We start from the raw sequence: 55,210 nt of genomic DNA, 5'->3' as shown, positions 1-55,210 counted from the left end.
AGGGGGCCGCCGCGCTGCCGGGCGGCGCGATGTGTGACTCCACCTTCCGTACCCGCTCGGCGAGTTCGAAGTGTGTCCCGTCCAGCGCCTCGATCGCCTGGTCCATCAGGTTCTGCAGCCACGCCTGCACTTCGTCGACACCTTCGATGTGCGTGCCGTGCTCGTCGAGGTGCGCGAGCGCCACCCAGGGGGTCTCGGCGCCGGGCAGGACCTTCTCGGCCTCCTTCTTCATCTCGGCGAGGAGACGGTGGTACTCCGCCCAGCCGTACGCGTACGCCTCGTCGAGGTCGAGATCCGTACCGTTGAAGTAGCGCGACCAGCGGGCGTACCGCTCGCGGCCGACGGTGTTCGGCGCGCCCTCGATGGCGGGCGCGTACACATCGCGCATCCAGTCCCGGAGGGAGACCAGGGCTTCGGTCGCGGTGCGGGCGGCGGTGTCCAGCTCCGCGCGCAGCGCCTCGGGGCCCGGCGTCACGAAGTCCTCGAACCAGCCGCGGCCCTGCCCGTCGGTGTCGGACCACTCGGTGAGCTGCCCGATGAACGTCGCGGTGGGGCGGGGGCCCGCGTACAGCTTGCGCTCAAGGCCGAGGGCGAGGGACTCGCGGTAGCCGTCCAGCGCGCCCGGCACCGCGCGCAGCCGTTCCGCGACCGCCGCCCAGTCCTCGTCCGTCTCGGTGGGCGTGAGGGTGAACACCTCGCGCACCGAGTGCGCGGGCGAATGCATGTTGCCGACCGTGCGCAGGTGGTCGTCGGCGTCGTGGACGGCGAGTTCGGCGGTGAGCCGCTCGCGCAGCAGCCGGCCGCAGCGGCGCTCGATGTCGCTGTCCGCGCCCGGCTGCCGTTCCGCCTCGTCGAGCCGTTCCAGGGTCCTTCGCGCCAGGTCGGCCAGCGCGGCCTGACCTGCGGGCGAGGCATCCGGCAGCTTGCCGGCACTCGCCTTGTCGCCGAGGTAGGTACCAGTGACCGGGTCGAGGGCGATGAGGTCGTCGACATACGCGTCGGCGACCTCGCGGGGCAGCGGGATCTTCGTCTCAGACATGCGGACATCCTCGTACGGGGACGCGGTCCCCGTCAGCAGGATCTGCTGAGGGCGTGACCCTTCGGTCAGCCTTCGCGCTGCGGTGGCAGCAGTGGGCCGCAGTCCCACTGCTGGAAGATCAACCGGGTCTCGACGCGCGCCACTTCACGCCGGGACGTGAACCCGTCGAGGACCAGCCGCTGCAGATCGGCCATGTCGGCGACCGCGACATGGACGAGATAGTCGTCGGGTCCGGTGAGATGGAAGACGGTCCGCGACTCGGGCAACGCCCTGATGCGCTCCACGAACGGCCCCACCAACTCCCGCCGGTGCGGTCTGACCTGCACGGACAGCAGGGCCTCCAGGCCCCGCCCCAGTCTCGCCGGATCCAGCCGCAGCTGGTGGCCGAGAATGACTCCCGCACGGCGCAGCCTCGTCACCCGGTCCAGGCAGGTCGAGGGCGCGACACCGACCTGCGCCGCGAGATCGCGGTACGTCGTCCGGGCGTCGTTCTGCAAAAGCCGCAGCAGATGGAGATCCACCGGATCGAGTACGACAGAATCGGCCATGGCGCGAACGTAGCACGGGGTTCGGCGCTCACTCCCCGGTTCCTGTTCAGGCTTGCGGGTATGGATTCCGTCAGCTACGACATACGCGAACCGGACACGACGAGACACAGGGCCGGTCGTACCCGCGCGCTCGCCACCGAGGCCGTGCACGCGGGGCGGGAGGATCTCGCCCGGCAGGGACTGCACGCGGCGCCGATCGACCTGTCCACGACCTATCCGTCGTACGACAGCCGCGGCGAGGCCGCCCGCATCGACGCGTTCGCCGCGGACGGCGCCGAACCGCAGGGCCCGCCCGTCTACGGCCGCCTCGGCAACCCGACCGTCGCCCGCTTCGAGACCGCCCTCGCCCGCCTCGAAGGCACCGAGAGCGCGGTCGCGTTCGCGAGCGGCATGGCCGCACTGAGCGCCGTACTGCTCGTACGGAACGCGCTCGGCCTGCGCCATGTCGTCGCCGTACGGCCCCTGTACGGCTGCAGCGACCACCTCCTCACCGCCGGGCTGCTGGGCTCTGAGGTGACCTGGGTCGACCCGGCGGGCGTAGCGGACGCGCTGCGCCCCGACACGGGCCTGGTGATGGTGGAGTCCCCGGCCAATCCGACGCTCGCCGAACTGGACCTGAAGGCCCTCGCGCACGACTGCGGTTCCGTTCCCCTGCTCGCCGACAACACCTTTGCCACGCCGGTGCTGCAACGCCCCGCCGAGCAGGGGGCGTGGCTGGTCCTGCACAGTGCCACCAAGTACCTGGGCGGACACGGCGACGTGATGGCCGGGGTGGTCGCCTGCGACGAGGAGTTCGCCGGGCGGCTGCGCCAAGTGCGGTTCGCCACCGGCGGTGTGCTGCATCCGCTCGCCGGTTATCTGCTGCTGCGCGGCCTGTCGACCTTGCCCGTACGGGTCCGGGCCGCGTCCTCGAACGCGGCGGAACTGGCCCGCCGCCTCGCCGCCGACCCGCGCGTCGCCCGCGTCCGCTATCCGCGGATCGGCGGTGCCATGATCGCCTTCGAGGTGCACGGTGACCCGCACGCCGTCATCGCCGGGGTTCGTCTGATCACCCCTGCCGTGAGCCTCGGCAGCGTGGACAGCCTCATCCAGCATCCGGCCTCCATCAGCCACCGTGTCGTGGACGCGGCGGACCGCCGCGGCGCCGGGGTCGGCGACCGGCTGCTGCGGCTGTCGGTGGGGCTGGAGGACGTCGACGACCTGTGGGCCGACCTGGACGGGGCGTTGGGCCGGACCTGACGTTCCCTGGCCCTTCAGGCGGGTCGCGCCGCGAACGGTCCACCGGAGCGGAACGCCAGCTCGGCGAAGCGCTCGCCGATGCGGCGGTGGGTGGCGGCGTCCGGGTGGAGCTGGTCGGGCAGCGGCAGCTCGGCGGAGTCCGCCTCGCCGTAGAGGTGTCGTCCGTCGAGGTAGTGCAGGTTGGGGTCCTCGGCCGCACGCTGCTTCACGATGCGCGAGAGTTCGTCCCGGATCACGTTGAGGGTCAGCTTCCCCGCGGCGCGCTCAGCGGGGTCTCCCGCGGCCTGGAACAGGATCTTTCCCTCGCTGAAGTTGCTGAAGTCCGCGACGCTGGGCCCGGGGGTGTCCTCGTGGATGGGGCACAGGATGGGCGAGGCGACCAGCAGCGGCGTGGTGGGATGCCCCTCGCGGACGGTGTCGAGGAAGCCGTGCACCGCCGGGGTGAACGCCCGCAGGCGCATCACGTCGGTGTTGACCAGGTTGACGCCGATCTTGACGCTGATCAGGTCCGCGGGGGTGTCGCGCAGGGCACGCGCGGTGAACGGGTCGAGCAGGGCGCTGCCGCCCAGGCCCAGGTTGATCAGTTCCACGCCGCCGAGTGAGGCGGCCAGCGCGGGCCAGGTCGTGCTGGGGCTCTCCGCGTTGGAGCCGTGGCTGATGGAACTGCCATGGTGCAGCCACACCTTGCGGCCCCGGTCCGGTGCGGGCTCGACGGGGGCGTCGGTGCGCAGCGCGACCAGCTGGGTGATCTCGTTGTACGGCAGCCAGATCTCCACGTCCTTCATCCGGTCGGGCAGTCCGGCGAAACGAACGGTGCCGACCGGGCCGGGCCGGGTCTCCGCGGAGCCGGTGGACATGTCCACGGCCAGGACATTGCCGCCGGGCGCGCTCGCCCGCCCGGCCGGGCGCCCGTCGACGAGCAGGTCGTACTGGCCGTCGGGACGGGGCGGGGCGCCCAGGTAGAGCGTCTTGGTCGGGAGCGTGTCCAGCTCGACGGCGGTGGCCCGGGTGCGGAAAACCAGCCGTACGCCGGACGGCTGGGCCTCCGCCATGGCCAACTGCCCGTCGGCGCACTGCGCGCGGGCCCGGGCGGGCAGCCGGTGCGGCAGCACTCCGTGCTCGGTGCGCTCCAGGTCGAGCGCGCCGAGCACGAGGTCCGCGGTGATGGGTGTGGGGATCCAGTCCGCCGGCCGGGGCGGGGTGGCGGAGCCGGGGGCGTCGTCGTGCTGGTGGGTCATGGTCTCAGCATGTCAACCGGAATCCTGACCCGCACATGGGTTTCCGGACCGTTGATCGCTGACTAGGGTGCGCATGATTGCTGCCGGGGGTGCGCAGCCGCGCCCCGCAGGGGGCGCGGGGAACTGCGCGACCAGCCCCCACCGGCTGAGGCAGAACGGAACCTCACAACCAGCGCGGAGCGCTCAGTCCCGCACCACCCGCTCCCCGAGCTGCCCCTCGTCGTACGGCAGCCGTGACGTCACCGGAGTCGCGTCCAGACGGGCCGTGATGACCAGGGTGCCCTCCTCGATCTGGTAGTCGAGGGGAAGGCCGAGGCCGCGCATGGCGGCGACCATGCCGGTGTTGGAGGACTGTGTGACGGCGTACACGCTCTCGCAGCCCGCCTCGACGGCCATCGTCACCAGACGGCCGAGCAGTTCGCCGCCGATACCGCGCCGCTGCCAGTCGTCCTCGACGAGGAGCGCGATCTCCGTCTCGTCGCCGTCCCAGAGGAGGTGGCCGAGCCCGACGATGCGCCCGGACGCCGTCTGCACCGCGAGGGTCCGTCCGAAACGCGGGCTGAGCAGGTGGTTGAGGTAGCGGTCCGCGTCGCCGACCGGACCGTGGTACCGCATGCGCAGCGTGCTGGGCGAGCAGCGCTCGTGCATCGCCTTGGCGGCTTCGAGGTCGGCGGCGTCGGCGCGCCGCAGGCTGATGGCGTTGCCTTCCGGCAGCGTCAGCACGTCCTGACTGCGCGGTACCCGCGGACCGAGCCGCGCGTCCAGCTCCACCAGCGCCCGCGCCCGCGCGAACTCCGTCGGCGTGAACGGCAGATACGGCCGCTCCACCGTGATCACTCCGCCCTCGGGCGCCCGCAGCCGCATCACCGTTCCTTCGAGCGCCCCTTCGACGGGAGCGCCTTCCTCCGCGCGACCGGATCCGGGCGCCTTGGCGGGCAGCGAGCGGATGGTGCACCGGCCGAGCAACTGCCGGAGCGCGAGCGGCAGTTCCGCCGCGTCCAGCGCCGTACGAGTCGCCAGACCCAGCACCCGGGTCGGCGCGTCGACGAGGTCGTGGGCGTCGGCCCGCTCGGTCCAGGTCTCCGTGCCACCCGCCAGCGAGACGGCGCGGGTCATCTCGGAAGCCGCCAGCTCTGTGGGCGCGCGCAGCAGGAACTCGTCCACGGTGCCCTCTGCCAGCGGATGTGTCTGCAGGCTCAGGATGTCGACCCGCTGCTGCGCCAGCGCCGAGCACAGCGTGGCCAGGGATCCGGGGGCGTCCTTCACCGTCGTCCGCATCCGCCACAGCGTGGTCGCTCCGGCGAGGGAATCCGGCACCGCCGCGGTTTCCTCGGACGGCCCGGCCCGGCGCCCGTCGGCGAGCGGCCGGGCGTCGGTATCGTCCGCCGGCGGCGCATGACCGTGGCGGCGTGCCCACCATGTGTGGAAGCCGGCCGTGGCGACCAGGACGACGGCCGAGATGATCAGCAGGGCCGTGCCGTCGGGTCCGTGCCCGATCAGGTTGGCCACGGCGTCCGCGACCGCAACGGCCGTGAACAGCGCGGCGAGTTCGACGACGTCCCGCCGCCAGTGGTGAACGGGTCGTCCGTGCTTCGCACGCGTCACATCAGGCATGTCTCGAGTCATACAGCCACTGTGGAGGAACCGTGTTGCGTGATCACGAACGGTCTGTGACTGATGGGTAAAGTATCGTTCTGTACCTTTTGATGTTCTTTTTGCAGTTGTTTTGCTTCCTTCGGCCGAACGGGCCGTGCCTTCCGGCCGCCCGCGGAGAGAGGAGGCCGCGCACCGGGGGATGACTCCGGTGCGCGGCCCAGCGGTTCGAGGGTACGGGAGTTGGCCACGCACCCCGGCTACTGCCCCACGCGCCCCGGCTGAAGCACCTGCGTGAACAGCACGGTGCCGTCCTGCTCGCGCAGCCGCACCGTCAGCTCGCCGCTGTCGCCGTCGATGTCGACCTCGCCGAAGAACTGGTAGCCACCGGCGGGCGAGACGTTCGAGTCGGTCGGCGCCTTCACGAACACCCGCTCCGGACCGAAGGTGTTGTCCAGCGCGCTGGCCGGGAACGCGCCGGCGTGGAGCGGTCCTGAGACGAACTCCCAGAACGGCTCGAAGTCCGTGAACGTGGCCCTCGACGGCTGGTAGTGCTGCGCCGAGGTGTGGTGCACATCGGCCGTCAGCCACACCGTGCCGGTGATCCGCCGGTGCTTGACGAACCGCAGCAGCTCCGCGATCTGCAGCTCGCGCCCGAGCGGCGCGCCCGGGTCGCCCTGGGCCACGGCCTCGATGTTCGGCTTTCCCTCGGTGGCGTCCGGCACGACCAGGCCGAGCGGCATGTCCGCGGCGATCACCTTCCACACGGCACGCGACCGAGACAACTCCCGTTTGAGCCACTCCAGTTGCTCGGCGCCGAGAATGCCCTGGGGATCGGTGGTCTGCGTGTCGGGGGAGTTGGCGTTGCGGTAGGTCCGCATGTCGAGCACGAACACGTCCAGGAGCGGGCCCTGGCGCAGGACCCGGTACACGCGGCCGTCCTGGTTGTCCGGTCGCAGCGTCGAGATGGGGAAGTACTCGCTGAACGCGCGACGGGCCCGGGTGGCCAGGACGTCGACGCTCTTCTCGGTGTAGCGGGTGTCCGAGGCCGCGATCACCTCGCCGGGGTACCAGTTGTTGCGCACCTCGTGGTCGTCCCACTGGATGATGGACGGCACCTGGGCGTTGAAGCGCTTCAGGTTCTCGTCCAGCAGGTTGTAGCGGAAGTTGCCGCGGAACTCGGCCAGCGTCTCGGCGACCTTGGACTTCTCCACCGTGGTGATGTTGCGCCAGGTGCTGCCGTCGGGGAGTGCCGCAGTCGCCGTGATCGGGCCGTCGGCGTAGATGTTGTCGCCGCTGCATATGAAGAAGTCGGGGTCGAGCTCGGCCATGGCGTCGTAGATCCGGTAGCCGCCGAGGTCCGGGTTGATGCCCCAGCCCTGTCCCGCCAGGTCGCCCGACCACAGGAAGCGCACCCCGTCCCGCCGCCCCTTCGGCGTCGTACGGAAGGTGCCGGTGACGGGTTCGCCCGTGCGGCGCGGGTCGTCGGGGTCGGCGAGCAGCACGCGGTAGTGGATCTGCTCGCCCGCGGGCAGGCCGCGCAGCCGCGTCGTCCCCGTGAAGTCGCTGTCCGAGCCGAGCAGCGGACCCTGCCACCTGCGGGGGTTGCGGAACGACTCGGTCGCGGACGTCTCGACGATCATCCGGGCCGGGCGGTCGGACCGTACCCACACCAGTCCGGAGTCGGCCGTCACGTCTCCGGCCTGGACGCCCCACCCCGCCTTCGGCCGCCCGGACAGGGCGAACGCCGGTGCCGCGCCGAGCGCGGTGGGCAGGGCCAGTGCGGCGGAGGCGGCGAGAGAGCCGCGCAGAACGCTGCGGCGACGGGGGAACGGATGCTGCGGACGGTGTGACATGAATGCGCCTCCAGGGACGGATTCGGCCAATGGGCAATGCCACAACTACTGGTGCGCCACAGCGCGCACGGAAACCACGAGTGAACAGAGGACCGCGGGGTCGAGGGAACCGGTGTGCGACTTCTCACGGCTGTCCCGTGGGAATGGGACGCGTGTCTTAGAGGCGGACGGCGTCCGCCATCAGCCGTACGCCGTCCCGGATCCGCGCCGGGGACAGGTGCGCGTACCCCAGCACCAGCCGTACGCCGTCGTCGACCGCGTCCCCGTAGTGCGCCAGCGGACGTACGGCGACTCCGGCCGCGGTGACCCGTTCCAGGAAGTGGTCCCGTGGCCCGAACCGCTCGGGCAGCGCGGCGATGACATGCAGACCCGCCGCGATCCCGGACACCTCCGTCCCGGGAAAGTACTCCTCCAGGGCGGATACGAGGGTGTCGCGTCGTTCCCGGTAGGCGCGTTGGCAGCGGCGCAGCTGTCGGTCGTAGTCGCCCCGCTCGATGAAGCGGGCAAGGAGTGCCTGGTCGACGACAGGGTTTCCGAGATCCATGGTGCGTTTGCGCTCGACCGCCTCCTCGGCCAGCGACGCGGGCACGAGCAGCCAGCCCAGCCGCAGCCCCGGTGCGAGGGACTTGCTGACCGACCCCGTGTAGGCGACGCGCTCCGGGTCGAGGCCTTGCAGCGCGCCCACGGGGGCACGGTCGTAGCGGAAGTCCCCGTCGTAGTCGTCCTCGATCACCAAGCCGTCCACCGACCTTGCCCAGTCGAGGAGTTCGGCCCGGCGCCGTGCGGAGTACGCGATCCCCGAGGGGAACTGATGGGCGGGCGTCGTCATCACGGCTCGTACGCCCGACGCCTCCAGCGGTCCGGTGGCCAGCCCCTCCTCGTCCAGGGGCAGCGGTACGGTGCCGACGCCGGCCGAGGCGTACAGCGCGCCGTGTTCGGGGCTGCCCGGATCCTCGACGCCGACTTCGCGCACCCCGCGCGCGTGGAGCACGAATCCGAGCAGTGCCATCGCCTGCGCGACCCCGGAGACCACGACGATCCGCTCCGGGTCGGCGACCACCCCACGGCGCCGGGAGAGGAGCTCTGCGAGGGCCGTGCGCAGCCGGGGCAGCCCGCGCGGATCCGGGTAACCCAGTGCGTGGTGCGGGAGTTCGGCGAGAACCCCGCGTTGTGCGGCGGCCCACGCGGCGCGCGGGAACAGCGACAGGTCCGGTGTCCCGGGAACGAAGTCGGCCCGGGTGTCGGCGGCTCGCGGCGCGAGATCACGCACGCCTGGCCGGGCCGCCCGCACGGCGCCGCCGACCCAGGTCCCGGCACCCCGGCCGCTGCGCAGGTACCCCTCCGCGGTCAGCTGCTCGTACGCCTCCGTGACCAGTCCCCGGGACACCCCGAGATCGGCGGCGAGCTCACGGCTGGAGGGCAGCCGGGTGCCCGGTGCGAGCCGGCCCGAACGGACCGACTCGCGCAGCGCCTCCTGGAGCGTGCGGCCACGCGCGCGTGCCGGCGCCGACGCGGCCGGCAGGAGCAGCTCCCAGGCGGCGGCCCAGGGGACGGACCCCGACGACCCGGACCCTGGCGATCCCGATGATCCCGATGGCCCCGACGACCCGGATCCAGGGGACGGCGATCCGGCCGGTGTGCCCCTCGCATTGGTCCCCGATGACGTCATGGAAGTGGACCTTAAACCGGACCGCGTCCCTTCGTAGCGTCGCTGCCATGAACGTCACCCCCGCCCGAGGCGCACTGCTCGCCGCCCTCGCGTGTGTCCTCGTCGGAGCCTCCTTCACCGCCAACAGCGTCCTGGACCAATACCCGTACGCGGGCGGCCAGTTCCTGCGCTACGGCCTCGCCTGCCTGCTGCTGCTGCCGCTGGTCGGCCGGGGCGGCGCGGCACCGCTGAGGCGGCTCACACCGCGCCAGTGGGGACGCCTCGGCCTGCTCGCGGCGGTCGGCATGGTCGGCTTCAACATCGCGGTGATCGCCGCCGAGCGGACGGCGGAGCCGGCGGTTCCGGGCGTCTTCGTGGGCTGCGCCCCGATACTCGTGGCCGTGATCGTCCCCCTTCGGGAGGGGCGTCCGCCGCAACGCCTCGTGCTGTACGGGTCGTTGCTCGTGGCGGCGGGCGCCTTCACCGTCCAGGGCTGGGGCCGCACCGACGGTGCGGGGATCGCGTACTCCGTGTGCGCGCTCGTCGGAGAGGTGGGCTTCGCGGTCCTGGCCGTGCCCCTGGTGCGGCCGCTCGGTCCACGGCTGCTGTCGGCCACCGTCTGCGGGATCGCCGCGGTCGAGTCGGCGGTGGCCGGTGTGCTCACCGGCGGCGGCGCCTGGCTCCGGATGCCGGACGCGACCGAGGCCACCGCGCTGCTGTGGCAGGCGGCGGTCGTCACGGTCGTCGGCTTCGTGTGCTGGTACACGGGCATGCGGCGCATCGGCGCCGAACGCGCCACGCTCTTCTCCGGCCTCATCCCCGTCGCGGCGGCCGCCACCGCGCCGCTCGTCGGCACGGGCGCGTACGGCACCGCGCAGGCCCTCGGGAGCGCGCTGGTCGGCGCGGGAGTCGCCCTGGGTTCCGGCGCGTTGGCGCGCGCCGGGCGTCGCTCAGCGGCTGCCGTCGAGAATGACGCGGGCGACGAGCGCCGGATCGTCGTTCATCGGGACGTGCCCGCAGCCGGGCAGCCTGACCAACCGGGCGCGCGGTATGACGTGCTTCGCGCGGATCCCCTGGCGGCGCACCAGCAGCCGGTCCCGGGTGCCCCAGGCCACGGTGACCGGAAGCCCGGGGACGTCGTCGGTGAACTGGACGGAGCCGCCCGCCCGGAGGGTCGGCGTGAAACCCTCGGCGCGGGCCAGCGCGAGGGTCTCCGCGACGACCGCCTCGGGTGAACGGCGGCCGGGGCGGGCGTAGATGGTGCTCGTCAGCACCGCCCGCCCGGCCGCCGTACGCGAGAGCCGCTCGACCAGAGGGACGGGCATGCGCCGCGCGGCCTGCCGCATCGCGAACAGCACACCGAAGGCGTACCGCCGTTCGGCCTGCGACCAGAACCCGGCCGGCGAGATCGCGGTGACGGACCGCACGAGCTTCTCGCGGCCCAACTCCAGGGCCAGCAGCCCGCCCAGGGAGTTGCCCGCCACATGCGGCCGATCGATCTCCAGCGCCTCGCACAGCGCGCCGAGCGCGGGCACCACCGTCTCCAGGTCGTGCGTGAGGCCCTCAGGCAGCGCCGGTGACTCGCCGAAGCCGGGCAGATCGACGGCTATGACGTCGCGCTCGGCCGCCAGGATGTGGACGACCGGGTCCCAGGCCTGCCGGTGGTGGCCGATGCCGTGCAGCAGGAGCAGCGGCTCACCGGTGCCCACGCGCGCGTAGGACAGCGTCACGTTCCTGGGGCCGCGCGGAGAGGGGAGGCTGAAGGAGACCGTGGCGGACATGATGCTGCTCCTCGTCTGGGACACGATGGACTTGCTCGGCATGCTGACGGACCGTCTCGTAGACAGCTTGTCAGCAACTGCTACCGACGGGTAGCCCCCGGTTGCCGCGAACCACACGCGGGTGCCTGCTGTCGACTTCTGCCGACCGATTCCGCCTGGACACGGACGTGGCGAGTCGGATGGGATGGAACCGTGGCCACCGACACCGCGATTGACGACTTCGAACAGCACCGTCCCGTCCTGATGGGCGTCGCCTACCGCATGCTCGGCCGGGTGGCCGACGCCGAGGACGTGGTCCAGGAAGCGTGGCTGCGCTGGTCCGGCGCCGACCGGGCCGACGTGCGCCAACCGCGCGCCTACCTGGTGCGGGTCACCACCCGGCTCGCCATCGACCGGCTGCGCCAAGTTCAGTCGCGCAACGAGGCGTACGTGGGTCCGTGGCTTCCCGAGCCGTACGTCACCGACTTCGGGGACACCGTCCCCGACACCGTGGAGCGGGCCGTCCTCGCCGACTCCGTCTCACTCGCCGTCCTCGTCGTGCTGGAATCCCTGTCACCCCTGGAACGGGCGGTGTTCGTCCTCAGGGAGGCGTTCGGTTTCCCGTACGCGGACATCGCCGCCGTCCTCGACCGGGGCGAGCCCGCGGTACGCCAGCTCGCCGGGCGGGCCCGCAAGCACGTGGACGAACGGCGCCCGCGCTACGAGGTCGACCCGGCCGAACGCCGCGCCCTGACCGAACGTTTCCTCGCCGCGGCGGCCGAGGGCGACCTGCAAGGGCTCCTGTCCATGCTCGCCCCGGACGCGCGTCTGGTCGCCGACAGCGGCGGGCTGTCACGGGCCCCGCTGCGGGTCATCGAGTCCGCCGACAAGGTGGCGCGCTTCCTCCAGGGCGCGGCCCGCAAGGGCATCACCGCCCCGTCGTTCCGCCTGCTGGAACTCAACGGCGGCACCGCGCTGCTGGCCCTGTCCGGCGACAAGCCCGACAGCGTCTTCCAACTCGACGTCGTGGACGGCCGCATCCAGTGCGTCTACATCATTCGCAACCCGGAGAAGCTGGTGTCACTGTCCGAGGAGTAGCCGGGGAGTGGCCGGGGAACCCGCGCCGGCTCGTGCGGACCACCGACAGCCCTCGTCCTCTGGACGGGGGCTTTCGGCGTTGTGTCACGAACATCACCCAGCACGAACGCCCTGTGAACGCTCTGCGGCAGCACCCCTGTGCAATCCGTAAGGGATTGAGGATTGGTCTTGACCAAGGGTGTAGGCGGACTTATGGTCACAGGGATAGTGCAGGAACCTTTAATAAACAAGGGCGCTAAAACGCCGCCGGGCCACGGCGATTGCGGAGGACAGGGTGGGGACCCAGCAGTTGGAAACGGTGCCGGAGCCTAAGTACTGGCATCTCAAGACCGTGCTCAGTGAGGCATTGGACTCCGACTTCACCGTGGGCGAGATCCTGCCCAACGAGCGCGACCTGGCGGCCCGGTTCGGGGTCGCCCGAGCCACGCTCCGCCAGGCTCTGGAACAGCTCGAGCTGGAAGGCCGTCTGCAGCGCCGCCGCGGGGTGGGCACCACTGTCGCCCCGCCGCGCGTGGGTGTGGCCGTCGGTTCCGAGCAGCACGCGTGGCCGGGCGCGGTCGGCGACGCCTGGCAGCCCGCGGACTGCACGCTGGCGGTCCCGCCCACGGGGGTTGTCGGCATCCTGGAGTCGGGCCACGACGAGCAGGTGCACACGGTGCGCCGCTCCCGCGTGACGCACGGCCAGCCGGTCGCCGCCGAACTGCTCTACATCCCGGCGTCCTCGGTGCCCGACCTGTCCGCGATCGACGCGCCCTCGGGCACGGCACGCGCGCGTGCCGTGCTGCGCGAGCTGCAGCGCCTGGACCTGGAGGGTCAGGACAGCGCCGTGGAGCTCGGCTCGGCCCGTGCGGACGACGCCAGGGAGCTCGACCGGCTCCCGGGAGCGCCCGTCCTCGTCGTCACGACCCGCTTCTTCGCCGAGGGACGCACCGCGGCGGTCTCCATCGCCACCTACCGGGCCGACACCTGCCGGCTGACCTTCGGCGACTCCGGCGGCGTGGAGATCCACCACGACCCGGAACGCAAGGCTTCCTGAGCCGCAAGCCGGGCGGTCTGCCACCGCGCAGCAGCCCCTCACACGAGCGTCCCGCCCCGGAAGACTCCGGGGCGGGACGTTTTCGCATGCGGTGCACGCCGGTTCCGCTCAGCGGCGCGCGGTGACCGTTCCCTCCACCGCGAACAGCTGCTCCTCCACGTGGTCGAGAGCCAGCCGCAGCGCGCCCGTCGCCACGGCGGCCTCGCCCAGGAGGGAGAGCGCCACCTTCGGCGGGCGCAGACAGTAGCGCGCCAACTCGCGCCGCAGCGGCTCCAGTACGCCGTCCAGACCGGCCGCCCAGCCCCCGACGACGACCAGCTCGGGGTCGAGCGCCAGGACGAGCGCCGCGACGTCGTGGACGAGACGCTGGATGAAGCGGTCGACCGCCGCGATGGCCCGCTGGTCGCCGCTCCGGGCGTACGCGAAGACCTCGGCGACCGCCTGCTCGTCGAGCGGGTGCAGCGGCTCGCCCGTGGTGGACAGCAGCGTCTCGGGCGTCACCTCGCGGCCCAGCAGATGCAGCGCGCCGATCTCCCCGGCCGCACCCCCGTACCCCCGGTGCAGCCGTCCGCCGATCAGCGAACCGGCGCCGGGGCTGAGCCCGGCCAGCACGAACACCACGTCGTCCGACTCGGTGGCCGCACCCTTCCAGTGCTCGGCGACGGCCGCCGCGTTGGCGTCGTTCTCGACCAGCACCGGGCACTTGAAGGAGCGGCTCAGGCGCTCGCCGAGGCGCAGGCCCGTCCACTCCGGCAGCGCCGTGCCCAGGCGTACGGTGCCGTCCGCCTCGACGATCCCGGGGCTGCCGACGCCCACCGCACGCAGCGAGCTCCGTGCGACGCCCGCCCGGCGCAGCAGCTCCGCGACCGCCGTACGCAGCCGATCGAGCCGCTCGTCCGCCGACGCCGTCTCCTCCACGTCCTTGGCCATGGAGCCGAGAACCCGGCCGTCCAGGTCCGAGAGGAGCGCGGCGACCCGGTGCGGGCCGATCTCCAGGCCCAGCAGATGGCCCGCCTCGGCCCGGAAGCGGAACCTCCGCGCCGGACGGCCTTGACGCCGGGCAGCGCCCTCCTCGGCGGCCTTCTCGACGACGAGCCCGGCTTCCATCAAGCCCTCGACGACTCCCTCGACCGTCGGCCGGGACAATCCGGTCACCCGGGTGATCTCGGTGAGGGTCGCGCAGTCCGTGGTGCGCAGCGCGTGCAGCACCACCGCGGAATTGATCCTTCGCAGCAGAGAGGGGTCCCCGCCGGTCAACTGCCCCAACGTCCGTCCTCCCAGCTCGTGCGCGTGTTGGCCGGATCGTACTCGGCGCGGCGGACCCGGGCGAGTGCCGGGGACCAGTTACCTACCGACGGGTCGGACTCACCCGGGCGCCACGAACCCCGACTCGTACGCCGCGATGACCGCCTGCGTACGATCCCGGGCCCCCAGCTTCGCGAGTACGGCGCTGACATGGGACTTGACGGTCTCGGTCCCGACGATCATCCGAGTGGCGATCTCGGCGTTCGACATCCCCCGCGCCATCAGCCGCAGCACCTCCGCCTCCCGCTCGGTCAGGGCCGCCCGCTCCATGGCCGCCCGCGCCGCGGGATTCCCGGCGCTGTCCCCGTACTCGGCGGCCAACTGCCGTACGGAAGCCGGAAACAGCAGCGACTCGCCCTCGGCGACGAGCCGCACCGCGTGCACGATCTCGGCCGGCCGCGCCCGCTTCAGCAGAAACCCGTCGGCGCCCGCCCGCAGTGCCTCGTAGACGTACTCGTCGTTCTCGAACGTCGTCACCACAAGGATCTTCGGCGGATCGGCCACGGTCCGCAGCACCGCGCGCGTGGCCTCGATGCCGTCCATCAGAGGCATCCGTACGTCCATGGCGACCACGTCGGGCCGCAGTTGCCGCACCAGTGGAATCACCGCGGCACCGTCGGCCGCCTCCCCGACGACCTCGATGTCGGGCTGGGCCTCCAGGACGGCGCGCAGACCAGCGCGTACGAGGGGTTCGTCGTCGACGAGGAGAACGGTGACCGGCATCCGGCCAGCGTAGATCAGCGCAGCGGCAGTTCTACATGCACCTGCCAGTCACCCTCGTCCGGCCCCGTCCGCGCCCGGCCCCCGAGCAGTGCCGCACGCTCCCGTATCCCGCGCAGCCCGCTGCCCCGTCCGGGCCCCGGTATCTCCGCGGTGAGCGGATTGCGGACCTCCAGGACCAGCCCGCCGTCCTGGACCTCGATACGGACCCGGGCCGGGACACTCCCCGCATGCCGCAGGACATTGGTGAGCGATTCCTGCAGGATGCGGTACCCCTCGCGGGACACCGGACCCGGCACGGTCTCCACCGGACCCGTCACCTCGGCATCGACCTTGGCCCCGGAGGCACGCGCCGACTCCAGCAGCCGGTCGGCCTCGGTCAGCGTGGGGCGGCTGCTCACCGGACGCTCCGCCTCCCGCAGCACGCCGAGCACCCGCTCCAGGTCCTCCAGAGCGGCCCGGCCGGTGTCCTCGATGGCGCCCAGGGCCCGGTCGGTGAACGCGGGGTCGCCGGCCGCCCGGGCCGCGCCCGCCTGCACCACGGCGACGGTCAGCGCGTGACCTATGGAGTCGTGGAGCTCACGGGCGATGCGGTTGCGCTCCAGGAGCTGATCGGTGCGCTCCTCCAGGGCGGCGAGGCGCTCGGTGGACGAGGGGCCCAGGAGGCGGCCAGCTATCGCTGTGATCAGCTTGCCGAGGCCGATGACCGCGCCGTACAGGGCGAGCAGTGGGAAGGGGAAGAGCAGTGCGTAGGCCCAGTGCGGGTGCGAGACCGGCACGAAGGGGTTGTCGGTCGCCGGATTGCCCAACGACACGTTGATCAGCTCGCCGGCGATCAGCGGCAGCCAGACGGTGAGCCCGCTGACCACCCACCCGCCCACCAGCCGGATCTCCAGCCAGAGCACGGTCCGCCAGCGGTCCCGCCACGTGGCCGAGGGAGCGACCGAGAACGCCGCCTCCCCGCCGCCCCGCGCCAGCATGAACTGCGCCTGCACACCCTCGCCCCGCCGGACGGCCGGAATCAGCCCCAGCGGAACCAGCAGCACCGCGGGCACCCATGGCTTCGACATGTCGATGAACAGCCACACGCTGGTGAACAGCATCGGCACCCACAGATGCAACCAACGCGTGTACGTCGTCCCCCGGAGCAGCGGGCGCAGAAAACGGGCCATTGCGTCATCGTGACAGGCCGCACTGACAACACGCTTCCCCCGGGCGGGGGAGACGACGTCCCCCCGCGGGGGAGGTGACGACCCCTCACCGGCGGCCAGTCTGAAGCCATGACCAGCATCGACGTCCAAGACCTCACCAAGGAGTACGGCAGCACACGCGCCGTGGACCAGCTCACCTTCAGCGTCCTTCCCGGCCGCGTCACCGGCTTCCTCGGTCCCAACGGCGCCGGAAAGTCCACCACCATGCGGCTCGTGCTCGGCCTGGACCGGCCCACGTCCGGCACCGCCAGCATCGGCGGCCGCGCCTACGCCGCCATCCACGAACCGCTGCGGCACGTCGGCGCCCTGCTCGACGCGCAGGCCCCGCACGGATCGCGGACCGCCCGCAACCATCTGCGGGCGCTCGCCGCGAGCAACCGCATCCCGGAGCGCCGCGTGGACGCGGTCCTCGAAGAGGTGGGGCTCGCCTCCGTCGCGCGGCGCCGGGTGAAGACGTACTCCCTGGGCATGCGCCAGCGGCTGGGCGTCGCGGGCGCGCTCCTCGGGGACCCGCCCGTGGTACTGCTCGACGAACCGTCGAACGGGCTCGACCCCGAAGGGATCATCTGGATGCGGGAGTTGATGCGCGCTCTGGCACGAGAGGGCCGCACCGTGCTCGTCTCCAGCCACCTCATGAACGAGACCGCGTCCTTCGCCGACCACCTCGTCGTCCTCGGCCGGGGCCGGCTGCTCGCCGACACACCCATGCGGGGATTCATCGACGCGCGCGTACAGCCCCGCGTTCGGGTACGCACCACCGACGGCCGGGCTCTGGGCGGCCTGTTCGCGGACCACGGCATCGAGGCCGTCGAGGGCGAGGACGGACGCTGGACCGTGCTCGACGCGCGCGTGGAGGACATCGGGCGCCTCACCTCGGCCGCGGGCGTGACCGTCCTCGAACTCGCGGCAGAGGAAGGCACGTTGGAGCAGGCCTACCTGGATCTGACGGCCACCGAGACCGAGTTCGCCGCCACGCCGTCCCCGACCCAGCCTCAGGAGGCCTGACCATGACGTTCGCACCCGCACTCCGCGCCGAGTGGATCAAGATCCGGACCCTGCGGTCGCTGGTCGGAGCACTGTGCGGCGTGCTCCTCGCCACCGCGCTCTTCTCGGCCATCGCCGGGCTCGACGGCGAAGGCGAGGACTTCGACCCGCTGTTCTCGGCGTTCTTCGGCGTCAGCTTCGGACAGATCGCGGCGATCACGTTCGGCGCGCAGGCGGTCTCGGCCGAGTTCCAGGGCGGTGCGCTGAGGGTGTCGTTGGCAGCGGTGCCCGACCGGCTGCGCTGGTTCGCGGCCAAGGCCCTGGCGATCGCGATCCCCGCGCTGACCGTCGGCCTGGTCACGGGCGTGGTGAGTCTGCTGGTGGGGAAGGCGGCTCTGGGGACGAAGGCGAGCGGGCTGACCTGGAGCGAGGAACTGCGCGGTGTCGTCGGCTGCGGCATCTATCTGATGCTCATGGCCCTGTTCGCGGCCGGCCTCACCGCCGTCCTGCGCAGCGGCGTCGCCACGCTGAGCATCCTGATCCCGTTCCTCCTGATCGTCTCCTTCGTCGTCGGCACCGCGTCGGCCGGCGTGGCCGACTTCCTGCCCGACAAGGCGGGCCAGGTGGTCTTCCACGAGACATGGGACGGTGCCCTCGGCGCCTGGACGGGACTCGCCGTGACCGCGGCCTGGACGGCGGCAGCCCTGGCCGCCGGCGCCTGGAGCATTCGGCGCCGCGACGCCTGACCGACTGGCCACGATCGTTCGGCTGTGCTCCACGGAACTCTCCGAGGAGCACAGCCTGTTACGTCTCTGCGGCAGCCGTCCGCAACCGCCCGAACTCCTCGGCCATCGTCGCAGCTGTCCAATGCGCGTTGAGCCCACTGGGATTGGGCAGCACCCACACCCTGCTGACCCCGATCAGCCGCTCCTGCGGACCGATGACGGCCTTGCGGTCACCGAACGCCGCCCGGTACGCGGTCACACCCACCACGGCCAGCCAGCGCGGCCGCAGCCGCTCCACCTTGGCGGTCAGCAGCCGCCCGCCCTCGCGGTACTCCTCGGCGGACAGCTCGTCGGCACGGGCGGTGGCGCGCGCCACGACGTTCGTGATGCCGAGCCCGTACGAAGGCAACTCGCCCTGCTCCGACGGCTTCAGCAGTCGCGGCGTGAACCCGGACAGGTGCAGCACCGGCCAGAACCGGTTGCCGGGACGCGCGAAGTGGTGACCCGTGGCGGCCGTCATCAGACCCGGATTGATGCCGCAGAAAAGCACCTTGAGGCCGCCGTCGGCATGGTCCGCGACCACGTCCGGCACGAGCCGGTCGCGGGCGGCCTCCAGGTCCGCGGGAGTGAGCCGCGTCAGAGGATCGCCCCCGGCGTGTATCCCGCGGCCTCCGGGTGCTGCTTCACGATCTCGTCGATACGGCCGACCACCGCGGCGACCTGGTCGGCGGCGGCGCCCGTGAAGGACAGCTTGTCGGCCATCAGTTCGTCGAGCTGTGCGCGGTCCAGCGGGATGCGCTCGTCCGCGGCGAGCTTGTCGAGCAGCTCGTTGCGCTCGGTGCCCTGCTCGCGCATGGCGAGGGCGGACGCGACCGCGTTCTCCTTGATCGCCTCGTGCGCGACCTCCCGACCGACACCGGCGCGCACCGCGCCCATCAGGACCTTGGTCGTCGCGAGGAACGGCAGGTAGCGGTCCAGCTCACGCGCCACGACGGCCGGGAACGCGCCGAACTCGTCGAGGACGGTGAGGAAGGTCTCCAGCAGGCCGTCCAGCGCGAAGAACGCGTCGGGCAGCGCCACCCGGCGTACGACCGAGCACGACACGTCGCCCTCGTTCCACTGGTCGCCCGCCAGCTCGCCGGTCATCGAGGCGTAGCCGCGCAGGATCACCATCAGGCCGTTGACGCGCTCGCAGGATCGGGTGTTCATCTTGTGCGGCATCGCGGAGGAGCCGACCTGGCCCGGCTTGAAGCCCTCGGTCACCAGCTCGTGCCCGGCCATCAGCCGGATCGTCTTGGCGGTGGAGGACGGGGCTGCCGCCAGCTGCACCAGCGCGGTCACCACCTCGTAGTCGAGCGAGCGCGGGTAGACCTGGCCGACGGAGGTGAACGCCTGCGAGAAGCCGAGGTGCCGGGCGATCCGCTGCTCCAGGTCGGCGAGCTTCGCCGCGTCGCCGCCGAGCAGGTCGAGCATGTCCTGAGCCGTGCCGACCGGACCCTTGATACCGCGCAGCGGGTAACGGCCGAGCAGCTCCTCGACCCGGCCGTACGCCACGAGCAGCTCGTCGGCGGCGGTCGCGAAGCGCTTGCCGAGGGTGGTGGCCTGCGCCGCCACGTTGTGCGAGCGGCCGGCCATGACCAGCTCGCCGTACTCACCCGCGAGCTTGCCCAGGCGTGCCAGGACGGCGACGGTACGGTCCCGCACCAGCTCCAGCGAGAGCCGGATCTGCAGCTGCTCGACGTTCTCCGTGAGGTCCCGGGACGTCATGCCCTTGTGGACGTGCTCATGCCCGGCGAGGTCGTTGAACTCCTCGATCCGCGCCTTCACGTCGTGCCGCGTGACCTTCTCGCGCTCGGCGATCGAGGCCAGGTCGACCTGGTCGAGCACCCGCTCGTAGTCGGCGATCGCGGCGTCCGGCACCTCGATCCCGAGGTCCTTCTGGGCCCGCAGCACGGCGACCCAGAGCTGACGCTCCAGCCTCACCTTCTGCTCGGGGGACCAGAGCGTGGCGAGCTCGGCGGAGGCATAACGTCCGGCGAGGACGTTGGGGATACGGGGCTTTGCAGGCGCGGGAGTCACGTGTACGGATTCTACTGGCGATTCCTGCAGGCCAGCGCCGCGGGGTTCTTCGTCGGAACCTACGAGGCCGGGGCCGAGCCGTCCGCGATCTCGGCCAGGATGTCGGCGTGGCACAGCTCGGGGGCGCACCAGCAGGCCAGGGTCTTGCCGCGTAGTGCGGGCACCTGGGCGAGCAGGTCGGGGCGTTCGAGCAGGTACGCCCGGTACTTGTCCATGATCTCGGCGCGGGTGCCGTCGCGCTTCTTGGTGGGGGTGTCGTAGGCGAACGGGTTGTACAGGGGGTGCTGGGGGAGATCCCAGTGGCCCATCGTCCAGCGGCGGCCGACGTAGACGAGGTCCGCGGGGGCGTTCTCGAGCCGAGGGCCGAAGTCGTGGATGCGGCCCTTGAGATTGATGACGGTGGCGGTCACGCACGGCTCCGTTCGGTAGGACGTGTCCCCGATGATCCGGCGCCGTGGCGGCCTACGCCGGCGGACCCTCGTACGGCCGCAACTCGGGCCGCTTCGCCGGGAGTCCGTCGCCCGACGAGCGTCCTGTCAGCCGGCGTCCGATCCAGGGCAGCAGGTGCTGCTTGGCGAAGCGGACGTCGGTCGTGCGGCGGGTGATCCAGCGGGGCGGGGCCGTGGGCGGCATCGGGGTCTGCCAGTCAGTGTCCTCGGGTTCGTACCCGAGTGTCTGCCACACCGCCTCGGCGACGCGGCGGTGCCCCTCATCCGTCAGGTGCAGCCGGTCGAAGTCCCACATGCGGGGGTCGCCGAGCGAGGGCGCCCCGTACAGGTCGACCACGAGCGCGCCGTGCCGCTTCGCGAGGTCGTCGATGTGGGTGAAAAGCTCCTCCACGCGGGGCCGGAACCGCTCGAAAACCGGACCGTTGCGGCCCGGGCTGCGCATCAGGACGAGTTGCTCGCACGCGGGGGCGAGGCGCTCGACGGCCTCGTCGAGGAGCCCGAGGACTCGTCCCATGTCGACCTTGGGGCGCAGCGTGTCGTTGAGCCCGCCGACAAGCGTGATCACGTCGGGCGCCATCGCGGCCGCCGCGTCCACCTGCTCGTCGACGATCTGGCCGATCAGTTTCCCGCGTACCGCGAGATTGGCGTACCGGAACCCAGGCGTCCGCGCGGCCATCCGGCCCGCAAGGAGGTCGGCCCAGCCGCGGTAGGAACCGTCGGGCAACAGGTCCGACATACCCTCGGTGAAAGAGTCGCCGAGCGCGACAAGACTGGTGTAAGTGGCATTCGTCTGCATGGCGAAAAAGATGTTAACCCGCCCGCATACCCATCGGTAGCTTGGGCTGTCGGATCAGCCGAGCGCCGCGGTCCCCGTCACCGCGGACTCACCCTCACACCGGCTGCCCGAACAGTTCCCGAAGCACGTCCTCCATCGTCACCAGACCGGCGAGCCGCCCGTCGCTGCCCAGCACGGCCGCCAGGTGCGTACGACTGCGCCGCATCGCCGTGAGCACGTCGTCCAGCGGGGTGCTCTCGCGGACGCGGGCGATGGGCCGCATGTCCCGCACCTGGAACGGAAGGTCGCGCGGTGTCACGTCGAGGGCGTCCTTGACGTGCAGATAGCCGACGATGCGGCGCCCCTCGTCCACGACGGGGAAGCGCGAGAAGCCGGATTCGGCGGACAGCTGCTCCAGCTGCTCCGGAGTGACGCCCACGCGCGCGTAGACCACGCTTTCCAGCGGGAGGACGACGTCGCGGACGGGCCGGCGGCCGAGCTCCAGGGCGTCGTGCAGCCGCTCCTGGGCGCGGGCGTCGATGAGGCCCGCGGCACTGGAGTCCTTGACGAGGCGGGCCAGTTCGTCGTCCGTGAAGGTCGCGGAGACCTCGTTCTTCACATCGACCCTGAGGAGCTTGAGCAGCGTGTTCGCGAAGGCGTTGATGGTGAAGATCACCGGCCGCAGGCCCCGGGAGAGCGCCACCAGCGGCGGGCCGAGCAGCAGCGCGGTGCGCACCGGCTCCGCGAGTGCGATGTTCTTCGGCACCATCTCGCCGAGCAGCATGTGCAGATACGTCGCCAGGGCGAGCGCGATCACGAACGAGACCGCGTGGCCCGCGCTCTCCGGCACCCCCACCGCGTGGAACACCGGCTCCAGAAGGTGCGCGATCGCGGGCTCGGCCACGATGCCGAGGACGAGTGTGCACAGGGTGATGCCCAGCTGCGCGGCCGCAAGGAGCGCGGACACGTGCTCAAGACCCCACAGCACGCTGCGCGCCCGCCGGTCGCCCTGCTCGGCGTGGGGTTCGATCTGGCTGCGGCGCACCGAGATCAGCGCGAACTCGGCGCCGACGAAGAAGGCGTTCACGACCAGCGTCGCTAGGCCGATCAGCAGTTGTACGACGGTCATCGTTTCCCCTCCCTCTCCTCGGTCTCCTCGGTGCGCGGCGCGTGCAGCAGCACCCGCGCGGCCCGCCGCCCCGAAGCGTCCGCCACGTCCAGCCGCCAGCCGACGACCTCGACGCTGTCCCCCGGCGCCGGAATGCGTCCCAGCTCGGTCGCGACGAGACCCGCGAGGGTCTCGTACGGTCCGTCGGGCACCCTGAGCCCGACCCGTTCGAGCTGGTCGGTGCGGACGGACCCCTCGGCCGAGTACAGCGCGCGGCCGTCGTCGTCCGTGCCGGCCGGGGCCAGGTCGGACGTCTCGTGCGGGTCGTGCTCGTCGCGTACCTCGCCGACGACCTCCTCGACGATGTCCTCCAGCGTGGCGACCCCGGCGGTGCCGCCGTACTCGTCGATGACCACGGCCATCGTGCGCTTGCCGGCCAGCCGGTCGAGCAGCCGGTCCACGGTCAGCGACTCCGGTACGAACAGCGGTTCGCGCATGATCTGGGAGACGGGGGTGCGGGCCCGGCGTTCCGCCGTCACGGCCAGTACGTCCTTGATGTGCACGACGGCGACCACCGAGTCGAGGTTGCCGCGGTAGACGGGGAACCGGGACAGGCCGGTCGCCCGGGTCGCGTTCGCCACGTCCTCACAGGTCGCCTGCAGGTCCAGCGCCATGACCTGGACGCGCGGGGTCATCACGTTCTCCGCAGTCAGGTCGGCCAGATTGAGCGTGCGCACGAACAGCTCGGCGGTGTCCGCCTCCAGGGCACCCTCCTTGGCGGAGTGCCGGGCGAGGGCCACCAGTTCCTGGGGTCCGCGCGCGGAGGCCAGCTCCTCGGCGGGTTCCAGGCCGAAGCGTCGTACGACACGGTTCGCCGTGTTGTTGAGATGCGTGATGAACGGGCCGAACGCGGCACTGAACCAGCGCTGCGGCGTCGCCACCCGTTTGGCCACCGCCAGCGGCGAGGAGATCGCCCAGTTCTTGGGCACCAGCTCGCCGACGACCATCAGGAAGACCGTGGAGAGGCCCGTGCCGATGACCAGCGCGACCGAGTGGGAGGCGGAGGCCGGGACACCGGCCGACTCCAGCGGGCCCGCGATCAGCTTGGCGATGGACGCCTCGGAGAGCATGCCGACCACCAGGTTGGTGACGGTGATGCCGAGCTGGGCGCCGGACAGCTGGAAGGTCAGATTCCGTACGGCCTTGAGGGCGCCGGCGGCGCCGACCTCGCCGCGCTCGACGGCCCGCTCCAGCTCGCTGCGCTCGACCGTGGTCAGCGAGAACTCCGCCGCGACGAACGCGCCACAGGCCAGCGAGAGCAGAATCGCCACCAGGAGGAGGAGCACTTCGGTCATCGGGTCACCTCCGTCCCATGATCGGCCAGGGTCGGGGGGATCGCGCGATGTCGGCCGACGCCGTGAGGATCACGACGTCGGCGTTGGGGAGGCTCGCCCATGGGCGGACGCTCACGCACCTTTCAAAGGACCGGCTGATCGGACCATGGTAAAGGGTCGGTAAAGCGAACTCAGCCGCCGAGGGGCTTCACCCAACGGCGCCAGTGCTCCTCGGGCGCGTACCCCGCCGCCCGCCACGCATGTTGCGCGGTCTCGTTCCGCCGGAGCACCATCGCGTCCCCACGGCGCCCCCCGAGCCGTACGAACCTCTCCTCCGCGGCCGCCAGCAACGCCGAGCCGATCCCCAGCCGCCGCCGCTCGGGATGCACCGCGAGCCGGTACAGATGACACCGCCAGCCGTCGAAGCCGGCGATCACCGTGCCGACCACTTCGCCGTCGCGCTCGGCCAGGATCAGCGCCTCGGGGTCGCGGGCGACCAGCCGCTCCACACCGTCGCGGTCGTCGCTGATGCTCGTCCCCTCGGCGGCCACCTTCCAGAAGGCCAGCACGGTGTCGAGGTCGTCGGCCGTCGCGGCCCGTATCCGCAGTTCAGTCATGCCGCGATCCCATCACGCACAGCTGTGGCCGATCGCGGAATTCCATTATCCGGACAGCGCTCTCACTCCACGCGCAGCGCCTTGATCACCTCTCCGAACGCCTCCATGTACGGCTCCAGGACGGTCACGTACGAGAAGCCGTACCGCTCGCGCTGTGCCCGCACCTGCGCCGTGATCTGCTCCACCGTGCCGACCAGCAGGATGGGAAGGCCAAGGATCTGTTCCACCGTCAGACGGGGCAAGCGGGGAAGCAGTTCCCGCGCCGCGGCCTCGCGGTCGTCGGTGACGGCGACGATCTGGACGAGCACATTCAGCTCGGCGGGTTCCTTCCGGTCCGCCGCCAGGCGCTGGTACGCCGCCACCCGCTCGTCCAGCTCCTCCGCCGTGAGCGGGTCCAGCGTCCCCGTCGTACTGCCGGGCACCAACCGGACTGCCGCGAACGCCGCGATGTCGGCGTGCTCGGCGGTGAGCCGGAGCATCCGGTCGCCGTTGCCTCCGATCAGCAGCGGAACCCGGGAGCCGGGGAGGCCGGCCGAGCCGAGCAGCCGCTCCAACTCCTCCACCGTACGCACGAGATGGTCCACCCGCTCGCGTGCGGAGCCGAAGGGAAGGCCCGCGGTGTCGTGCTCCGCCTGTATGTAGCCGGTGCCGAGGCCGAGTTCGAGGCGGCCGCCCGTCAGCGCGTCCGTGGTGGCCACCTCGCGGGCCAGCAGTGTGGGATTCCAGAAGCCCGCGTTGAGCACGAAGGTGCCGAGGCGGGGCCGCTCGGTCGCCTCGGCCGCGGCCACCAGGGCCGGGAACGGCGAGGGCATGCCGAGGTGGTCGGGGACCAGGATCACGTCGTAGCCGAGCTGTTCGGCCCGGCGGCACTTCTCGCGCCACTCGTCGGCGGGTGCGGGGCTCATCATGTTGACGCCGAAACGGAAGGGGCGCGGCATGAACTCTCCTCAGCCATGGACGACTTGACGGGAGTACATCACTCGTGCGCGATCGCAGCCAGCACATTCATGCGGGAGGCACGCAACGCCGGCAGCAGCGCCGCGACGATGCCCACGAGTGCCGCACCGACCACGACCGCGATGAGCGTCGTCCACGGAACGGCGAACGCCTTCATGCCCTGGAGGGCGAGCACCTGTTGCACGCAGACACCCCAGATCAGGCCGAGCGCCAGACCGAGTACCGCGCCGAACACGGCGATCACCACCGACTCCAGGCGGATCATCCGGCGCAGCTGACGCCGGGAGAGCCCGATGGCGCGCAGCAGTCCGATCTCGCGGGTGCGTTCCACGACCGACAGGGCGAGGGTGTTGACCACGCCGAGCACCGCGATGACGATCGCGAGGCCGAGCAGCGCGTACACGAGATAGAGCAGCACGGCGATCTGATCGTGGATCAGTTTCTTGTAGTCGGCCAGGTCGCGTACCTGCACCTGCGGATAGGGCTCGAGCGTCTTGTCCAGGTTTGAGCGGAGCGTGTCGGGGCTGGTGCCCGAGGCCGCGTTCACGTACAGCGCGGAGTCCTGACCGCCCGGCACGTACTTCTCCATCGTGGCGAAGCCGAAGAACAGCCCGCCCGTCATCCCGAACCCGTCGGAGCCGTCCTGGTCGGTGAGCGCCCCCACCGTCAGCTCGGTGCTCCGGCCGGCGGGGAACTCGACGGGGATCGTGCTGCCGACGGTCACGTCGTGATCCTTCGCGAAGTCCGCGTCCATGGCGATCTTCCCGTCGCCGAGCGCCGCCGCGCTGTCCCCCTGGGTGTACGTGACGCGGGCGACGTCGTCGAGCTGCGGATCGTAGGCCGTGGCGGTCGTCTCGATCCGCTTGCCGTCCGGCAGCCGCACCGCGACCGGTGAGAACCGCTGGCGGACCACGAGCCCGGTGCCTTCCGTGCCGCGCACCTTGTCGGTGACCTCCTGCGAGAACGGCACGAAGTTGCTGTTCTGGATGACGAAGTCCGCGCCCAGCGTCTTGTCGATCTGCTCGTCGAAGGACTTGGACATGGACGCGCTCGCCACGGACATCCCGCCGACCAGGGCGAGCCCCACCATCAGGGCGGCCGCGGTGGCGCCCGTGCGGCGCGGATTGCGCAGGGCGTTGCGCTGGCTCATCCGGCCGACCGAGCCGAACAGAGCCGGGAAGGCTCCGCCGAGGACCCGGATCACCGGCCGCACCAGCAGCGGACCCGCGATCACCGTGGCGATCAGCGTCAGGACGACACCAAGTCCCAGCAGGGAAGCGGAAGATGAGGTGCTCGACGACGCGGCGCATCCCGCGAGCGCGGCGGCGCCGGCCGCTCCGACGACCGAGCCGACAATGGCGCGCACCCGCAACGGCCGCCCCACACCGGCGACTTCGGCGTCCGCGAGGGCCGCCATGGGGGAGACGCCCGACGCACGCCGAGCCGGGAGATACGCCGCCACGAACGTGACGCCGACCCCGACGACGTACGCCGAGAGGGGTGTCGCCACACCGATCACCATCTCGGCGGAGCTGAGGTTCATGCCGAACGCGCCCATGAGCTCGATCAGCCCGGCCGCCAGCCCGATTCCCGCCGCCAGGCCCAGGGTCGATCCGAAAAGCCCCAGCAGCAGCGCCTCGGTCAGCACCGACCGGCGCACCTGACGGCGGTCGGCTCCGAGCGCGCGCAACAGGCCGAGTTCGCGGGTGCGTTGGGCGATGAGCATCGAGAAGGTGTTGACGATCAGGAAGACGCCGACGAGCACGGCGATTCCGGCGAAGCCGAGCATGACGTACTTGATGACGTCCAGGAATCCGCCGAGTTGGGCGGCGGCGTCCTCCGCTTGTTCGTCGGCCGTCCTCACGTCGTAGGTGGCCGTGCCGAGTTCGGCGGTGATGCGCTGCTTCAGGACGGCGTCGCTGACTCCCGGGGCCGCGTCCACCGAGATGCTGGTGGCCGCGTCGGGATTCCCGAGCAGTTGGTCCGGCGCGGTCCGGCTGTCGAGGAACACCAGTGCGGCACCGGGGTTGGTGGTGGTGAAGGTGGCGATACCGACGATCTCCACCTTGAAGGTGCCCGGCTGTGCGAGCACGGTCAGGGTGTCGCCGATGCCCACGTCCTTGCTCTTGGCGGTGTCCGCGTCGAGCAGCGCCTCGCTGGCCCCTTCCGGCGCGCGACCGGAGGTCAGCTTCACCGGGCTGCGGTCGGTGAGGTACCAGTCGGTGGCGATGGTGGGCGCGCCCGTGGTCGGCCCGACCGACTCGTTCTCGCTGTCGACGACCGTGATGTTCTCGACGGCCGTGTCTCTGTGGGCGGACTCGACCCCGTCGACCTCCGTGATACGGCCGACCAGCGAGGCGGGCACGGTCTCGGCGGCCCCGGACGGGATCTGTGAGTTGAGATCGTCCTTGGGGCCCACCGTCACATCGGCGGACGTGGAGGCGAAGAGCCGGTCGAAGGTGCGGCTGACCGTGTCCGAGAAGATGAGGCTGCCTGCGACGAACGCCACGGACAGCACGACAGCCAGCGCCGACAGGAGCAGCCGCCCCTTGTGCGCGAGAAAGCTCCGCAGTGTCGCCTTGAGCACGACCGCCTCAGTCCTTGTCGAGGGTTACGTCGCCGGAGTCGCCGTCGGTACTTACGGCACTGACGTCGCCGTCAGGGGTTGTGGCACGGACGTCGCCGTCAGGGGTTGTGGCACGAGCGTCGCCGTCAGGGGTTGCGGAACCGTCGAGACCGGAGGCCTGCTGGTGTCCGTGTCCCCCCGTGAAGCGGCGCATCCGCTCCAGCACCGCGTCCGCCGTCGGCCGTTCCATCTCGTCCACGATCCGCCCGTCCCCGAGGAAGAGCACCAGGTCGGAGTGGGCGGCGGCGCTCGGATCGTGCGTGACCATGACGACGGTCTGGCCCAGTTCGTCCACCGCCTCGCGCAGGAAGCCGAGAACCTCGAGCCCCGCGCGGGAGTCGAGGTTGCCGGTCGGCTCGTCCGCGAAGATCAGCTCGGGGCGGGAGGCGAGCGCCCGGGCGCAGGCCACGCGCTGCTGCTGCCCGCCCGACAGCTGGGAGGGGCGGTGCTTGAGCCGGTCCCGCAGACCGAGCGTGTCGATGACCTGGTCCAGCCACTTCTCGTCGGGCTTCTGGCCCGCGATGTCCATGGGCAGGGTGATGTTCTCGGCCGCGTTCAGCGTCGGGATCAGGTTGAACGACTGGAACATGAAGCCGATCCGGTCCCGCCGCAGCCGGGTCAGCTCGCGGTCCTTCAGCCCGGTGATCTCGGTGTCGCCGAGCCACACCTGTCCGGCCGAAACGGTGTCGAGTCCCGCCAGGCAGTGCATGAGCGTGGATTTCCCGGAGCCCGAGGGACCCATGACCGCGGTGAAGCGGCCACGCGAGATGTCGACGTCGACCGAGTCGAGGGCCAGCACGGTCGTCTCGCCCGAGCCGTACGCCTTGGTCAGGCCGCGGGCGCGAGCTGCCGTTCCCTCGGCCTCCGCCCGGCCGACGACGTGCTCCGCAGCAGGTGTGGACAAGGCCGCCTCCTCAGTGATGGACGTCCCGACTCCCTTGTCGCGGCCGAGCCTAGTGTGATCCCGGGCACACCCGGTATCCCCCCGAGGTGCCGGGTCCTCTCCGCCCCAGGTCGTGCCCCCGATTCCCGTGTAAGGGGCAATCTCCACCCTCGGGCGCATGGGATGCCCTCTTGCCGGTGCTAGCGGTTCGGCGCTAGCTTCTAGGTATGGCGAAGACTCAGCTGAACGTGAGGGTGGACGAGGGCACGGCCCGGGCCGCCCGCGAAAAAGCCCTGGAGCGGGGGATGAGCGTGAACCGCTACATCGAAGAGCTGGTCAGACAGGACACCGGGGAGGTCGGCCACACCTTCGTCGACGCCGCCGCGGATTTCATGAAGCAGTACGAGAGCGTCTTCGCCGAGGAATTCGGTACGGACCGAGAAGGCGCGCGCGAAGGTCGTCGTTGATCCCTTGAGCAGTCTCAGAGTCGACCTTGCCTGGCTCCTCATGATCGCCGAACAGAAGACGCCCGGAGACCCCCAGATCACCGACTGGGGAGCCCTCGTCGCCGCCGTCAGCCGGCACGAGGCAGAGATATTCGGCATTCCCGTCTACGACAGCCCGCACGCCCGCGCCGCCGCGCTGCTCCAGCTCCTCCTGCACGTACCGGCACTCGAACGCTCCAACGCGATGTTCGCCTCGGCCGTCGCGTACGGATATCTCGTCGCCAGTGGCCTTAAGGTCGTCACCTCGCCCGAACAGGTACGCGAACTCGCCCGTTTGGTGAAGGGCGGCGACGCGACCGTGCACGACATCGCGCAGGAGCTGCGCCAGTGGAGCCTATGAGGCTTCGTTGTCCCCGTCGGCGGGGCGGCGGGCGGTGCCAAGGACGCAGTACGAGGTGGGCAGCCGCGGCCCCTTCTCGGGCATCAACATCCGTCGGTAGGGGCCCAGTTCGAACCCGGCGTCCCGTAGCGCGGCGATCGGGTCGCGGGCCAGATGGCAGCCGCCGTTGAGCCGCGGCCACACCGTGCGGTCCAGACCGCGCTGGGTGTACGTCATCGCGCGCCCGCCGCCCGTGCCGTGCTCGAAGAACCGCAGGGTGCCGCCGGGGCGCAGTACGCGCCGCAGTTCGGCCAGAGCCCGCGGCGCGTCGCGCACGCTGCACAGCACCAGCGAGACCACCGCCGCGTCGAAGGCCTCGCTCTTGACCGGCAGCGCCTCGGCCGCGCCAGGCACCACGTCGACGGGCACCTCGGAGCGCAGGGCCGCCTCGACCGCCAACTGCCGCAGCAGCCGCTCGGGTTCGATGGCGACGACCTCCGAGACCGTGCTCGGATAGTGCGCGAAGTTCAGTCCGTTGCCCGCGCCGATCTCGATGACCCGCCCCGAAAGCCCGGTGAGCAGCCGGTCGCGTACGCCGCCCATGCCCATCCTGGTCTCGGCGGCCACGCTGATTCGGGCGTAGTAGCGGGCGAAGAGCGGATGGTGCACGGTGTCCCGCGACACCTTGCCGGAGCTGGCGGAACGGAGCGGCATGACGGACCTCCCGGGAGGACGGGCCTTACCGCGATTGTCCCCCGTGCGGGCCCGTCGCACCCCCGCTGTGTGGTCCCGGCCGCGCCGGGGCCACACAGCGGGCTCCGGCGGGTCAGGCGATGAAGTCGCGCACCTGGGTGTAGACGCCGTAGTCGTTGTTCGTGTCGGTGTGCGCGATGCAGCCGACTCCCACGTTCGTGGCGCCGTTCAGGAGCGCGGTGCTGTCCGGGTCGAGGTACTCGTCGCAATTCGACCAGTAGGCGGCGTAGGAGACGCTGCCCGGTGTCTCGTCACCCGAGTTCAGCGCGGTGAGGAACGAGCTGCCGGTGTTCATCTGGGCGCAGGACGTGTAGAGCCAGGCGCACCAGCCGGCGAGGCTCGTGCCGTGGTTCGTCCCGGCGACGGAGACGAAGTCGTCCACGTACGCCGTTCCGCCGAGGTTCTTGAGGTAGTAGCGGGAGCTGAGCGGGCCCATGGAGTGGGCGACCAGATCGACCTTGGACGCACCGGTCTGCGAGAGCACGCTCTGGACCTTGGTGGCGAGCTGCTGGGCGGTCGTGACGTTCGACTGTCCCCAGCTGTACGACCACGCGTACAGCTCGGAATCGGTGTAGCCGTCGGCCTTGAAGTCGGCGGTCCATTCGTCCCAGCTGCTCGACGAACTGCTCAGACCGTGTACGAAGATCACCGGGTTGTGGGTCGCGGCCTGGGCGGGTGCGGACAGGGAGAGTGACAGAAGGAGCGCTGCGGCCACGGTGGAGATGAAGGTGGCGATTCGACGCATGCGGGGTTGCATGGTGCCTCCTGAGACGGGTGGGGTAATCAGGAGTGTCAGCCGGGGTCTACGCGCGGCGCATCGGCGAACTCGCCGGTCTTTACTTGCCAGTTAACTCGCCAGTAACGTCATACATGTGGTGACTCCGGTGAACCCCCCACCCATTCCGCCCGCTTCGCCACCGCCGCTCACACACGCGTGGCAGCGCGCCGACACAGCACGGTCCGGACTCACTCCACAGTCCGGGCTCGGCCCCTCGCTCTCCGAAGGCGTACGCGTACGGGTGCTGCGCGCCGCGCACGGCGACCGGCGCGCGGCCGCGGAACTCGCCTCGGTACTGACCGAGCGTCAACTGACCGGCCTCGACCCGCTTCCGGCGCAGCCGCCGGTGCTGCTACGCGCGTATCGCCAGGAGGTCCGCGCCCTGCCGGACAGCACCCGCTTCCTCCTGCTCCTCGCGGCGGCCGACCAGTACCCGGTGGCCGGCCGCGCCTACCTGCGCGCCGTCACCGCGGCCCGGCTCGACACCCGGCCACTCGACGCCGCCGAGGCGGCCGGGCTCGCCCATGCCACGGCCGACGGGATCGTCTTCCGGGACCCGTGGACCCGGATCGCCGCGTACGAGACGGTTCGCCCGTCGGACCGGCGCGAGGCCCATCAGCTGCTTGCGCGCGTCCTGCGCGGCGAGGGCGAGGAGCCGCGCCGCGCCTGGCACCACGGCGCCGCCGCGCTCGGCCCCAGCCGCAGGCTCGCGGCGCGACTCCGAGTGGCCGCGGACCGGGCCCGCGACGCGGGCGAACACGCCCTTGCCTGCGCCCTCGTGGAACGCGCCGCCGCACTGGCACCCGACCGGCACGACCGCACACTCCTGCTCGCCCGCGCCGCCACCGACGCCTGGCACTCCGGCGACACCGACCGCGCCCGCCGCCTCGCCGCGTCCACCCCCGACGACGCCCTCAGCGGCCTACTGGCCCTGCGCGCGGGCAACGCGACCGACGCGTTCGACGCCCTGCTCGCGGCGGTTCGCTGCGCGGGGCAGGGGGCGAGCGAGCCTGCTGGTGCGGTACGCGAGGGCGCACCCGGCGGCGTGGGCACTCGCGCGGCGCGTGGGCGCGTGGCCGGAGGCACGGTCGACCTCGGTCCTGATGCCGGGGACACTGCCGGTGCGGTGCCGACGGCCGGGGCCCGGCCTGAGCCCGGCGGTGAGTCGTCGGCGGCCGCGGTACGCCCTGGGCCTGGTGTGCGTGGGGTGTCTGGCGTTGACGGTGAGTTGCCGGTGCCTGCGGTTGGTGCGGTGGCCGGTGCGCCGGGCACCGCTGGTGAGCCGCCGGTGGCCGAGGCCGGTCCTGCGCCTGCCGGTGGGTCGCGGGCGGCTGCGCCTGGTGTCCGGGGAACTGCCGGTGGGTTGCCGGTGGCTGAGGCCGGTTCCATGCCCGGCGTCGAGGCGTCGGGGGGTGCGGCTCGCTTTGCGCCTGGTGTCCGGGGAACGGCCGGTGGGTTGCCGGCGGCCGAGGCCGGTTCCGTGACCGGCGTCGAGTCGTCGACGGTGGTGGTCCGCCGCGTGCCTGGTGTGTCGGGCTCAGCCGGTGGGCTGTCGGCGGCCGAGGTGCGTGGTGTGTCCGCCGATGAGTCGTCGGCGGATACGGCTCGCTCCGTGGCCGGCGTCGCCGTCCACCTGCTTGCCAGGGTCACCGAAGCCGCCATCTATACCGGCGACTTGCGGCGGTGCAGGGAGGCGGCGGCGGTTGCCGATCGGCTCGGGATTGTGCCGCCCGGCACGCTGGGCGGGCTGGCCGCTGCCTTCGAGGGGCGCTACGAGGATGCCCGGGACGTGCTCGAGGCGGCGGCCGGGCGGTGCGGACCCGGCGGAGACCCCACCCTCCTCATCCACGCCGGGATCGCGGCGCTGATGCTCGGCGACCACACGCGAGCGGCCACCGCCACCGTGCGGGCCGCCGCCTCGGCCCGCGCCAGGGGCGAGACCGTGACCGTGCCGCAGGCGATGGAGTTCAGGGTGTACGCCGAGTTCTGGACCGGCCGCACCCGCGCCGCGGAGGCCGACACGCTCGACGCCCTGCGCCAGGCGTACGCCACGGGCCAGGACAACGGGGCCTGCCATCTCCAGGCCGCCCTGGCCATGTTCGCCGCCCTCACCGGCGACGAGGAGGTGTGCCTGGAGCGTGCCGAGGCCGCCCGTACCTACGCCTTGGCCCGCGGGCTCGGACTCCCCGCCGCGCTCGCCCTCTTCGCGCTCGCCTTCCTCGACCTCGGCGCCGGCCGCTTCGCCGCCTCTGCGGCCCGGCTGCGTGCCCTCGCCGGATTCGGCCCCGGGCACGGGCACCGCGCCATCCGCCACCTCGCCACCCCGCTCTACGTCGAGGCGGCCGTCCGCAGCGGCGACACCCGCGTGGCCCGGGCCGCCCATGCCGACTACGACCGCTGGGCGCGCACGATCCGCAGCGCCGACGATCTGGCCCTCAGCGCCCGCTGCCACGCCCTCCTCGCCTCCGGCCCCGAAGCCGTCGAGCACTACCGCACCGCCCTCGACCTGCACGCCTCCGGCACCCGTGACTTCGAACGCGCCCGCACGGAGCTGCTGTTCGGCGGTGCGCTACGGCGGTTGCGGCGCCGTACGGAAGCGCGTGACCGGCTGCACAGCGCGCTCGAAGCGTTCGAGCACTTCGGGGCGCCACGGGGTGCTGCGCAGGCTCGTGCGGAGTTGCGCGTTCTGGGGGAACCCGCGTCTCCCGCGCGCGGTGCCGACGATCTTGCCGCCCGTCTGACCGCGCAGCAGCTCATGGTGGCCCGCATGGCTGCGGAGGGGGCCACCAACCGGGAGATCGCCACTCGACTGCTGCTCAGTCCGCGCACGATTGATCACCATCTGCGGGGTGTCTTCGCCCGGTTGGGCATTCGGTCGCGGATCGAGTTGGTGCGGATGCTTGGGGAGGGGTGAGGGGAACGGGGGGTGGTTCGTTTGGCCGCGGGGCGGTGGGGGCTGGTCGCGCAGTTCCCCGCGCCCCTTACGGAGCCCACCCGGCAGTGAAAGTGACCGCTTCCCAGCTCCCGCCCAGCCTCGGTGCCAGCCAACTCGGTGCCCCCGCACGGAAGTCGGCGGGCTCCAGTGCCCCGGCGCCCTCCGGTACCGCCCCGAGCAGCGGGGCCCCCGCCACCACCGGTAGGTCCGCGAGGTTGCAACGGGACGCCAGGTCGGGTTCGTTGGGCCAGCTGCCGATGACCACTCCGGCGAAGTCCAGCCCCCGGGCGCGTAGTTCACGTGCCGTCAGTTCTGTCGTGTTCAGCGTGCCGAGCCCTGCCGGAGCGACCACCAGCACCGGCGCGTTCAACAGCCGTGCCGCGTCCGCCAGTGTGCCGCCCTCGTCGTCGAACCGTACGAGCAGTCCGCCCGCCCCCTCGACAAGGACCACATCGTGCTCGGTGGCCAGCTTGGCCGCGGCCTCCGCCACCTCGTGGGGCCGCACCGGTGCGAGAGAGGCCCGCCGAGCAGCCGTCGCGGGCGCCAACGGCTCGGGATACCGGGCGAGTTCGAGCGTGGTCACGGCGCCCGCGAGCCGGGCCACCTCGTCGGCGTCGCCGCGCTCGTCGGGACGTACGCCGGTCTGCGCGGGCTTGAGCACGGCCACGGACCGCCCGGCCGCGACGGCCGTGGCGGCGACGGCGGCTGTGGCGATCGTCTTGCCGACCTCCGTGCCCGTCCCCGTGATCACCAGGATCGCCATGTCACCCTTCCCGTGCCGCGGCGCACACCGCGCGTGTGATCCGTGCCAGGTCCGCGTCACCGGTGACGTACGGCGGCATCGTGTAGACGAGGTCGCGGAACGGCCGCAGCCAGACCCCCTCGTGGACAGCGGCTCGCGTCGCCGCGCTCATGTCCACCTCGTGGTCGAGCTGGACGACGCCGATCGCCCCCAGGACACGTACGTCCCGGACGCCAGGCAGTTCAAGGGCGGGCTCCAGGCCCTCCCGCAGCCCCGCCTCGATCCGCTTCACCTCGGTCCGCCAGTCCTGCCCGAGCAGCAGGTCGATCGAGGCGCAGGCGACGGCGGCGGCCAGCGGATTGCCCATGAAAGTGGGCCCGTGGGCGAGCACCGGGACCTCTCCCCGCGAGATCCCGTCGGCGACCCGCGAGGTACACAGCGTCGCCGCCATCGTCATATAGCCGCCGGTCAGCGCCTTGCCGACGCACATCACGTCGGGCGTCACGCCCGCGTGCTCCGCCGCGAACAGCGCGCCCGTGCGCCCGAAGCCGGTCGCGATCTCGTCGAAGACGAGCAGCACGTCGTGCGCGTCGCACGCCTCGCGCAGCACCCGCAGATACGCGGGGGAGTGGAACCGCATCCCGCCCGCGCCCTGCACCACCGGCTCGACGATCACCGCGGCCAGTTCGTCGGCGTGCCGCTCGATCAGCTCGCGCAGCCGGTCCGCGTACGACTCCTTGTACGCGACCGGCGGTGCCTCCGCGAAGATCTGCCGCGGCAGCACCCCCTGCCACAGTTCGTGCATCCCGCCCTCGGGGTCGCACACCGACATCGGCTGCCAGGTGTCCCCGTGGTAACCGCCGCGCCAGGTCAGCAGGCGCTGCTTGGCGGGGCGGCCGAGCGAGCGCCAGTGCTGGAGGCACATCTTGACGGCGACCTCGACCGAGACCGAACCGGAGTCGGCGAGGAAGACGTGCTCAAGACCCTCGGGTGAAATGTCGACAAGGCGCTTCGCCAGCCGTACGGCGGGCTCGTGGGTGAGCCCGCCGAACATGACATGGCTCATGCGTTCCAGCTGGTCGCGCGCGGCGTCGTTGAGTACCGGGTGGTTGTAGCCGTGGATGGCCGACCACCAGGACGACATGCCGTCGATCAGCTCGCCCGAGCCGTCCGCCATGCGCAGCCGTACCCCGCTCGCCGATTCCACGACGAGCGGTTCCTGCCGGCCGGGCATCGGCCCGTACGGATGCCACACATGCCGCCGGTCGAGATCCAGCAGCTCGCGCACGGACCCGGCCACGGGCAGATCAGGCATTGGGCGCGAGATCCGTTCCGGCACCCCGGCGGCGTACGGCCACGAGATCCGTACGCGCCTCGGCAGGCGTTTCCGCGGGAGCGGAAGCGGGAGCGGGCGTGGAGGCGGAAGCGGAACCGCACCCGCCGCCGCCCTCGTGCGAGCCGCAGCCCCCACCCTCGGCAACCCGGTGCTCCGGCAGCGTCACCTCGCCCGCGCCCTCCACCTCGAACCCGGCGTCCGCGATCATGTCCAGGTCGGCCTTGCCGGCCTGGCCCTCGCTGGTGAGGTAGTCGCCGAGGAAGATCGAGTTGGCGAGGTGCAGGGCCAGCGGCTGCATCGTGCGGAGATGGACCTCACGGCCGCCCGCGATGCGGACCTCGACGTCCGGGCAGACGAACCGGACCATCGCCAGGATCCGCAGACACCGCTGAGGCGTCAGGTTCCACTCTTTGGCGAGCGGGGTGCCCTCGAAGGGGATCAGGAAGTTCACCGGAACGGAGTCTGGGTCGAGCGCGCGGAGTGCGTAGACGACGTCGACCAGGTCCTCGTCGCTCTCGCCCATGCCGGCGATCAGACCGGAGCAGGCGGACAGGCCGGCCGCGTGCGCCTTCTGGACGGTGTCCACCCGGTCGGCGTACGTGTGCGTGGTCGTGATGTCCCCGTACGTCCCCTCGGACGTGTTCAGGTTGTGGTTGTAGGCGTCCGCGCCCGCCTCGCGCAGCCGCTCCGCCTGCCCGTCGTTCAGCAGGCCGAGGCAGGCGCAGACCTCGACGTTCTCGTTCCCGTCCTTGATGGCCTTGATCGTGTCGGAGACCCGGTCCACGTCACGGTCCGTCGGACCACGTCCGCTGGCCACCAGGCAGACCCGCTTGGCGCCCCCGGCCAGGCCCGCCGCCGCTGCCTTGGAGGCCTCCTCCGGCTTGAGCCAGGTGTACTTGAGGATCCCGGCCTTCGACCCCAGCCGCTGCGAGCAGTACGAGCAGTCCTCGGGACACAGGCCCGACTTGAGATTGACGAGATAGTTGAGTTTCACCCGTCGGCCGAACCAGTGCCGGCGCACCTTTCCGGCCGCGGCCACCACGTCGAGCACGTCGTCGTCGGAGGTGGCCAGCACGGCCAGAGCTTCTTCGCGGGTCGGCAGCTCGCGCCGAAGCCCCTTGTCCACCAGCGTGTTCAGCAGGTCCATGAGGTCCGATCCTGGCGTATGCGACCGCTTGCGGCCAAGGAGAGTTTGCACAAGAGAGACGGTTCGACGTGTGGGTATTGCCACACCCTGGGTGGCTGGGGCGGCCGCTAGGGTCTGTGCACTGCCTACAAAAACCAGTGCGTGCGCCGGCCGCGGAAACCAGTGCGCCCAAGCACCGCCCGCCCCACATTAGTAACCACGGTCTGGAGGACCCATGGCGTTCGGCTGGATCGACGAGCAGGCGCAGGCGCGCCGCCGGGCCGGACTCGTACGCACCCTTCGCCCGCGGCCCGCGGACTCCCCGCTCCTCGATCTCGCGAGCAACGACTACCTCGGTCTCGCCCGCCATCCGGAGATCACCGAAGCCGCCGCGGCAGCCGCGAGAACGTGGGGCGGCGGTGCCACCGGATCCCGGCTCGTCACCGGCACGACCGAACTGCACGGCGAACTCGAACGCGAGCTGGCCGGCTTCTGCGGCTTCGAGTCCGCGCTCGTCTTCTCCTCCGGATACGCGGCCAACCTCGCCGCCGTCACCGCGCTCGCGCCGCACGGCTCCCTCGTCGTCTCGGACGCGGGCAACCACGCCTCGCTGATCGACGGCTGCCGGCTGGCCCGGGGCACCACGCAGGTCGTCGCGCACGCCGACCCCGACGCCGTGCGCAAGGCGCTCAGCACCCACAGGGGGCCCGCCGTCGCCGTCTCCGACACGGTGTTCTCGGTGGACGGGGACGCGGCGCCGCTGGCCGGTCTTGCCGCCGCCTGCCGGGCGTTCGGCGCCGGGATCGTCGTCGACGACGCACATGGGCTCGGCGTCCTCGGCGACGGCGGCCGGGGCGCTCCGCAGGCGGCGGGCCTCGCGGGCGACCCGGACGTCGTCGTGACGGTCACCTTGTCCAAGTCGCTGGGCAGCCAGGGCGGTGCCGTCCTCGGGCCCGCACCCGTCATCGACCACCTGGTCAACGCGGCGCGCACGTTCATCTTCGACACCGGTCTCGCGCCCGCGGCGGCGGGCGCGGCCCTCGCGGCGCTGCGGCTGCTGCGCCGCGAACCGGAGCGTGCCGAACGGGCCCGCGCGGTGGCCACGGCGCTGCACAGCCGCCTGACGGCCGAGGGCCTGGAAGCGGTACGACCGGACGCCGCCGTCGTCTCCGTGCGCGCGCCGTCCCCCGAACGGGCCGTGCGGTGGGCCGCCGACTGCCGCGAGGCGGGACTCGCCGTCGGCTGCTTCCGCCCCCCGTCGGTGCCCGACGGCATCTCCCGACTGAGGCTGACCGCTCGCGCGGACCTCACCGACGCACAGATCGAGCACGCGGTACGGGTGATCAGCGCAACCCGATGATGCTCAGCTCAGTCCGGCGATGAATCCCTCCCAGGTGGCAGGGGTGAACAGCAGGGCGGGACCTGCGGTGTTCTTGGAGTCGCGGACGGCCACGAGTCCGGACCAGGGTCCTGGACCCGGTCGTGCCGTCTCGACGCAGTTGTTCATTCCCGTACTGCGACTGCTGCACAGCCAGCGCACATCGTGCAGCGAAGTACTGGAAGGTACGTACCGAGGCAGTGCAGACATGGTGCCTCCTTACGCGCCGTCACCTAACCCGGCGATGTAATCCAATGAGTCCTCGGGCGAAAGGGCTTGGATCTGAAGGGCGTTGAAGGCCTCGCTGTAGGCCTCTAGGTCTTCTTTCCGTTCGAGATAGAGGCTACTCGTCAAGTGGTCGAGAACAACCACATCCAGATCAGAAGTGTTCGGAAATGAGAAGATAACGAAAGGCCCGGTGACTCCGATGTGCGCCCCGGCGGCGAACGGCAGTACCTGAAGCCGCACTTGAGGCAGGGTGGCGGCCTCCCGTAACCGGTGCAGCTGGCGTGCCATGACCTCCGGCCCGCCAACGTCCCGTCGCAGCACCGCTTCGTCCAGGACCGCACTCAGTTCCAGCGGCGGATTCGAACGCAGCACGTCCTGCCGGGCAAGGCGCACCTCGACGAGCGCGTCGAGCTTGGCGTCCTCAAGTCCCCCTACGGCGGCCCGCGTCACCGCACGGGCGTACTCGGGTGTCTGCAGCAACCCCGGCACCACGGACGTCTCCAGCGTGCGCATTCCGCTGGCCTGCGACTCCAGACTGATGAAGTCGCGGTACGTCGGCGGCAGGACACCGCGGTAGGCGTGCCACCAGTGGTGCCGCCCGTTGCCCTCCGCGCCCGCCAGCACGACCAGCAGGTCCCGTAACTCGGGCTCGTCGACGGCGTAGGCGTCCAGGAGCCGCTCCACGTCCGCGGGCTTGACCCCACTCGTGCCGGTCTCGATCCGGCTCACCTTCGACTGGTGCCAGCCGAGGAGACGGGCCGCCTCCCCGCTCGTGAGAGCCGCACCCACGCGCAGAGCGCGCAGTTCTGCACCGAGCTTGCGGCGGCGTACCGCGGGACCGTACTGCATGGCCGTACTCCTTACTCCTTCCGAGCCGCCCAAATACGGTCCTCCGTCGCAGAGTTCACCGCTTCGAGCGACAGATATATGCATATCTCGGTGGATCGCACCCGTGACCGGCCAGGTAATGGCAGTCTGGCGCGAAGCACCAGTCCGGGACCGTACTCGAACCATCCGCTCCGTGTCGGACCCCGGTCCCGTGGGAAAGGGACGACCGCGCCATGGCAGACCATCAGGAAGCATCCGTCACTCTGCCGAGCGATCCAGCCTCGGTCTCCGCGGCCCGGAAATTCGTCGCCGAAGTGCTGGCCGAATGGGGCCTGCCGGGTGACTCCGAAGTCGCCGACACCGTACGCCTGATCGTGTCCGAACTAGCCACCAACGCCGTCCAGCACACTTTCGGGCAGTCGCCCACCTTCAGAGTGGACGTCCGCCTCGACCGGGACGAACACCTGCGCCTCGGCGTCACCGACAGCCACCCACGCTTTCCCAAACGACTGCCCGCAGCCGTCCAGCAGGACAACGGACGCGGCATGGTGATCATCCGTTGGCTGACCGCGGAGTGCGGCGGCAGACTCACCGTCCGGCCCACCCGCGAAGGCGGCAAGACCATCTCCATCGAACTGCCCTGGACGGCACCGGTCGAGCCGGTGACGGCCGGGGGTCCGCAAGAGCCCTGAGTCCCGGTCCAGTTGCGCTGCGCGGCGCGTCCGAAGGCACCGCGCAGCACAACTGGCAGCACGCTCACGTCGCTGGGTCCGATTCCTCTCCTCGCCCCTCTGCGGACGTGACATGGCGCTGCACCAGCCAGGGCAGGGCGGTCCACAGAGCCAGACAGACGGCCAGAGTGCCCGCGCCCGCGGCGATCCCGGCGCCGCGCCCCACCGTCACGTCGACGACGAGGAGCACCGATCCGGTGAACGCCAGCATCAGCACGTACAGGCCGACGTGGGTCAGCCAGGAGGAGACCCGCACGATGGCGGGTTTGACGTTCTGCTGGAACAGCGACCGGTGCAGGGCGGCCGGCGCAGTGAACAGGGCGGCGGCCAGGAACGCGAGCAGGAGCGTGGTCACGTACGTGGCGCGCTGCGTCGTGTCCAGCGAAGGGAAGCGCTGGGTGAAGGCCAGGGTCAGCAGAAAGGCGAAGAGGATCTGCACGCCGGTCTGGGTGACCCGCAGCTCCTGGAGGAGCTCGGCGAAATTGCGGTCGGCGCGCTCAAGAGGTTTCTCGTCGCGTTCCGTGCGGGGACGTTGTTCCACCATGGTGGACGAGTAACCGGTTCGACCGTGTTTCACGCCCTGCCGCACGTTCCGTGGGGGCGACGGCGCGCGCCGTCGCCCCCACGGAACGGGTCAGCTCACTCGGCCGTACCAGACGCTCTTCGTCCAGATCTTCTGGAGCTTCACTACCTCCCCGGACTTCGGGGAGTGCCAGATCTTTCCCTTCCCGGCGTAGATGCCGACGTGGTACACGCTCCGGCCCGAGTGGAAGAACACGAGGTCTCCGGCCTTGCGTTTCGAGGCGGAGACATGGTTGGTCTTGTTGTACTGCGCCGCGGCCGTACGAGGCAGCTTCTTGCCCGCCTTCTTGTACGAGTAGAGCGTGAGCCCGGAGCAGTCGAAACGGCGCGGCCCAGCGGCGCCGTACTTGTACGGGGAGCCCTTCTTGGAAGCCGCGACCTGAAGTGCCTTCGTCGCCAGGGTGGCCGCTTCGGCGTCGGATGCGACGCCGGGGACCACGAGGCTGCCGCCCACGGCGGCGATGGTGAGAGCCGAGGCCGTACCGGCCCTCGTCCACAGCGACGGGACACGATTGAGCGCAGTCATGCGCAACCCTTCGTCAGCCGCCTGTGAAGGATGACCTGTCGGATTCGGGCTGGCGAAGTAGCCCGGCCGCTTACTGCGGCTTCACCCCAAGGACCGCCCGGATCTCTCCGGCGGCCCGTCGTGCTGGGTCCTCCACTCCTGCCGATGCACATCTGTCGACCGGTCATCCGGGAGGCGGCAGGACTCGGCGTCCGACCCGGACCGCCCCGCCGGTGTGGCGGGGGCTTGTCGTCGGAAGGGATCTTCACGCATTGATGTCGGAAAATCCGAGCGGAATCGGTGGTTTGTGGGGTTACTCACCACTCACCCGTTCGGGTGGACACCCCGCCGTTCGAGCGAGTGTCCAGCAGGCCGACGACGCCCGTACCAGCAACGAAGGGCTTCAAGTACGCAATCGCGCTACGCGCGTTGCGCAACTTCTGCGCGCTCTTGGAAGGATGGGTGTCTACGCCATCCGGGGGTACACCATCTGGTGCGTTTGAAACCCGGGCCGGACGCTCCGACGGGTCGGCGTGTGCGGGGGCCCGGGTGGGAGGGCGTCAGCTGTCGGAACCGGGCGGCAGGGTGACGCGGGCGGCCCGCCGCTCGCCGTCGAGGACACGCAGGGCCTGTGCCAGGGTCGGAGCGTGCACCTCGCTCTCGCCGCGCTGGTGCATCAGCGCGAGGGCGTCCCGCAGTGCCGTCGCCTTGGCGACCAGCGCCTGAGCCGCTCGCAGACCTCGGTAGGTGTCCCCGGGGCGGGCCGGGTTGATGCGGCCGAGCAGGTCGACCACGTCCAGGTAACGGTCGATCAACTCGGCTTCCGCGCGCGTCAGTGCGGGCAGCGGGGGCAGTTCGGGTGGGAGCATCGGCCGCTCACCTCGCGCCGGGTGTGGGGCGAGAAGCCTTGCGGCTCGGGATGATCCCGTCAATCAGTCCGTACGCCAGTGCCGCAGGCGCGTCGAGGATCTTGTCCCGCTCGATGTCCGCGGCGACCCGCTCCGGACTCTGGCCTGTGTGCCGCACGAGCATCTCCTCCAGCATCCTCCGAGTACGCGTCAACTCCTCGGCCTGGATGGCCAGATCAGAAGCCTGCCCCTGGATCGGCTCGGGAAACGACGGCTGGTGGATCAGCACGCGGGCACCCGGCAGCGCGAACCGCTTGCCCGGCGTGCCGCCCGCCAGCAGCACGGCGGCGGCCGAGGCGGCCTGGCCGAGGCAGACGGTCTCCACCTCGCAGGTGACGAACTGCATCGTGTCGTAGACGGCCGTCATCGCGCTGAGCGAGCCGCCGGGGGAGTTGATGTACAGCGAGATGTCCCGGTCCGGCGCCAGGTACTCCAGGTGCATGAACTGAGCCATCACGTCGTTCGCGGACGTGTCGTCGACCGGTGTCCCGAGGAACACGATCCGCTCGTCGAGGAGCTTCGAGTACGGGTCCAGGGTCCGGTGCCCCGCGCTGGTGCGTTCGCTGAACTCGGGCAGGACATGGCGGGCGGACGGGCGGTTCATGGCTTGCGCCTCCTCGGCATCGCGTCTGTAAAAAATGTACAGGACGTACGGATGTCGTCGAGGGATGCTCGCTGACAGCGAAAATCCCCGTGGAGCGAGGTGCTCCACGGGGACTCTCGGGGTGAGGCGAGTGTCAGTTGAGAGGGGCCGGGGCGGGCGTGCCGTAGAACGTGATGGTGGGCCAACCGCGAGACGCGGCCAGTTCGTTGAGGGCGTTCGCTATTTCCAGGGGGGTGATGGTGTTCGCTGTCGGAGCTTCGGAGAACCCGACGCTGAAACTCAGCTTGATCTGGCCCACGTAGTCGCCGACCGGGAGAAGTGTCGTTCCGCTGAACTCCGTGTCGCTGGGGAAGGTGACCGTCGCGGCGTCGGCGGTCTCCGTTGCTTCAGCCGCCGCGGCCTGTGCCGTCCCGCTGGAGGCAAGCACGGCTCCGGCCGCCGCGGTCCCCGAGTACCCCAGCAGTGACCGTCTGGAAAGTTCGGACAAGGTCCCCTCCTCGTTGTCATGCACGCCTCCCCCCGGAGGCGGAGACTTGATCGTAGGGACGAATCCTTTTCGGCGGAGCTGAATGAGATCGTCCGCTCCGAGTGGCTTGTCGGGGGCCCGGTCTAAGCTGGATGACATGGCCTACGAGATTCCGGTGACGCAAGCCAGGGCTGAGCTCGCCGATCTGATCAACCGCGTGGTGTACGGCGGTGAGCGCGTCGTCGTGACGCGTCACGGGAAGCCTCTCGTCGCCCTGGTCTCCGCCGCCGACCTGGAACGCCTCGAAGAACTCCAGGACTCCGCGGAGGAGCAGGTGGTGAGCGCCTACTCCACCGTCCGCGAGGTCGCGCCCGCCCCGCGCGAGCGCCAGAGGTTCGGCATCGCGGCGGAGCACCGGGGGCCCAACGTGTCGTAGGTGTGCGGCGGTTCGGCGGGGGTGTGCGCGTCCGTCCCCACGCCGGGCTCAACCGCGCGGCTCTCCCCGTCAGTTCATCAAGGCGGGCTCCCGGACGGTTACCGTCTCGGTGGTCGTGGTCCGGCGTCGCTTGAGCGCGTCGCCCAGCAGTACCGCTCCCAGGCCGAGCGTGGCCCACCAGGCCAGGGTCAGCGCGGGCCCGATCGCGGCGGCGCCGTCGAAGAACGACACCGAGCGGAGCAGCGAGGCGCCCGCGCCCGGCGGCAGCCACTGGCCGATCGTGCCGACCGGCTCGGGAAGCATCTCCGGGGCGGAGGACGCGCCGGAGAAGGGGTTGCCGAGCAGGATGATCAGGAACCCTCCGAGTCCGATACCGGGACGTCCGGCGAGCGCCGCAAGCCCTGCGACGGCGCCGCTCACCGCCAGCGTCGACAGGCTCAGCGCGCCGGCCTCGGCCCACCAGTCGCCGGAGAGAACCCCCAGCCAGCTGTGCGCGATCGAGGCGGACACCACGCCGACGAGGACGGCCGCGCCGGTCAGTGCGCCCACGGCCCGGACCCCCCGCAGACCGAGCAGGGTGGCGACGACGCCCGCAGCCACCCCGGCCAGCGCCATCGGGAGCACGCTCGACGTGAGGGCGGCGCCGCGCGGGTCCTCGGCGGGGGCGGGAACGACATCGGTGGTCGTCACGGTCGTGCCCTCCGGGGCATGGCCGGCCACCGCCTGCTGCAGCAGCTGGGCGACGAGCGGGCTCGCCGCGGACGCGGTGAGCAGCTCGGGGCCCCGCTCGGTGACGACGATCGCGCCGTATACGTTCCGGTCCTCGATGGCCTCCCGGGCGGCGGCCTCGTCGGCGTAGCGGTGGATCTCGAAGGCGCCGTCCTGCCGGGCGAGCTGCTTCTCGACCGGGGCGGTCGCGGACGCGGAACCCGCCACGCCCAGCGGCAGGTCGCGGGGCGCGGTACGGGCCGCGGGCCAGGCGAAGGCCCAGAGCGCGAGCGCCACCAGTACGGGGACCAGTACGACCACGGCGGCCATGTTGCGGCGGTGCCGCGGCGGAGGCGAGGGCACGTCGGAAGGGGGAGCGGAGGCGGAGGACATGGGAGGTCTCCCTCGATGCAAGTAAAAAGAAGGATTGTTCGTTTTAGGGATGCCTCACCATCCTGCGGGCCCGTCGCCTTGTCAAGAAAGAATGTTCGTTCTACGTTGAACGGCATGGCCCGCGTATCCCAGGAACACCTCGACGCCCGTCGCCGCCAGATCCTCGACGGCGCGGCCCTCTGCTTCGCGCGCAACGGGTTCCATGCCACGTCGATGCAGGACGTGCTGAAGGAGGTCGACCTCTCCGCGGGAGCCGTGTACCGCTACTTCAGCGGCAAGGAGGAACTGATCGGCGCCATCGTCACCGAGGTCCTCGACGAGGTCCGCGACACATTCGAGACGGCCGCCCAGCAGCGCCCCATCCCGCCGCCCGACGTGCTCATGGGGTGGGTCATGAACAAGATCCTGAACATGAAGCCGGGGCTGATGCACGAGGGGCAGTCGGTCCTGCCCCGGCTGATCGTCCAGGTGTGGACCGAGACCCTGCGCAACGACGACCTGTCGCGGGTCATCAACGAGGGTTACGCCAAGGTCCGCGCGGCCTGGGGCAAGGTGGTCAAGGGCTACCAGGACGCGGGCATGATGCGTGACGACGTACCGCCCGAGAGCGTCGCGCGGACCATGATCGCCCTGGCCCAGGGGTTCGTCGCGCAGATGGCGCTGTTCGGCGCCCTGCCCGTCGAGGTGTTGCAGGAGGGTCTGCGGGGTCTGATGAGCATGGGGGAGCCCGGCCCGCGGTCATGAGTGGATCAAAGGCTGGTTAACGTCGTTGAAACGCCGTCCAACTAGCCTGCGCATCCACGCCACCAGGGGTTTTGGTGGCTACGGCCACCGGACCCCGCACGGTCCGGAGCGAGGACTGTGAGGTGGGACGCCGTGCAACTGACACCGCACGAGCAAGAGAGGCTGCTGATTCATGTGGCCGCCGACGTGGCCGAGAAGCGGCGGGCCCGCGGGCTGAAACTGAATCATCCCGAGGCCATCGCCCTCATCACGTCGCACATCCTCGAAGGCGCGCGTGACGGCCGGACCGTGGCGGAACTGATGTCCTCCGGACGCAAGATCCTCAACCGGGACGACGTCATGGAGGGCATCCCCGAGATGATCCACGACGTCCAGGTCGAGGCGACCTTCCCGGACGGCACCAAGCTCGTCACCGTCCACGACCCGATCGTCTGACGGGAGAGCGAGAGCCATGATTCCCGGAGAGATCCTGTTCGCCGACGGGCCCGTCGCCTTCAACGAAGGCCGCGAGGTCACCCGGCTGACCGTCCTCAACGCCGCCGACCGGCCCGTCCAGGTCGGCTCCCACTACCACTTCGCCGAGGCCAATCCCGGTCTGGAGTTCGACCGTGCCGCCGCGCGCGGCAAGCGGCTCAACGTCGCCGCCGGCACCGCCGTGCGCTTCGAGCCCGGGATTCCTGTCGACGTCGAACTCGTTCCGCTCGCCGGTGCCCGCGTGGTGCCCGGACTGCGCGGGGAGACCGGAGGTGCCCTCGATGCCTGAGATCTCGCGTGCCGCGTACGCCGACCTGTTCGGCCCCACCACCGGCGACCGTATCCGGCTCGCCGACACCGACCTGCTGATCGAGATCGAGGAGGATCGTTCCGGCGGCCCTGGACTCGCCGGTGACGAGGCGGTGTTCGGCGGTGGCAAGGTCATCCGCGAATCCATGGGCCAGGCGCGCGCTACGCGCGCAGACGGCACCCCGGACACGGTCATCACGGGCGCGGTGATCGTCGACCACTGGGGGATCATCAAGGCCGACGTGGGTATGCGCGACGGCCGGGTCACCGGCATCGGCAAGGCGGGCAACCCAGACACCATGGACGGGGTGCACCCCGACCTGGTCATCGGCCCGGAGACCGAGATCATCGCGGGCAACGGGCGGATCCTGACCGCGGGTGCCATCGACGCGCACGTCCACCTGATCTGTCCGCAGATCGCCGACGAGGCGCTGTCCGCCGGAATCACCACGCTGATCGGCGGCGGCACCGGTCCGGCCGAGGGCTCGAAGGCGACGACGGTCACGCCCGGCCCCTGGCATCTGGCGCGGATGCTGGAGGCGATGGAGGAGTACCCGCTCAACTTCGGTCTGCTCGGCAAGGGCAACACCGTCTCGCGCGACGCCATGATGTCCCAGATCCGCGGCGGCGCGCTCGGCCTCAAGATCCACGAGGACTGGGGGTCCACGCCCGCCGCCATCGACGCCGCGCTGACCGTCGCCGACCGGACCGGCATCCAGGTCGCCATCCACACGGACACGCTGAACGAGTCCGGCTTCGTCGGCGACACCCTCGCCGCCATCGCCGGACGCGGCATCCACGCGTACCACACCGAGGGCGCGGGCGGCGGGCACGCGCCCGACATCATGACCGTGGTCTCCGAGCCGCACGTGCTGCCCAGCTCCACCAATCCGACCCGGCCCTACACCGTCAACACCGCCGAGGAACACCTCGACATGCTGATGGTCTGCCACCACCTGAACCCGGCGGTGCCCGAGGACCTGGCCTTCGCCGAGTCCCGGATCCGGCCGTCGACGATCGGGGCCGAGGACATCCTGCACGACCTCGGCGCCATCTCGATCATCTCCTCGGACGCCCAGGCCATGGGCCGGGTCGGCGAGGTCATCATGCGGACCTGGCAGACCGCGCACGTGATGAAGCGGCGACGGGGGGCGCTCCCCGGCGACGGCCGTGCGGACAACCACCGTGTACGTCGCTATGTCGCCAAGTACACGATCAACCCGGCGCTCGCGCAGGGCCTCGCCCGCGAGGTCGGCTCCGTCGAGACCGGCAAGCTCGCCGACCTGGTGCTGTGGGAGCCCGCGTTCTTCGGGGTCAAGCCGCACCTCGTCATCAAGGGCGGTCAGATCGCCTACGCGCAGATGGGCGACGCCAACGCGTCCATCCCGACGCCCCAGCCGGTCCTGCCGCGGCCGATGTTCGGCGCGATCGGGCGGGCGCCGGCGTCCAACTCGTTCAACTTCGTCGCCCCGCTCGCCATCGAGGACGGTCTGCCGGAGCGGCTCTCGCTCGGGAAGCGCTTCATGGCCATCGAGTCGACGCGGGCGGTCACCAAGGCGGACATGCGTGAGAACGACGCGCGTCCACGCGTCCAGATCGACCCCGACAGCTTCGCCGTGCACATCGACGGGGAGCTGGTCGAGGCGACTCCGGCCGCCGAACTGCCCATGGCCCAGCGTTACTTCCTCTTCTGATGTCCAGGGCAGCGCTTCTCGTTCTGGCCGACGGCCGCTTTCCCGCCGGAGGGCACGCGCACTCCGGCGGGGCCGAGGCGGCCGTCAAGGCGGGGCGCATCACGGGCGCGGCGAGTCTTGAGGACTTCTGCCGGGGGCGGCTGCACACGGCGGGGCTCGTGTCGGCCTCGCTGGCCGCGGCCGCCGCAATCGGGGTCGACCCGGTGACGCTGGACGTGGCCGCGGACGCCCGTACGCCGTCGCCCGCGTTGCGGGTTGCCGCGCGGCGGCTCGGGCGGCAGTTGATGCGGGCGGCTCGGGCGACGTGGCCCTCCGCCGAACTCGACGCGCTGGCGCGGGAGTTTCCCAGGGGGGCGCATCAGCCGGTGGTGCTCGGGCTTGCCGCGCGGGCTGCGGGGCTCGGGGCGGAGGATGCCGCGTACTGCTCCGCGTACGAGGCGGTCAGTGGGCCGGCGACCGCGACGGTGCGGTTGCTGAGTCTGGATCCCTTTGACGCCACCGGGGCGTTGGCTCGGCTTGCGCCGGAGCTGGATCTGGTGGCGCGCGCTGCCGCCGACGCCGCTCGTCGTGTGCTCGACGACGGGGTCGACGCGCTGCCTGCGGCTTCCGCGCCGCTGCTGGAGATCGGTGCGGAGGCGCATGCGGGGTGGCCGGTGCGGCTGTTCGCGTCGTAGCCCGCGGCGGAGCCGCTGATGGATGGAGTTCGCCCCCTCCGCCCCTACCCGTCCCGTACCTGGGGGCTCCGCCCCCAGACCCCCGATCGCCCGAAGGGCTCGTCCTCAAACGCCGGACGGGCTGAGAAGTTGGAGCCGTAGCCATGCACCTCGACCACTCCCACGACGGACCCTCCGCCCTCAGTGCCGACGCTCACCGTCCCGACGGCACCCGCCGTGCCCTCCGTATAGGGCTCGGTGGGCCGGTCGGCTCGGGCAAGACCGCGACCGTCGCCGCACTCTGCCGGGCGCTGCGCGAGGAGTTGTCCCTCGCCGTTGTCACGAACGACATTTACACGCGTGAGGACGCCGAGTTCCTGCTGCGTGAGGCGGTGCTGCCGCCCGAGCGGATCACCGCCGTCGAGACGGGGGCCTGCCCGCACACCGCGATCCGGGACGACATCTCGGCCAACCTCGAAGCGGTCGAGGATCTGGAGGACGAGGTCGGGCCGCTGGACCTCATCCTCGTCGAGTCCGGGGGTGACAACCTCACCGCGACCTTCTCCAAGGGGCTGGTCGACGCGCAGATCTTCGTGATCGACGTGGCGGGCGGGGACGACATTCCGCGCAAGGGCGGGCCCGGGGTGACCACGGCCGACCTGCTGGTGGTCAACAAGACCGACCTTGCGCCGTACGTCGGGTCCGATCTGGGGCGGATGGCGGCCGACGCCAAGACGCAGCGGGCCGAGCTGCCCGTGGTGTTCCAGTCGTTGCGGGCCGAGGGCGGGGTCGCGGACGTCGCCGCGTGGGTGCGGGAGCGGCTCGCCGCGTGGACGGCATGACGGCGGGGGTACGGGCCACCGCGCGGATCGGGGCGCGGGACGACGGCCGGGGCGGTACCTCCCTGCCGGTGCTCGAAGGGGACGGGCCGCTCGCCCTGCGGCGCACCCGGGGCGTGGCATCCGAGGCGCGGGTCATGCTCGTCGGTGCGATGAGCGGCCCGCTCGGCGGTGACCACTTCACCGTGGAGGCGGAGGCCGCGGAGGGGGCCCGGCTGCACATCGGGTCGGCGGCCGCCACCATCGCCCTGCCGGGGCAGGCCAAGGGCGAGTCGCGCTACGACGTGCGTCTGAAGGTGGCCGACGGGGGTGAGCTGCGTTGGCTGCCCGAGCAGTTGATCTCCGCCAACGGGAGTGATCTGTACGTCTCCTCGCGCATCGAGCTGGCGGCGGGTGCCCGGCTGGTCTTCCGGGAGGAGCAGGTACTCGGTCGGGCGGGTGAGGAACCCGGGCGGCTCAGCAGCCGTCTCACTGTGCGGCTCGACGGACGGCCGTTGCTGGACCAGGAACTGTCGTGCGGACCGGGCGCGCCCGGCGGCTGGGACGGTCCCGCTGTCCTGGCAGGGCATCGTGCGCTCGGGCAACTGCTCGTCGTACGGCCGGAGTTCGCAGGCGTACCGGTGCAGGCGCGGCTCCTTGGCGAGTCCGCCTCGCTCATGCCGCTCGCCGGTCCCGCCGTACTCGTGACCGCGCTGGCGTCGGACGCGCTGCGGCTGCGGCGGGTGCTGGACGAGGCGCTGAGTTCGCTCGACTGAGGCCGGTGGCCCGGCTGTCTCCGCTCAACGGGGCAGGTCTCACCGGTTATCGGATTAGTAAAGAACCCTCGCGGCATCTGTTCTCAGGTACCTCACAGCCGAAAGGATCCCCGTACCAATCGCAACGATGTACGGGGAGGTCCCACTTGAGGGGCATCAGACCGACGAAACGGGTGACAGCGCTCGGTTCGGCCGGAGCGCTCGTCACGGCGACCCTGATAGCCGGAGCCGTGGCGGCTCCGTCGGCCACCGCCGACGCCGGCCACGGGCAGGACCGCGAGGCCCGCGGAGCGGCGATCGCTGCGGACCGGGCCGCCAAGGCCGGGATCGACTGGCAGGACTGTCCGGCCGACTGGGGCTTCGTGAAGCCGATCCAGTGCGGCTGGGTGACCGTCCCGCTCGACTACGCCCACCCGAACGGCAAGCAGATCAAGCTCGCCGTCGACCGCATCGGGAACACGGGCACGCAGGCGGAGCGCCAGGGCGCCCTCGTCTACAACCCGGGCGGCCCCGGCGGCTCCGGCATGCGCTTCCCGACCCGGGTGACCAACAAGAACCCGATCTGGGCGAACACGGCCAAGGCCTACGACTTCGTGGGCTTCGACCCGCGCGGTGTCGGCCACTCGGCGCCCATCTCCTGCATCGACCCGCAGGAGTTCGTGAAGGCGCCCAAGGCCGACCCGGTCCCGGACACCGAGGCGGACAAGCTCGCCCAGCGCAAGCTGGCAGCCGAGTACGCGGACGGCTGTGCCGAGCGCAGTGGCGACATGCTGCCGCAGATGACCACGCCGAACACCGTGCGCGACCTGGACGTCATCAGGGCGGCACTCGGCGAGAAGAAGCTCAACTTCCTGGGCGTCTCCTACGGCACGTACATCGGCGCCGTCTACGGCACGATGTATCCGACGCATGTCCGGCGCATGGTCGTCGACAGTGTCGTCAACCCGTCGCGCGAGAAGATCTGGTACGAGGCCAACCTCGACCAGGACGTCGCCTTCGAGGGCCGCTGGAAGGACTGGGAGGACTGGGTCGCCAAGAACGACGCGACCTTCCACCTCGGCGACACCCGGGCCGAGGTGCAGGACCAGTGGCTGAAGCTGCGGGCCACCGCCAAGGCGAACCCGATCGGCGGGGTCGTCGGTCCCGCCGAGCTGATCGGGTTCTTCCAGAGCGCCCCGTACTACGACTCCTCGTGGGTGCCGGTCGCCACCGTGTTCAGCCAGTACGTCGCCGGTGACACCCAGGCGATCGTCGACGCCGCCGCACCCGACCTGTCGGACACCGCGGGCAACGCCTCCGCGGAGAACGGCAACGCCGTCTACACGGCCGTCGAGTGCACCGACGCCAAGTGGCCCACCAGCTGGAAGAAGTGGGACCGGGACAACACGCGGCTCAACAAGGACTACCCGTTCATGACCTGGGCCAACGCGTGGCTGAACCTGCCCTGCGCCACCTGGCCGGTGAAGCAGCAGACCCCGGTGAACGTCAAGACCGGCAAGGGCCTGCCTGCTGTCCTGATCGTGCAGTCCACGAATGACGCCGCCACCCCGTACGAGGGCGCCGTCGAACTGCACCAGCGCTTCAAGGGCTCCCGCCTGATCACCGAGAAGGACGCGGGCTCGCACGGTGTGACCGGCCTGGTCAACCCGTGCATCAACGAGCGGGTGGACACCTACCTGCTCACCGGGAAGACGGACGCGGCCGATGTGACGTGCGCGCCGCACGCCACGCCCAAGCCGTAACCACGCATGAAGGGAGGGGCGGCCGGATCTCCGGCCGCCCCTCGCTCATGACGCCGACCAGGCGTCCTCCGCGGCGTAGTCGAAGAGATCCCCGTACGCTTGGAACATCTTGGGATACGCCTCCCGCCAGTCCCCTCCGGCCAGTTGGCGCTCGATCGACGCGACCGTCTCAGGCAGCGACTCGGCGTACTCCACCACCGGGCGGTAGCCCAACTCCCGTTCGGCCGCCGACATGTCGCAGATCACGGGAGCCGCAACGGTCCACGGTGTGTCACCCACGGTCGGAGCGGGCGGCGGGCCGTCCACCAGAACACTCTCCGTCTCGACGCCCATCACCGCGTCGATCGCCGCGCAGATCTCGGCCACCGTGGGCGCCTCGGGATCGCAGGCGTTGAGGACGCGCGACCCCGGCCGTGCGGCAGCCAGGCGGATCAGCTCGGCGATGTTGTGAACGCTCGCGGGATGGAAGCGGCTCGTGCCGCCGAACGCGAGGATCCGCCTGCGCCGGCCGTCGAGGTTGCGCTTGACGACGTACAGCTCGCGGGGGGTGCGGCAGTACGGGCCGTGAATAGCGCCCGCGCGCAGCAGGGTCGTCGGCAACTGGTCGGCCGCCGCGAGGAGTTCACGCTCCAGCGCGGCCTTCCGACTGCTGTACGTGTCCTCACCGGGCTGTACGGTGCGCAGGCTCTCCGGGATCGGCACCGGGTACTCGGGAAACCCGTCCGGCTCGGACTGGGTGTCGAAACCGCGCCCCTTGTCGTCCTCGTACACCGACAAGCTGGAGATCACCACGGCCGAGCCGACGCGATCGGCCAGGCCCGTCAACTGCCGTGCGTGTCCCGCCCCGTAGGCGACCATGTCGACCAGCACGTCGCAGCCGTCCCCGATCACCTCGGCCAGTGCCGCGTCGTCAGCCCGGTCGAGCCGCGCGGACCGCACTTCCTCCGGCCAGGCTTCGTCCCGGCCGCCGCCGAACGAGGCGGCCGTCACCTCCCAGCCGTCCCGTACGAGCGAGCCCACGGCCGCGCGTCCGATCTGCCCTGTCGCTCCGATCACTACAGTACGTCTCATACGTATAAAATGTACAGGACGTACGGCTGGCGCGGCCGGGTTTTCAACTCAGCGGCAGCCGCGGGAACTTGCGGGCGTTCTCCGCGCGCTCGGCGGCCTCCTCGGCCTTGACGACGGCTGCGTACCGGTCGACGTACTCCTGCTCGGAGAGGGTGAGGATGGCGTACATGATCTCGTCGGTGATGGCGCGCAGGATGGCCTTCTCGTTCTCCATCCCGGCGTAGCGGGAGAAGTCGAGGGGCTTGCCGAAGCGGATGGCGACGGGGTGGATCTTCGGGATCTTCCGGCCCGGCGGCTGGGCCTCGAAGGTGCCGATCATCGCGCAGGGGATGACGGGTACCTGGGCCTTCAGGGCCATCACCGCGACGCCGACCTTGCCCTTGTAGAGGCGGCCGTCGTGGGAGCGGGTGCCCTCCGGGTAGATGCCGAGCAGTTCGTCCTTGGCCAGGACGCCGAGCCCCTCGCGGATCGCGGCCTGGCCCGCGTCCTTGCCGGAGCGGTCCACCGGGATCTGCCCGGCGCTGCGGAAGAAGGCGGCGATCAGCCGGCCCCGGATGCCGGGGCCCGTGAAGTACTCGGCCTTCGCCAGGAAGGTGATGCGGCGCTTGAGGATCGCGGGCATCAGGAAGTGGTCCGAGAACGACAGATGGTTGCCGGCGACGATGGCCGCCCCCGACGACGGGATGTGCTCAAGGCCCTCGATCCGAGGCCGGAAGACCAGTCTCAACAGCGGACCCAGAAGCACGTATTTGAGCACGTAGTAGAACATCGGGGCGCTCCTCACTCCGGCGGATCGGCTCAATCGCGCCGTGTTCCAGCAGGTCAGCGGGCATGCGGTGGGGGTGTCAGTGTAGGGGCAGGTGCCGCCCGGTGGCACTGTGCCCGACCGGACCCGCATCGAACCCTGACCGCTTTCCTGACGGTATGTCATGCCGTCCGGTTCATGCCCGAGGGAGCGCGGCGCGCAACGCCGTACTGGGGCCGCCGGAGTATCCGGTGGCCCCAGCGATGTGACGAATCATCGAGCGGGGTGAGCGGGCGGAGCCCGGCGGGCGAGGCGGTCGATCATCTGCGGGAAGTCAGCGCCTCCGGCCCCGCCGCGCGCCCTCCGCCGGTGCGGCAGCCGTCAGGCCCCCTTCGTCAGAATCTTCTCCAACGCCCCCAGAGCCGACCGCAGTTCCTCGCCGGTGATGGTCAGCGGAGGGGCCAGCCGGATCGTCGAACCGTGCGTGTCCTTGACCAGAACGCCCTCGCGCATCAGGCCCTCGCTGATCTCGCGGCCCGTGCCGATGGCGGGATCGATGTCCACGCCCGCCCACAACCCGCGCGAGCGGAAGCCTTCGACACCCTTGCCCACGAGCGCGGCCAGACCGTCCCGCATCACCACGCCCAACTCGGCGGCCCTGCGCTGGAATTCACCGGTCTCCAGCAGTTCGACGACGGCCGAACCGACCGCCGCGGCGAGCGGGTTGCCGCCGAAGGTCGAGCCGTGCTCGCCGGGACGCAGTACTTCGAGCACGTCACGGTGCCCGACCACCGCGGAGACCGGCACGATGCCGCCGCCGAGCGCCTTGCCGAGGAGGAGAAGGTCGGGGACGACGTTCTCGTGGTCGACGGCGAGGGTGGTGCCCGTGCGGCCAAGACCCGACTGGATCTCGTCCGCGATGAACAGACAGCCCTTGCGGCGGGTCAGCTCGCGGACGCCGGCGAGGTAGCCGTCGGCCGGGATGACGACGCCCGCCTCGCCCTGGATAGGCTCGATCAGCACGGCCGCCGTCGTCTCGTCGACGGCCGCTTCGAGCGCGGCGAGGTCGTTGTACGGGACGATCCGGAAACCCG

General features: G+C 71.1%; 55 protein-coding genes, 1 pseudogene and 1 riboswitch (2 of these 57 only partly in view). Of the genes and pseudogenes, 20 read left to right on the top strand and 36 right to left on the bottom strand.

Translation table 11 applies throughout. The annotated features are described in order from the left end of the window. Together OG219_RS07980 and OG219_RS07975 are read right to left on the bottom strand one after the other, a co-directional pair. Positions 1–1,039, bottom strand: the 5' portion of a protein-coding gene (locus OG219_RS07980; RefSeq protein WP_266824324.1) for a DUF885 domain-containing protein. 653 nt of this gene lie to the left of the window's left edge; only the first 1,039 of its 1,692 coding nucleotides appear in the window; its start codon is at positions 1,037–1,039; its stop codon lies beyond the left edge, outside the window. Between the two features lie 65 nt (positions 1,040–1,104). After that, positions 1,105–1,587, bottom strand: a complete 483-nt coding sequence (locus OG219_RS07975) for an Lrp/AsnC family transcriptional regulator (RefSeq protein ID WP_266468342.1) — start codon at positions 1,585–1,587, stop codon at positions 1,105–1,107. 60 nt (positions 1,588–1,647) lie between these two features. Here OG219_RS07975 and OG219_RS07970 point away from each other — a divergent pair, with 60 nt between their 5' ends. Next, positions 1,648–2,826 carry a PLP-dependent aspartate aminotransferase family protein gene (locus OG219_RS07970; protein ID WP_266824322.1) on the top strand — a complete coding sequence of 393 codons (1,179 nt, stop codon included), beginning with the start codon at positions 1,648–1,650 and terminating at the stop codon, positions 2,824–2,826. Positions 2,827–2,840: 14 nt separating this feature from the next. On the opposite strand, the gene OG219_RS07965 is transcribed toward OG219_RS07970, so the two are convergent. The 4 genes from OG219_RS07965 to OG219_RS07950 all read right to left on the bottom strand — a co-directional run bounded on the left by OG219_RS07965 (position 2,841) and on the right by OG219_RS07950 (position 9,182). Beyond that, positions 2,841–4,064 (bottom strand): GDSL-type esterase/lipase family protein, encoded by a 1,224-nt coding sequence (locus OG219_RS07965; RefSeq protein ID WP_266824320.1) that lies wholly within the window; start codon positions 4,062–4,064, stop codon positions 2,841–2,843. A gap of 183 nt (positions 4,065–4,247) precedes the next feature. Next, positions 4,248–5,678, bottom strand: a complete 1,431-nt coding sequence (locus tag OG219_RS07960; protein WP_266824318.1) for a GNAT family N-acetyltransferase — start codon at positions 5,676–5,678, stop codon at positions 4,248–4,250. Positions 5,679–5,917: 239 nt separating this feature from the next. Next, the gene (locus OG219_RS07955; RefSeq protein ID WP_266824316.1) at positions 5,918–7,513 is read right to left on the bottom strand and encodes an alkaline phosphatase; all 1,596 of its coding nucleotides are present in this window, start codon (positions 7,511–7,513) and stop codon (positions 5,918–5,920) included. 157 nt (positions 7,514–7,670) lie between these two features. Then, the gene (locus tag OG219_RS07950; protein ID WP_266824314.1) at positions 7,671–9,182 is read right to left on the bottom strand and encodes a PLP-dependent aminotransferase family protein; all 1,512 of its coding nucleotides are present in this window, start codon (positions 9,180–9,182) and stop codon (positions 7,671–7,673) included. Between OG219_RS07950 and OG219_RS07945 the strand changes: the two are divergent. Then, positions 9,098–10,066: pseudogene (locus tag OG219_RS07945) on the top strand (DMT family transporter); the annotation flags it as partial. The gene OG219_RS07950 and the pseudogene OG219_RS07945 overlap by 85 nt on opposite strands. Positions 10,067–10,111: 45 nt before the next feature. Here the strand turns inward: OG219_RS07945 and OG219_RS07940 are convergent. Beyond that, the gene (locus OG219_RS07940) at positions 10,112–10,942 is read right to left on the bottom strand and encodes an alpha/beta fold hydrolase (RefSeq protein WP_266824312.1); all 831 of its coding nucleotides are present in this window, start codon (positions 10,940–10,942) and stop codon (positions 10,112–10,114) included. A 192-nt stretch (positions 10,943–11,134) separates the two neighbouring features. Between OG219_RS07940 and OG219_RS07935 the strand changes: the two genes are divergently transcribed. Both OG219_RS07935 and OG219_RS07930 read left to right on the top strand, forming a co-directional pair. Continuing rightward, positions 11,135–12,019 carry an RNA polymerase sigma-70 factor gene (locus OG219_RS07935; protein WP_266824310.1) on the top strand — a complete coding sequence of 295 codons (885 nt, stop codon included), beginning with the start codon at positions 11,135–11,137 and terminating at the stop codon, positions 12,017–12,019. Positions 12,020–12,293: 274 nt separating this feature from the next. Beyond that, entirely contained in the window at positions 12,294–13,055 is a 762-nt protein-coding gene (locus OG219_RS07930) for a GntR family transcriptional regulator (RefSeq protein WP_266824308.1), read from the top strand. A 108-nt stretch (positions 13,056–13,163) separates the two neighbouring features. On the opposite strand, the gene OG219_RS07925 is transcribed toward OG219_RS07930, so the two are convergent. From OG219_RS07925 to OG219_RS07915, 3 genes are all read right to left on the bottom strand, one after another. After that, positions 13,164–14,321 carry an ROK family transcriptional regulator gene (locus OG219_RS07925; protein WP_266824306.1) on the bottom strand — a complete coding sequence of 386 codons (1,158 nt, stop codon included), beginning with the start codon at positions 14,319–14,321 and terminating at the stop codon, positions 13,164–13,166. Positions 14,322–14,420: 99 nt separating this feature from the next. Next, positions 14,421–15,083, bottom strand: coding sequence for a response regulator transcription factor (locus OG219_RS07920; RefSeq protein ID WP_266824304.1), 663 nt, complete (start codon positions 15,081–15,083; stop codon positions 14,421–14,423). A 14-nt stretch (positions 15,084–15,097) separates the two neighbouring features. After that, a complete protein-coding gene (locus tag OG219_RS07915) occupies positions 15,098–16,252 on the bottom strand; it encodes a sensor histidine kinase (RefSeq protein ID WP_266824302.1) in 1,155 nt (384 codons plus the stop codon). A gap of 108 nt (positions 16,253–16,360) precedes the next feature. Between OG219_RS07915 and OG219_RS07910 the strand changes: the two genes are divergently transcribed. Together OG219_RS07910 and OG219_RS07905 are read left to right on the top strand one after the other, a co-directional pair. After that, positions 16,361–17,296 (top strand): ATP-binding cassette domain-containing protein, encoded by a 936-nt coding sequence (locus OG219_RS07910; protein WP_266824300.1) that lies wholly within the window; start codon positions 16,361–16,363, stop codon positions 17,294–17,296. 2 nt (positions 17,297–17,298) lie between these two features. Continuing rightward, positions 17,299–18,021, top strand: coding sequence for an ABC transporter permease subunit (locus OG219_RS07905; RefSeq protein ID WP_266824298.1), 723 nt, complete (start codon positions 17,299–17,301; stop codon positions 18,019–18,021). 58 nt (positions 18,022–18,079) lie between these two features. Here the strand turns inward: OG219_RS07905 and mug are convergent, their stop codons facing one another. The 10 genes from mug to OG219_RS07855 all read right to left on the bottom strand — a co-directional run bounded on the left by mug (position 18,080) and on the right by OG219_RS07855 (position 28,849). Continuing rightward, entirely contained in the window at positions 18,080–18,592 is a 513-nt protein-coding gene (gene mug, locus OG219_RS07900; RefSeq protein ID WP_266824296.1) for a G/U mismatch-specific DNA glycosylase, read from the bottom strand. Between the two features lie 44 nt (positions 18,593–18,636). Continuing rightward, complete coding sequence (gene purB, locus OG219_RS07895) at positions 18,637–20,079, bottom strand: adenylosuccinate lyase (protein WP_266824294.1); 1,443 nt, start codon at positions 20,077–20,079, stop codon at positions 18,637–18,639. Positions 20,080–20,138: 59 nt separating this feature from the next. Continuing rightward, entirely contained in the window at positions 20,139–20,489 is a 351-nt protein-coding gene (locus tag OG219_RS07890; protein WP_266824292.1) for a DUF4326 domain-containing protein, read from the bottom strand. A 52-nt stretch (positions 20,490–20,541) separates the two neighbouring features. Continuing rightward, complete coding sequence (locus tag OG219_RS07885; RefSeq protein WP_266824290.1) at positions 20,542–21,324, bottom strand: SGNH/GDSL hydrolase family protein; 783 nt, start codon at positions 21,322–21,324, stop codon at positions 20,542–20,544. Between the two features lie 94 nt (positions 21,325–21,418). Then, the gene (locus OG219_RS07880; RefSeq protein WP_266824288.1) at positions 21,419–22,432 is read right to left on the bottom strand and encodes a hemolysin family protein; all 1,014 of its coding nucleotides are present in this window, start codon (positions 22,430–22,432) and stop codon (positions 21,419–21,421) included. Continuing rightward, positions 22,429–23,766, bottom strand: a complete 1,338-nt coding sequence (locus OG219_RS07875) for a hemolysin family protein (protein WP_266824286.1) — start codon at positions 23,764–23,766, stop codon at positions 22,429–22,431. The genes OG219_RS07880 and OG219_RS07875 overlap by 4 nt, the downstream gene beginning before the upstream one ends. Before the next feature lie 170 nt (positions 23,767–23,936). Continuing rightward, positions 23,937–24,362 (bottom strand): GNAT family N-acetyltransferase, encoded by a 426-nt coding sequence (locus OG219_RS07870; RefSeq protein ID WP_266824284.1) that lies wholly within the window; start codon positions 24,360–24,362, stop codon positions 23,937–23,939. A 62-nt stretch (positions 24,363–24,424) separates the two neighbouring features. Next, positions 24,425–25,300 carry an LLM class F420-dependent oxidoreductase gene (locus tag OG219_RS07865; RefSeq protein ID WP_266824282.1) on the bottom strand — a complete coding sequence of 292 codons (876 nt, stop codon included), beginning with the start codon at positions 25,298–25,300 and terminating at the stop codon, positions 24,425–24,427. Positions 25,301–25,338: 38 nt separating this feature from the next. After that, on the bottom strand, positions 25,339–27,906 hold the full coding sequence (locus OG219_RS07860) for an ABC transporter permease (RefSeq protein WP_266824280.1): 2,568 nt from the start codon (positions 27,904–27,906) through the stop codon (positions 25,339–25,341). 7 nt (positions 27,907–27,913) lie between these two features. Then, positions 27,914–28,849, bottom strand: coding sequence for an ABC transporter ATP-binding protein (locus OG219_RS07855; protein WP_266824278.1), 936 nt, complete (start codon positions 28,847–28,849; stop codon positions 27,914–27,916). A gap of 206 nt (positions 28,850–29,055) precedes the next feature. Between OG219_RS07855 and OG219_RS07850 the strand changes: the two genes are divergently transcribed. Further along, positions 29,056–29,295, top strand: a complete 240-nt coding sequence (locus OG219_RS07850) for a toxin-antitoxin system HicB family antitoxin (RefSeq protein WP_266824276.1) — start codon at positions 29,056–29,058, stop codon at positions 29,293–29,295. A 4-nt stretch (positions 29,296–29,299) separates the two neighbouring features. Next, on the top strand, positions 29,300–29,674 hold the full coding sequence (locus OG219_RS07845) for a fic family toxin-antitoxin system, toxin component (RefSeq protein ID WP_266824274.1): 375 nt from the start codon (positions 29,300–29,302) through the stop codon (positions 29,672–29,674). On the opposite strand, the gene OG219_RS07840 is transcribed toward OG219_RS07845, so the two are convergent. Then, a complete protein-coding gene (locus OG219_RS07840; protein ID WP_266824272.1) occupies positions 29,669–30,367 on the bottom strand; it encodes a class I SAM-dependent methyltransferase in 699 nt (232 codons plus the stop codon). The genes OG219_RS07845 and OG219_RS07840 overlap by 6 nt on opposite strands. A 112-nt stretch (positions 30,368–30,479) precedes the next feature. Next, on the bottom strand, positions 30,480–31,163 hold the full coding sequence (locus OG219_RS07835) for a triacylglycerol lipase (RefSeq protein WP_266824270.1): 684 nt from the start codon (positions 31,161–31,163) through the stop codon (positions 30,480–30,482). 127 nt (positions 31,164–31,290) lie between these two features. Here OG219_RS07835 and OG219_RS07830 point away from each other — a divergent pair, with 127 nt between their 5' ends. Further along, positions 31,291–34,098, top strand: coding sequence for a LuxR C-terminal-related transcriptional regulator (locus OG219_RS07830; protein ID WP_266824268.1), 2,808 nt, complete (start codon positions 31,291–31,293; stop codon positions 34,096–34,098). A 67-nt stretch (positions 34,099–34,165) separates the two neighbouring features. On the opposite strand, the gene bioD is transcribed toward OG219_RS07830, so the two are convergent. From bioD to bioB, 3 genes are read right to left on the bottom strand one after another with little or no spacing between them, the layout of a single operon-like run. Further along, the gene (bioD, locus tag OG219_RS07825) at positions 34,166–34,882 is read right to left on the bottom strand and encodes a dethiobiotin synthase (RefSeq protein ID WP_266824266.1); all 717 of its coding nucleotides are present in this window, start codon (positions 34,880–34,882) and stop codon (positions 34,166–34,168) included. Between the two features lies 1 nt (position 34,883). Continuing rightward, positions 34,884–36,176, bottom strand: a complete 1,293-nt coding sequence (locus tag OG219_RS07820) for an adenosylmethionine--8-amino-7-oxononanoate transaminase (protein WP_266824264.1) — start codon at positions 36,174–36,176, stop codon at positions 34,884–34,886. Further along, entirely contained in the window at positions 36,169–37,344 is a 1,176-nt protein-coding gene (gene bioB / locus OG219_RS07815; RefSeq protein WP_266824262.1) for a biotin synthase BioB, read from the bottom strand. The genes OG219_RS07820 and bioB overlap by 8 nt, the downstream gene beginning before the upstream one ends. Positions 37,345–37,558: 214 nt before the next feature. On the opposite strand from bioB, the gene OG219_RS07810 reads away from it, so the two are divergent. Next, positions 37,559–38,683 carry an 8-amino-7-oxononanoate synthase gene (locus OG219_RS07810; protein ID WP_266824260.1) on the top strand — a complete coding sequence of 375 codons (1,125 nt, stop codon included), beginning with the start codon at positions 37,559–37,561 and terminating at the stop codon, positions 38,681–38,683. A 3-nt stretch (positions 38,684–38,686) separates the two neighbouring features. On the opposite strand, the gene OG219_RS07805 is transcribed toward OG219_RS07810, so the two are convergent. Next, on the bottom strand, positions 38,687–38,911 hold the full coding sequence (locus tag OG219_RS07805) for a DUF397 domain-containing protein (protein ID WP_266824258.1): 225 nt from the start codon (positions 38,909–38,911) through the stop codon (positions 38,687–38,689). A 9-nt stretch (positions 38,912–38,920) separates the two neighbouring features. Next, a complete protein-coding gene (locus OG219_RS07800; RefSeq protein WP_266824256.1) occupies positions 38,921–39,778 on the bottom strand; it encodes a helix-turn-helix transcriptional regulator in 858 nt (285 codons plus the stop codon). Positions 39,779–39,990: 212 nt separating this feature from the next. On the opposite strand from OG219_RS07800, the gene OG219_RS07795 reads away from it, so the two are divergent. Then, on the top strand, positions 39,991–40,449 hold the full coding sequence (locus OG219_RS07795) for an ATP-binding protein (RefSeq protein ID WP_266824254.1): 459 nt from the start codon (positions 39,991–39,993) through the stop codon (positions 40,447–40,449). A 64-nt stretch (positions 40,450–40,513) separates the two neighbouring features. On the opposite strand, the gene OG219_RS07790 is transcribed toward OG219_RS07795, so the two are convergent. From OG219_RS07790 to OG219_RS07770, 5 genes are all read right to left on the bottom strand, one after another. Further along, the gene (locus tag OG219_RS07790; protein WP_266824252.1) at positions 40,514–41,032 is read right to left on the bottom strand and encodes a DUF6328 family protein; all 519 of its coding nucleotides are present in this window, start codon (positions 41,030–41,032) and stop codon (positions 40,514–40,516) included. A gap of 90 nt (positions 41,033–41,122) precedes the next feature. Beyond that, positions 41,123–41,596 carry a C40 family peptidase gene (locus OG219_RS07785; RefSeq protein WP_266824250.1) on the bottom strand — a complete coding sequence of 158 codons (474 nt, stop codon included), beginning with the start codon at positions 41,594–41,596 and terminating at the stop codon, positions 41,123–41,125. A 3-nt stretch (positions 41,597–41,599) separates the two neighbouring features. Next, positions 41,600–41,786: riboswitch (cyclic di-AMP (ydaO/yuaA leader) on the bottom strand. Positions 41,787–42,135: 349 nt separating this feature from the next. Continuing rightward, complete coding sequence (locus tag OG219_RS07780; protein WP_266468448.1) at positions 42,136–42,444, bottom strand: hypothetical protein; 309 nt, start codon at positions 42,442–42,444, stop codon at positions 42,136–42,138. 7 nt (positions 42,445–42,451) lie between these two features. Continuing rightward, positions 42,452–43,087 (bottom strand): ATP-dependent Clp protease proteolytic subunit, encoded by a 636-nt coding sequence (locus OG219_RS07775; RefSeq protein WP_266824247.1) that lies wholly within the window; start codon positions 43,085–43,087, stop codon positions 42,452–42,454. Positions 43,088–43,220: 133 nt separating this feature from the next. Next, positions 43,221–43,574, bottom strand: coding sequence for a hypothetical protein (locus tag OG219_RS07770; protein WP_266824245.1), 354 nt, complete (start codon positions 43,572–43,574; stop codon positions 43,221–43,223). 136 nt (positions 43,575–43,710) lie between these two features. Here OG219_RS07770 and OG219_RS07765 point away from each other — a divergent pair, with 136 nt between their 5' ends. Next, positions 43,711–43,989, top strand: a complete 279-nt coding sequence (locus OG219_RS07765; protein WP_266824243.1) for a type II toxin-antitoxin system Phd/YefM family antitoxin — start codon at positions 43,711–43,713, stop codon at positions 43,987–43,989. A 69-nt stretch (positions 43,990–44,058) separates the two neighbouring features. Here OG219_RS07765 and OG219_RS07760 read toward each other — a convergent pair whose 3' ends face one another. Further along, a complete protein-coding gene (locus tag OG219_RS07760; protein WP_323183268.1) occupies positions 44,059–45,090 on the bottom strand; it encodes an ABC transporter permease in 1,032 nt (343 codons plus the stop codon). A 114-nt stretch (positions 45,091–45,204) separates the two neighbouring features. On the opposite strand from OG219_RS07760, the gene OG219_RS07755 reads away from it, so the two are divergent. The 8 genes from OG219_RS07755 (at position 45,205) to OG219_RS07720 (ending at position 52,300) form a co-directional block, all read left to right on the top strand. Next, positions 45,205–45,834 carry a TetR/AcrR family transcriptional regulator gene (locus tag OG219_RS07755; protein WP_266824241.1) on the top strand — a complete coding sequence of 210 codons (630 nt, stop codon included), beginning with the start codon at positions 45,205–45,207 and terminating at the stop codon, positions 45,832–45,834. A gap of 132 nt (positions 45,835–45,966) precedes the next feature. Beyond that, on the top strand, positions 45,967–46,269 hold the full coding sequence (locus OG219_RS07750) for an urease subunit gamma (protein WP_266468462.1): 303 nt from the start codon (positions 45,967–45,969) through the stop codon (positions 46,267–46,269). 16 nt (positions 46,270–46,285) lie between these two features. After that, positions 46,286–46,597, top strand: coding sequence for an urease subunit beta (locus OG219_RS07745; RefSeq protein ID WP_266468464.1), 312 nt, complete (start codon positions 46,286–46,288; stop codon positions 46,595–46,597). Continuing rightward, complete coding sequence (locus OG219_RS07740; RefSeq protein WP_266824238.1) at positions 46,590–48,311, top strand: urease subunit alpha; 1,722 nt, start codon at positions 46,590–46,592, stop codon at positions 48,309–48,311. Before OG219_RS07745 ends, OG219_RS07740 begins: the two co-directional genes overlap by 8 nt. Then, positions 48,311–48,985 (top strand): urease accessory protein UreF, encoded by a 675-nt coding sequence (locus OG219_RS07735; RefSeq protein ID WP_266824236.1) that lies wholly within the window; start codon positions 48,311–48,313, stop codon positions 48,983–48,985. The genes OG219_RS07740 and OG219_RS07735 overlap by 1 nt, the downstream gene beginning before the upstream one ends. Positions 48,986–49,128: 143 nt before the next feature. Next, positions 49,129–49,806, top strand: a complete 678-nt coding sequence (gene ureG, locus OG219_RS07730) for an urease accessory protein UreG (RefSeq protein WP_266468471.1) — start codon at positions 49,129–49,131, stop codon at positions 49,804–49,806. After that, on the top strand, positions 49,803–50,558 hold the full coding sequence (locus OG219_RS07725) for an urease accessory protein UreD (RefSeq protein WP_266836030.1): 756 nt from the start codon (positions 49,803–49,805) through the stop codon (positions 50,556–50,558). The genes ureG and OG219_RS07725 overlap by 4 nt, the downstream gene beginning before the upstream one ends. Positions 50,559–50,704: 146 nt before the next feature. After that, positions 50,705–52,300 (top strand): alpha/beta hydrolase, encoded by a 1,596-nt coding sequence (locus tag OG219_RS07720; protein WP_266824233.1) that lies wholly within the window; start codon positions 50,705–50,707, stop codon positions 52,298–52,300. Between the two features lie 45 nt (positions 52,301–52,345). Here the strand turns inward: OG219_RS07720 and OG219_RS07715 are convergent, their stop codons facing one another. The 3 genes from OG219_RS07715 to rocD form a co-directional block, all read right to left on the bottom strand. Further along, a complete protein-coding gene (locus OG219_RS07715; RefSeq protein ID WP_266824231.1) occupies positions 52,346–53,371 on the bottom strand; it encodes an NAD(P)-dependent oxidoreductase in 1,026 nt (341 codons plus the stop codon). Positions 53,372–53,414: 43 nt separating this feature from the next. Further along, positions 53,415–54,140: a 1-acyl-sn-glycerol-3-phosphate acyltransferase gene (locus tag OG219_RS07710; protein WP_266824229.1), complete on the bottom strand. Its 726-nt coding sequence runs from the start codon at positions 54,138–54,140 to the stop codon at positions 53,415–53,417. A 357-nt stretch (positions 54,141–54,497) separates the two neighbouring features. Beyond that, positions 54,498–55,210 carry the 3' portion of an ornithine--oxo-acid transaminase gene (rocD, locus tag OG219_RS07705; RefSeq protein ID WP_266824227.1) on the bottom strand. The gene runs 514 nt beyond the window's last position, so the window shows 713 of its 1,227 coding nt (coding positions 515–1,227); the start codon falls outside the window, past its right edge; its stop codon occupies positions 54,498–54,500.

The sequence above is a fragment of the Streptomyces sp. NBC_00038 genome (genome assembly GCF_026343635.1).
GTDB lineage: Bacteria > Actinomycetota > Actinomycetes > Streptomycetales > Streptomycetaceae > Streptomyces.
This window is presented reverse-complemented; position numbering and strand designations above follow the sequence as displayed.

Excerpts from the sequence above, each read along its gene's own strand:
- OG219_RS07975 (WP_266468342.1), bottom strand. The coding sequence starts at position 1,587 with ATGGCCGATTCTGTCGTACTCGATCCGGTGGATCTCCATCTGCTGCGG.
- OG219_RS07970 (WP_266824322.1), top strand. The coding sequence starts at position 1,648 with ATGGATTCCGTCAGCTACGACATACGCGAACCGGACACGACGAGACAC.
- OG219_RS07965 (WP_266824320.1), bottom strand. The coding sequence starts at position 4,064 with ATGACCCACCAGCACGACGACGCCCCCGGCTCCGCCACCCCGCCCCGG.
- OG219_RS07960 (WP_266824318.1), bottom strand. The coding sequence starts at position 5,678 with ATGCCTGATGTGACGCGTGCGAAGCACGGACGACCCGTTCACCACTGG.
- OG219_RS07955 (WP_266824316.1), bottom strand. The coding sequence starts at position 7,513 with ATGTCACACCGTCCGCAGCATCCGTTCCCCCGTCGCCGCAGCGTTCTG.
- OG219_RS07950 (WP_266824314.1), bottom strand. The coding sequence starts at position 9,182 with ATGACGTCATCGGGGACCAATGCGAGGGGCACACCGGCCGGATCGCCG.
- OG219_RS07940 (WP_266824312.1), bottom strand. The coding sequence starts at position 10,942 with ATGTCCGCCACGGTCTCCTTCAGCCTCCCCTCTCCGCGCGGCCCCAGG.
- OG219_RS07920 (WP_266824304.1), bottom strand. The coding sequence starts at position 15,083 with ATGCCGGTCACCGTTCTCCTCGTCGACGACGAACCCCTCGTACGCGCT.
- OG219_RS07915 (WP_266824302.1), bottom strand. The coding sequence starts at position 16,252 with ATGGCCCGTTTTCTGCGCCCGCTGCTCCGGGGGACGACGTACACGCGT.
- OG219_RS07910 (WP_266824300.1), top strand. The coding sequence starts at position 16,361 with ATGACCAGCATCGACGTCCAAGACCTCACCAAGGAGTACGGCAGCACA.
- OG219_RS07905 (WP_266824298.1), top strand. The coding sequence starts at position 17,299 with ATGACGTTCGCACCCGCACTCCGCGCCGAGTGGATCAAGATCCGGACC.
- OG219_RS07885 (WP_266824290.1), bottom strand. The coding sequence starts at position 21,324 with ATGCAGACGAATGCCACTTACACCAGTCTTGTCGCGCTCGGCGACTCT.
- OG219_RS07880 (WP_266824288.1), bottom strand. The coding sequence starts at position 22,432 with ATGACCGTCGTACAACTGCTGATCGGCCTAGCGACGCTGGTCGTGAAC.
- OG219_RS07875 (WP_266824286.1), bottom strand. The coding sequence starts at position 23,766 with ATGACCGAAGTGCTCCTCCTCCTGGTGGCGATTCTGCTCTCGCTGGCC.
- OG219_RS07870 (WP_266824284.1), bottom strand. The coding sequence starts at position 24,362 with ATGACTGAACTGCGGATACGGGCCGCGACGGCCGACGACCTCGACACC.
- OG219_RS07865 (WP_266824282.1), bottom strand. The coding sequence starts at position 25,300 with ATGCCGCGCCCCTTCCGTTTCGGCGTCAACATGATGAGCCCCGCACCC.
- OG219_RS07850 (WP_266824276.1), top strand. The coding sequence starts at position 29,056 with ATGGCGAAGACTCAGCTGAACGTGAGGGTGGACGAGGGCACGGCCCGG.
- OG219_RS07840 (WP_266824272.1), bottom strand. The coding sequence starts at position 30,367 with ATGCCGCTCCGTTCCGCCAGCTCCGGCAAGGTGTCGCGGGACACCGTG.
- OG219_RS07835 (WP_266824270.1), bottom strand. The coding sequence starts at position 31,163 with ATGCAACCCCGCATGCGTCGAATCGCCACCTTCATCTCCACCGTGGCC.
- bioD (WP_266824266.1), bottom strand. The coding sequence starts at position 34,882 with ATGGCGATCCTGGTGATCACGGGGACGGGCACGGAGGTCGGCAAGACG.
- OG219_RS07820 (WP_266824264.1), bottom strand. The coding sequence starts at position 36,176 with ATGCCTGATCTGCCCGTGGCCGGGTCCGTGCGCGAGCTGCTGGATCTC.
- bioB (WP_266824262.1), bottom strand. The coding sequence starts at position 37,344 with ATGGACCTGCTGAACACGCTGGTGGACAAGGGGCTTCGGCGCGAGCTG.
- OG219_RS07810 (WP_266824260.1), top strand. The coding sequence starts at position 37,559 with ATGGCGTTCGGCTGGATCGACGAGCAGGCGCAGGCGCGCCGCCGGGCC.
- OG219_RS07805 (WP_266824258.1), bottom strand. The coding sequence starts at position 38,911 with ATGTCTGCACTGCCTCGGTACGTACCTTCCAGTACTTCGCTGCACGAT.
- OG219_RS07800 (WP_266824256.1), bottom strand. The coding sequence starts at position 39,778 with ATGCAGTACGGTCCCGCGGTACGCCGCCGCAAGCTCGGTGCAGAACTG.
- OG219_RS07795 (WP_266824254.1), top strand. The coding sequence starts at position 39,991 with ATGGCAGACCATCAGGAAGCATCCGTCACTCTGCCGAGCGATCCAGCC.
- OG219_RS07790 (WP_266824252.1), bottom strand. The coding sequence starts at position 41,032 with ATGGTGGAACAACGTCCCCGCACGGAACGCGACGAGAAACCTCTTGAG.
- OG219_RS07785 (WP_266824250.1), bottom strand. The coding sequence starts at position 41,596 with ATGACTGCGCTCAATCGTGTCCCGTCGCTGTGGACGAGGGCCGGTACG.
- OG219_RS07780 (WP_266468448.1), bottom strand. The coding sequence starts at position 42,444 with ATGCTCCCACCCGAACTGCCCCCGCTGCCCGCACTGACGCGCGCGGAA.
- OG219_RS07775 (WP_266824247.1), bottom strand. The coding sequence starts at position 43,087 with ATGAACCGCCCGTCCGCCCGCCATGTCCTGCCCGAGTTCAGCGAACGC.
- OG219_RS07765 (WP_266824243.1), top strand. The coding sequence starts at position 43,711 with ATGGCCTACGAGATTCCGGTGACGCAAGCCAGGGCTGAGCTCGCCGAT.
- OG219_RS07760 (WP_323183268.1), bottom strand. The coding sequence starts at position 45,090 with ATGTCCTCCGCCTCCGCTCCCCCTTCCGACGTGCCCTCGCCTCCGCCG.
- OG219_RS07755 (WP_266824241.1), top strand. The coding sequence starts at position 45,205 with ATGGCCCGCGTATCCCAGGAACACCTCGACGCCCGTCGCCGCCAGATC.
- OG219_RS07745 (WP_266468464.1), top strand. The coding sequence starts at position 46,286 with ATGATTCCCGGAGAGATCCTGTTCGCCGACGGGCCCGTCGCCTTCAAC.
- OG219_RS07740 (WP_266824238.1), top strand. The coding sequence starts at position 46,590 with ATGCCTGAGATCTCGCGTGCCGCGTACGCCGACCTGTTCGGCCCCACC.
- OG219_RS07735 (WP_266824236.1), top strand. The coding sequence starts at position 48,311 with ATGTCCAGGGCAGCGCTTCTCGTTCTGGCCGACGGCCGCTTTCCCGCC.
- ureG (WP_266468471.1), top strand. The coding sequence starts at position 49,129 with ATGCACCTCGACCACTCCCACGACGGACCCTCCGCCCTCAGTGCCGAC.
- OG219_RS07725 (WP_266836030.1), top strand. The coding sequence starts at position 49,803 with ATGACGGCGGGGGTACGGGCCACCGCGCGGATCGGGGCGCGGGACGAC.
- OG219_RS07715 (WP_266824231.1), bottom strand. The coding sequence starts at position 53,371 with ATGAGACGTACTGTAGTGATCGGAGCGACAGGGCAGATCGGACGCGCG.
- OG219_RS07710 (WP_266824229.1), bottom strand. The coding sequence starts at position 54,140 with ATGTTCTACTACGTGCTCAAATACGTGCTTCTGGGTCCGCTGTTGAGA.